This is a genomic window from Hydrogenophaga sp. FW305-3-2-15-A-LB1 (assembly GCF_058787875.1).
On the sequence record NZ_JBYTAE010000051.1, the window covers coordinates 1 to 43,930 of the forward strand.

The following is a 43,930-nucleotide window of genomic DNA, read 5'->3' on the forward strand; positions in this document are numbered from 1 at the left end:
TCTCGCCAAGGCTCATTTGTTTCATGTCGTCAATGTCTCACATCACGCAGGCACAGCGGAGGTTGTGCAGACCTTCCTTAGGCGCCGTTGCTGACCCCGCTGGCCACATGCCCGGCAGGCACGTGCAGCGCGGCCGACTCGATGTGGCCGGTCTGGTCGTCGAAGAAGAAATCGGGCTCGAACTCGCGCAGGAACTCGCCCTTGGGCAGGCCGCCGAGGAACATGGCTTCATCGACCTCGATGTTCCAGTTCATCAGAGTGCGGATCGCGCGCTCGTGCGCCGGGGCGCTGCGCGCGGTGACCAGCGCGGTGCGCACGCGCATCATCGGCGTGCCCTCGCTCTGCAGGCGGTGCAGGGCTTCGAGCAGCGGCTTGAAGGGGCCGCCGGCCAGCGGCAGCGCGGCCTTGCTGGCCTCGTGTTCCTGGAAGGCCGAGAGCCCTTGCGCCTGGTAGACGCGCTCGGCCTCGTCGGAGAACAGCACGGCGTCGCCGTCGAAGGCGATGCGCACCTCGTTCGGGTGCTCGCTGCTGGCGTGCACCGACTGGGGGTAGACCTGCGCGGCGGGCACGCCGGCCTCGAGCGCGGCGCGCACGTCGGCCAGGTGGGTGGAGAGGAACAGGTTGGCGCGCAGCGGGCGCAGGTAGCGCCAGGGCGGCTGGCCGCGCGTGAAGCTGCCGCGCTGGATCGGCAGGCCGTAGTGTTGGGCGGAGCGGAACACGCGCATGCCCGAGACCGGGTCGTTGCGCGAGAGGATCACCACCTCCACCCGCTGCGCCTGCGCGTCGTTGAAGGCGAGCAGCTTGTGCACCAGCGAGAAGGCCACGCCGGGTGCGGCCGGCTGGTCCAGCCGGTCGAGCTGCAGCTTCATGTAGGCGCGGTCGTCGCCGGTTTCGAAGAGGCGGTTTTCTTCCTCGAAGTCGAACAGGGCGCGGGAAGAGATGGCAACGACGAGCTTGCCTTCGAGGGAAACGCCCATGGTCAGGTGACGAGTTGGTTGAGCTGGATGATCGGCATCAGCACCGCGAGCACGATCAGCATCACGACCAGGCCCATGCCCACGATCAGCAGGGGCTCCAGGATGGTGGCCATGTGCATGGCGCGGCGCTGCACCTCGTCGCCGAGCTGCTTGGCCGCGCGGTCGAGCATGGCGGGCAGCTGGCCGGTCTGTTCGCCCAGCCGGGCGAACATGGACACCAGCGGCGGAAAGCGCTTCTTGCTGCCCAGGGCCGAGGCCAGGGGCGCGCCTTCGCGCACCAGCACCACGGTGTCGAGCGCGTCGGCGCGCATGGCCTGGTTGGAGAGGGTTTCGGCGGCGGTCTGCAGGGCGCGCAGGATGGGCACGCCGGCCGCCGCCAGCATGGCCAGCGTGGCCGAGAAGCGGGCCGCGTTGTAGCCGCGCGCCAGGCGGCCCACCAGCGGCAGGCGCAGCCAGGCGGCGTCCATGCGCAGGCGGATGGCTTCGTTGCGGCGCGCGAACACGACACCACCGATGCCCAGCGCCAGCAGGGCCAGCATGAACCAGCCGTAGGAACGCACGAAGTCGCTCAGGCCGAGCATGACCACGGTGAGGAAGGGCAGGGCGCGCTTGCTGCCGGCGAACACGTTGGCCACCTGCGGCACCACGTAGGAGACGAGGAACACCACGATCACGATCGCCACCAGCGTGACGATGGCCGGGTAGAGCGAGGCCGCGACGATCTTGTTCTTGAGGGCTTCGCGCGCCTCCAGGTCGTCGGCCAGGCGTTCGAGCACGGTGCCGAGCAGGCCGCTCTGTTCGCCCGCGGCGATCACGCCGGTGTAGATGGGGGAGAACTCGCGCGGGTGTTGCGAGAGCGCGCGGGCGAAGGTGGAGCCGCCGTTGACCTCGGAACGCAGCGAGGCCATGAGGTTGCGCTGTTTTTCGTCTTCGGACTCTTCGGTCAGGGCCGAGAGCGCGCGTTCCAGCGGCAGGCCGGCGGCCACCAGGCCGGCGAGCTGGCGCGTCCAGACCGCGAGGGCGGTGGCGCTGAAGGCGCGACCGCCCCAGAGCGTGATGTTGAGGCCCTTCGCGGCCGAAGTGCCCTGCGAGCCCGCGGCGGGTTCGACCAGCAGCGGCACCAGAGCGCGCGCGCGCAACATGCTACGCGCGGCGCGCGCGGTGTCGGCGTCGATCAGGCCTTTCTGCGTGGCGCCCTGGGCGTCCAGGGCTTCGAAGGTGTAGGCGGGCATCAGCAGGAACTCCCCCCTGCGCCGCTGGCGCGGCCTCCCCCCTCGCTGACGCGCCTTCGGCGCTGGGAGGGGGGACGCACCCTTGGGCCGGCAGAGCCGGACCCTCCGGCGTCCTGCACGAGACACGTCTTGCCGGGGAGATCGCGTGGGCGATTCATATTCAATCTCGGGTGACCGACATCACTTCTTCCGGCGAGGTGATGCCCGAATCGATCAGGCGCTGGCCGTCGGCGCGCATGGAGCGCAGGCCGGCGTCTTCGGCCGCCACATACACCTTGCTCTCGGCGGCGCGGTTGTGGATCAGCGCGCGGATCGTGTCGTCGGCCACCATCAGTTCGTAGATGCCGGTGCGGCCCTTGTAGCCGGTGTGGTTGCACTGCTCGCAACCCACCGGGTGCCAATGGCCCTTGTCGTCGGCGCGGCGGCAGTGCGGGCAGAGCTTGCGCACCAGGCGCTGCGCGAGCACGCCCAGCAGCGAGGAGCTCAGCAGGAAGGGCTCCACGCCCATGTCGGTCAGGCGGGTGACGGCGCTGGGCGCGTCGTTGGTGTGCAGCGTGGCGAGCACGAGGTGGCCGGTGAGCGAGGCCTGGATGGCGATCTGCGCGGTCTCGAAGTCGCGGATCTCACCGATCATGATCACGTCCGGGTCCTGGCGGAGGATGGCGCGCAAGGCCTTGGCGAAGGTCAGTTCGATGCGGGCATTGACCTGCGTCTGTCCCACGCCGGGCAGTTCGTATTCGATCGGGTCTTCCACCGTCATGATGTTCTGGGCGTTGGCGTCCAGGCGCTGCAGCGCGGCGTACAGCGTGGTGGTCTTGCCCGAGCCGGTCGGGCCGGTGACGAGGATGATGCCGTGCGGCTGGCCGATGAGCTTGCGGAAGGCGTTGAGCACATCGCCCTGCATGCCCACGGCTTCCAGGCTGAGCTTGCTCTCGCTCTTGTCCAGCAGGCGCAGCACGGCGCGTTCGCCGTGGGCACTGGGCAGGGTGGAGACGCGCACGTCCACCGCGCGGGTGCCGATGCGCAGCGAGATGCGGCCGTCCTGCGGCAGGCGCTTCTCGGAGATGTCGAGTTCGGCCATGATCTTCAGGCGCGAGATCAGCGCCGCGTGCAGCGCGCGGTTGGGCTGCACGACTTCGCGCAGCGAGCCGTCGACGCGGAAGCGCACGCTGGAATGCCGTTCGTAGGGTTCGATGTGGATGTCGCTCGCGCCGTCGCGCGCGGCCTGCGTGAGCAGGGCGTTGAGCATGCGGATGATGGGCGCGTCGTCGGCGGTCTCCAGCAAGTCCTCGATCGCCGGCAGCTCCTGCATCATGCGGCTGAGGTCGGCGTCGCTCTGCACCTCGCTGACCACGGCGGCGGCGCTGGACTCGCCCTGGGCGTAGGCCGCGCTGATGCGCTGCTTGAGCGTCTCGCCGCTTTCCCAGCGGATGTCGTTGACCGGGTGCACGCGCAGGATTTCCGTCAGCGCCGAGAGGCGACGCGTCTGCGCGCCGGAATCGGTGGCGGGCGTGCTGCTGCCCAGCAGGGTCAGCGTGGCGCCGTCGTCCTCGATGAGCCAGTGGTGCTCGCGGGCGAAGGCGTAGGGCAGCGGGTACTTCACGGCCGCCGCCTCACTGCCGGGGCGCCGTGTTCTGCGGCGCCGGGTTCACCGGGGGCGTCGTTTGCGGGTCGGCCAGCGAGCGCACTGGCGCCGTGCCGTCCGGCGAGGGCGCGCGTGGCGGCAGTTGCGGTGGCATGACCGGCGCCTCGTTCACGCCCAGTACGCTGCTCTGCCGGGGTTGGGCGTCCTTCTGCACCGAGCGCATGAGTTCGTAGCGGTCGAGTGCCAGGCTGCTGGTTTCGCGCCCGTCGCGCATCACCACGGGGCGCAGGAACACCATCAGGTTGGTCTTCTTGCGCGAGCGGGTTTCGCTGCGGAACAGGTTGCCGAAGATGGGCACGTCGCCCAGGCCGGGCACCTTCTCCTGGTTGCCGGCGTACTCGTCCTGCAGCAGGCCGCCCAGCACCACGACCGCGCCGTCCTCGACCAGCACGGTCGATTCGATGGTGCGCTTGTTGGTGATCAGGCCGGTGGTGGAGTTGACCGAAGAGGGCACGACGTTGCTGACCTCCTGGTAGATGGTCATCTTGATGGTGCCGTTCTCGCTGATCTGTGGCTTCACGCGCAGCGTGAGGCCCACGTCCTTGCGCTCGATGGTCTGGAACGGGTTGACCGAGCCTTCGTTGCTGCCGGTGTTGGTGAACTGGCCGGTGACGAAGGGCACGTTCTGGCCGATCACGATCTTGGCTTCTTCGTTGTCCAGCGTGAGCAGGTTGGGGGTGGAGAGCACGTTGCCTTCGCCGTTTTCCTGCAGGAAGCGCGCGAGGAAGCCCAGCACGTACACGCCGTTGGTGCGGCGCGCCAGGCCCAGGTTCATGCCGGGGGATGGCGTGGCGTTGCCCTGGGCCAGCTCCAGGATGTTGCGGCCACCAGTGCCGAAGTTGGTGCCCAGCAGACCGATCACGCGGTCGCCCGAGCTGCCGAGCGCGCCTTGCCACTGGATGCCGAACTCGGCCGCCTTCTCGGCGTTCACTTCGGCGATCAGGCTTTCCACGTAGACCTGGGCGCGGCGCGAGTCGAGCTGGTCGATCACGGCGCGCAATTGGCGGTACTGCGGTTCGGGCGCGGTGATGATGAGCGAGTTGGTGGCCGGGTCGGCCTGGATCTGGCCGCCGGTCGACGGCGAGCCGCTGGGCGTGACGGCGGCGGTGGCCGCGTTGTTGTTGTTCGCGCCTGCGGTGCCGGTGGGCGTGAGGGCCGCGCGGTTGAGCGGGGACGTCGCACCACCGCCCAGGGAACCGCCGCTCAGCCCACCGGAGGACTCACCCGCCAGCGCGGCGCGCAGGGTGGTGGCCAGCGAGGTGGCGTCGGCGTTCTTCAGGTAGACGACGTGGATGTTGCCGCTGAGCTTGTCGGACGAAGGCTGGTCCAGCCGGGCCACCAGCGAGCGCACCAGGGCCAGGCGGGCGGGGTTGGCCGCGCGCAGCACCAGGCTGTTGCTGCGCGGTTCGGCCACCAATGTGGTCTTGTACGACTGGTCGGCCTGCGCACCACCGCCGGCGGTGGCGGGGTCGATCAGCCGGGTGACGAGCGCGGCCATGTCGGCCGCCACGGCGTGCTGCAGCGGGATGATCTCCACGTCGGTCGCGCCCGCGACGTCGAGCGAGGCGATGATGCGGCCGATGCGCTGCAGGTTGTCCGCGTAGTCGGTGATGACCAGCGAGTTGTTGCCGGGGTTGACGTTGATGGTGTTGTTCGGGCCGATCAGCGGGCGCAGCACCGGCACGAGGTTGTTGGCCGATTCGTGGTTGAGCCGGAAGATCTGCGTGACCACGGTGTTGGAGGCGGGCAGGGCCGACACCGAACCGGCGCTCACCACGTTGCCCTGCAGCTTGGCGTCGGCCTCGGGCACGATCTTGTAGAGGCCGCCGGTGTCCACCAGCGAGAAGCCCTGCAGCCGCAGCACGGCGGCGAACTGGTTGAGCGCCGCGGTGGGGGTGACGGGCCGCTCGGTGACGAGGTTGACGGTGCCCTTCACGCGCGGATCGACCACCACGTTGCGGCCCGTGATGGTGGCCATGGTGCGCGCCACCGCTTCGATTTCGGCGGCGACGAAGTTGAGGGTCACGGGCTCGTTCGCCGCGGCCGGCGCGCGCGCCGTCTGCGAGATGCCGTTGCCCGACAGCAGGCACAGGACCAGTGCCAGCGCCGTGAGCGCACCGCCGTGGGCTGCACGGCCCGGGGCGACACGGAGTGGGTTCGGTTTCATGGTCGGATCGTATCTTGAAGTGTGGAGAAGGGGCGCGCTCAGTTGTCAGCCAATGTTGAGCAGCGAGCGTGGGCCTTGGCGGCGGCCCATGATGTTGAGCAGGTTGCCCAGGGCGGCTTCGGCTTCGGGCGCGGCCTCGGCCACGCCTTCGAAGCGCAGCCGGCCACCGACCCAGCGGCCCGCGCCCTGCAGCTTGAGCGCGCCGCTGAGGGTTTCCAGGTTCAGCGTGGTGGTGTTGCCGTCGGCGTCGGCGCGCAGGGTCATGCGGTAGCTGCCCAGCGGGCGCAGGGTGGACAGGCGCGAGGCCAGGTCGAGCGCGTCGATGGCGGCCTCGCCCTGCATGCTGGCGCGGCCTTCGTCCCAGCGCAGGGTGAGACCGGCGGTCTGCAGGGCCAGTTGGCCTTCCACGCGCAAGGTGTTCCAGGGCGTGCCCAGGCCGCTGAGCAGTTCGGCCGGCCACAGGCTGGTGGAGCTGGCCACGCGCAGTTCGCCGCCGCCCAGGCGGGGAATGAAGGTCATCGCCAGGGGCTCGGGGGTGCAGCAGGGGGCCATCAGGCGCAGCGCCATCGCGGGCGATCCCGAGGCCAGGCGCGGCGCGAGCTGCCATTGCAGGCCCTGGGGCAGCGCGGTCTGGGTGCGGCTGCCTTCGCCGCCGGTCAGCACCAGATCGGCCTGGCCGTTCCAGACCGTGCCGCGGGCATTGACCAGTTGCAGCTGGCCCTGGGTGGCCGACGTCACGCCGCTGGCGAGCCAGCGCGCGGGCGCGAACACGATGACGGCGAACAGCAGGCCGAGCAGGCCACCGATCCAGGCCAGGCGGATGGGCCAGTTGCCGTTCATGGCGTGCCACCCAGGCCGGGGCCGGTCAGGACCAGGGTGCCGCTCCAGCCGGGGCTGCCGGGTTCGCGGTGGATCTGGCTGTCCACCGGCAGCAGACGGGCGTTGATGCGCACCTGGGCCAGCCACTGGGCCAGGGCCTCGGGCGGGGTGTTGCGCAGGGTCAGCGTGGCGCGCTCACCCAGCACCGAAAGCTGGCCGGTGCCGGACAGGCCGTTGGTGGCGGTCTCGACGGCGCGCAACACCTCGTCGCGGCCGGGGGGTTGAGCGGTGTTCTGGCTGCGCAGGGTTTCGGCGGTGGCGGCCATGCGCTGCATCTGCCCGAGCTGGGCATCCAGCCGGGCGTGGCGCGCGGGGGCCTGGCGCAGCGTGTCCAGGGCGGGCGCGATGGCCACCCACCACACCAGACCCAGGCCGATCACCCAGGCGGCGATGGTCACGGCGTTGCGCTCGCGGGACGAGAGGCGGGCCAGCGCCACCGAGAGGGCCAGGGTGAGCCTGGCGATGGGGGAGGGGGAGGAAGAGGCGGTGGCCATGGTCAGGGTTCCGGCGGGCGCAGGGCCAGCTCATTGCCATCGAAACGCACCCGCCAGCCGCTGTTCTGCAGCGACTGTTGCAGGGCGCGCAATTGGTCCTGGGTGGCGCGCCAGCCCGCGAAGCGCCCTTCGCCCGTGCTGTAGGCGATGGTGGAGGGCAGCAGGGCTTCGCCGGCCGAGGCCTGGTCGATCGCCGCGAGCAGGGTTTCCAGGTCGCCTTCGGACAGGGCGCCGGTGGCCTGTTGCAGGCGGGCCACTTCGCGTTGCATCTGCACCGGGGCGTCGAGCACCAGCGTCACTTGCGGGAAGCTTTTCTGCAGGGTCTGCACCACGGCCTTCTGTTTGGCTTCCAGGCCGCTGCGCTCGTGCCAGGCGGCGGCGTTCAGGCCCACCAGTTGCACGCCCACCAGCGCCGCCAGGCCCCAGCGCGCGGGTCGCCAGGCCGGGGCGTTGCGCCATTGCCGGAAGCTGCGCTTGAGCCGTTGGCCGCGCCGCGCGCCCGCCGAGAGGCTGAGGTCGAACTGTGCGAGGTTCCAGTCGGACTGGGCGCAGCGCAGCAACCACGCGGGCAGGGCGACGAGCTCAAAACGCTGCTGCAGCACCTGCTCGGCCTGCCCGGCCACGGTGGGGTCGGCCAGCCAGACGTCGTATTCACCGGGCTCGCCTGGCGCGTCGCTGGCGGGTGGCATGAGCGCGGTGACCACCATGTCGCCCGCGGTGCCATGGCCCAGGGGAGTTTCTCGCAGCGGTGTGCAGCTCACGCCGAGCAGGCCGGCGCTGCCCAGCCAGATCTCGCCGTTCTCGTTGTAGGCCCAGTGGACGTTGGAGGGCACGTCCAGCGCGAAACTGCGCGAGGAGCCCGGCGTGGCGCCGGGGGTTTCGGAGGGCACCAGCGGCCACAGGGCCGGCGCGATGCGCCCGGCCGGGCGGGCCGCTCCCTCCAGGATCTGCAGCCAGCCGCGCAGCCAGACCTTGTGGCAGGCGGCGACCCACACCGTCTGGCCCGAACGGCCACCGGGCTCCAGGGCGAAGTGCAGGTCGGCTGTGTCGGCCAGCAGGCGGTCTTCCAGCAAGCCTTCGAGCGCGGCCCGCAGGCGCGCGGTGGCGACCTTGGGCAGGGCGACCCGGTGCCAGGAGACGGCGCGCGGCGGCAGCACGAGCACCACGTCGTCGTCCCGCGGCAGCAACGCGGCCGCGCACTGACCGTGGTCGGTGATCTGCTGGCCATTGCTGGACGTGGCCCAGTCGAAAAGGGCCGTGGGTCCCGCAGGGGGCGCAGCGGAGAAGTCCGAGGGAGTGACGATCAGCACGGTGATGCGGTCATGCGAAGGTGTTACAGGGCGGCGAGCCCCTCATTCTAGAGACCCTGGGTGACTCTCAGGGGCCTGATGTGCACCGGGAAAACACGCCGTCTCAGCGCCGGGCAAAGCGTTCGCGCCAGTTCACGCGCACATCGAGGTTGTTGCGCACGACGAGAGAGCGCTCTTCGATGATGGTGTCGTCGAGCCTCAGGCGCCCGCGCACCTCGAAGTGGTTGCTGCGCACACCGTGGTACAGATCAGACAGTTGGCCCGTCATGGCGGGCACCACGGCGCTGGCGTCGGCCAGGCTTTTGAACGGTTCGCGCTCGCGGGCGCTGGTGATCTGCCGGGCCTGGGCCATGTCCAGGCCCGGCACACTGGCGCAGATGGCCTGTGCGCTGGCGGTGTTGAGGTTGAGCGTGGAGCGGGTGGGCAGCACGGTGACGTGGGGTTCGAGCACGGCTAGGCTGTTGCGGCTGATGCCGAGCCAGGCCAGTTGCGCGTATTTCCGGGGCAGCAGGGCGGTGCGCGAGGGCAGGGGGTCGCTCAGCGCCAGGCTCATGGAGGTGCGCAGCTCGTTGGCGGCGGCGTTGAGTTCCGAGACCGGCAGCCCGAGTTGTTCGTAGAGTTTGGCGAAGCTGCGCATGTCGGCTTCGGAGAGTTCCACCTTGGCCTGGGCGCCCGCGCCGACGGTGCGCACCACGTTCAGGAAGTTCATGCGCGACTGCATGTCGATCACTTCGCCCGAGAGAAAGGCCTCCAGCATGCCGTCGGTGTTGTTGTTCTTGTCGGCGGCGAGAAAGCTGGAGAGGCGCGCCTCCTCCAGCGGCATGGCCCAGGGTTCGCCCAGGTGGTCGGCGTTGCCGCTGCTCTGGTTGTCGCGCGCGTCCTCGCGCAGGATCAGGCGCGCCCAATCGAGCGCACCGGTCAACACCCAGCCGGCCTGCACGCGGCGCCGCTCGGCCTGCTCGACCTCGGCCGAGCGCCACTGCTGCCACAACGCGGCCGAGGCCAGGGTGGCCACCAGCGTGACGACGAGCATGGCGAGCAGCAGCGCTGCGCCTTGCTGGTGTCGCCGCAGGGTCTTCATCAGCGCCCCGCTTCCAGAGTGGGGCGGACCCAGTCGCGCACCAGGCTGCCGCTGAGGCCTTCGCCGGTGCCGAGCACGAGTTCCAGGCGCACGCCGTTGGGCAGGCTGCCGGTGCGCGCGCCCTCGGGGCCGCCCACGGGCTCTTCATTGCCCGTGGACGACTGCGGGTTGCCCCAGGTTTCACCCCGGTGGTAGAAGAGCTGCCAGTTGTCGATGCCGAGCAGGGCGATGGCGCTGTCGGAACTGGCGTTGCCCGCCTGGGAGGGCAGGGCGCCGCGGCCCCATTCGCCGGCCCGTTGCCAGGCGCGCGCCAGTTCGTCGCGCCGCAACAAGGGGCCGGACTGCCAGCGCACCCATTGGCCGCTGGCGTTGATGCTTGATGAAATCTGCGGCAGGCCGGCCAGCGCCACGCCGGTCAGGCGCGCCCAGGCCACGACGCGGATGCCGCGGCTGTCCAGGCCGGTTTCGCCACTGTCGCGCCGCGTCATGCGCAACACCTGGCCGTTGAAGTCGAGCGCGTTGACTTCGCCGGTGTCGATCAGGGCGTCCAGGTCGGCGGCCCACTGGCCCATGGCCGCCTGCATGCGCAGCAAATCGTCGGCGCGTTGCTGGGTGATGTTCTGGGTGCGCGTCATGCCGTCCAGCGAGCGCCAGCTCAGCAGCGCGAGCATGGACATCACGACGATGGCAACCAGCAGTTCGACGAGGGTGAAACCGCGCGCGTGTTTCATCATGCTCAATACCGGCCCATCACGGTGGAGAGGCTGAGCAGGCGCACGTTCACCCCATCCACGGCGGCTTCGACGACCGTGTCCACGCGCCGGAAGTTCGGGTTGGGCGTGGGCAGCACCGACAAGCGCACGCGCATCTCGCGCCCCGCCTGCGTGCACACGGTGTCGGTGTCGCCGGTGCCGGGCAACTGGCGTTGCAGGCGCAAGCGGGTGAGTTCGTTCTCGGCGCACAGCTGGGCCAGCCATTGGTCGCTCTGCCGGCCCGAGGCCCGGGTGAGGGCGCCGGTGGCCTGCAGCCCGGCGGCCAGGGTGATGGCGACCACCGCGAGGGCGACGAGCACCTCGATCAGTGTGAAGCCGCGCGGGCGCGTCATGGTGTGGCGGCCAGCACGGTGAAGGGCGAAAGGCCGTCGGTGCCCAGGGTGATGCGCCGGTCCCCCTGGACCAGCATCACCCGCTGTGCGGCGATCAGCGGTTCAGGCCCGAGCACCAGGGTTTGCGCGCCCGGCGGTTGCAGCACCTGGGCCTGGGTGTCCTGGTTGAGCCAAGGGCGCGGCCCGGTGAGCGAGCCGGTGCCCGCCTGGGTGGGCAGGCCGAGGAATTCGAAGCCTTGCGGCAGGCTGCGCCAGACCACCGGCAGCCCGCTGGTGCGCGACTGGGCACGCGCGGACTCCAGCATGGCCGTCAGCCGCAGGCCCTCGCGCTCCAGGCGGGTGGCGCCGTCGTCGCGCAAGGCCACGCTCACACCGGCGGTGGCGAAGGCCACGATCACCAGCACCACCATGAGTTCGAGCAGGGTGAAGCCGTGTGCCTTGCTGGCCATGATCAGGGAAACCGCGTTGCCGGAAGGCCGATGGTGGCCGCCGCGCAGGGCCACCCCAAGCAAGGCCAGCCCCCTTGGGGGGCGGCGACCCGCGCGGCGGCGGAGCGTGGGGGCTTGTTTTTCACTGCCAACTGCCGATGTCGGCGTCCTTGCCCTCGCCACCCGCCTGGCCGTCGGCACCGAGCGACAGCACGTCCACCTCGCCCCTCAGGCCCGGGTTGATGTACTGGTAGGGGCGGCCCCAGGGGTCGCCGGGCAGCTTGTCGAGGTAGGGGCGCCAGTTCGGCGGCACGGGGCCGGCGGTCGGTTTGGCCACCAGGGCGTTCAGGCCTTGTTCGTTCGTCGGGTAGCGCTGGTTGTCCAGCCGGTACAGTTTGAGCGCCTGCATCAGGTTGTTGACGTCGGTCTTGGCGGCGGTCACGCGCGCATCGTCGGCACGGTCCAGCACGTTGGGCACGATCAGCGCCGCGAGCACACCGATGATGACCAGCACCACCATGAGCTCGATGAGCGTGAAGCCGCGTTGCAGGGTGCGGGCCAGGCGGGCCGCGAAGGCCGGCGTGCGCAGGGTGGGGGTGGTCAGGTGTGGCAAATCAATCTCCCGCGAACAAGGGCCTGTGGACCGGCCCGATGGCCAGGCCGGAAACCGGTGGTCGTCGATCATAATGCGCCCATATGAACAAGGCACCCGCGTTCGGCCATTCCGGCTTCCTCATGGAAAGCCCAGCCGCCCTGCAGACCGCAGGACGGCGAGGGCCGACCATCGCCGCAGGCCTCCTGTGGCTGGCGGCGGGCCTGAGCGCGGGTTACTGGGTGTTGCTGGCCTGGGGCCGGTCGCCGGTGACGCCGGTGTCGGCCATGGCACCGGCGCAGGTGGCGGCCGATACGGCTTCCGTGGCCCGCTCGCTGGGTGCCTTGCCCGCTGCCGCGTCCACGGGTGCGGTGGCCAGCGCAGCGCCGCCCCGGTACAACTTGCTGGGGGTGGTCGCGGTCGGTACCCGGGATGGTGCCGCGCTGATCGCGGTGGATGGCCAGCCACCACGGCCTTACCGCCTAGGGGCGTCGCTGGAGGGTGGGCTGGTGCTGCAATCCGTCTCGCGCCGCGCTGTGCACCTGGGGCCTTCGCTGGAAGCCCCGGCCTCGGTGGAGCTGACCCTGCCCGAGACCGCCACGCCGCCCTGAATCCGGGCTCAGCGTTCGAGCAAGCCCTGGGCGGCGAGCAGCAGGGGCCACGCCAGCAGTGCGCCGGTGCCCTGGCCCATGCGCATGCCCATGTCCAGCAGAGGCTGGGCCTGCAGATGGATCAGCATCAGGCGGTGCCCGCTTTCGGCCGAGCGGTGGCCGAACACCAGGTAGTCGGCCACGGCTGGCACCAGGCCCCGCGCCACCAGGGCGGCCGCGCTCGCCACGTACCCATCCACCAGCACCACCCGCCGCTCGGCGGCCGCCTGCAACATGGCGCCGGCCATCATGGCGATCTCGAACCCACCGAGCGCGGCCAGCGCGTCCAGCGGCCCCAGTGCCTTGCGGTGCCGGCTGGCGGCGGCCGAGAGTTTTTCGATGCGCTGGGGATGCGGGTCGTCGTGGGGGCCCGCGCCGTGGAAGTCGTCGCGTCCGCAGGCGTCGGACAGCGGCACGCCACACAGCCGGGAGAGCAGCAGGGAGGCGGCGACGTTGTTGGCCACGCCCACGTCACCCAGGGCAATCACGTTGCCGGGGAGGTGGCGCACCACGTCCATGCCCGCGTGCAGGGCCGACACGGCCTGCGCCTGTGACATGGCCGGGCCGATCATCAGGTTGCGGGTGCCATAGCCGATCTTGCGCAGCAGCAGCGGTGCCTTGCGCCGGGCATCGTCGGGCAGGGTGATGTGGGAGGCCACGCCGGCGTCGACCACCGTGAGGTCGAAGCCATGCATCTGGGCCAGGGCATTGACCGGTGCGGCGCCGAGCAGCAGTTGCAGCACGTGCTCGCAGGTCATGGACTGCGGCAATTCCGACATGCCCTCGTCGGCAATGCCGTGGTCGGCCGCGAACACGACCAGTTGAGGGGAGTCGAAAACCAGCAGGTCAAAGGGCAGGGGGCTGCCGTGTTGGATGCGCGCCAGCTGCAGCACCAGGGCTTCCATGCGGCCGAGCGAGTGCTCCGGCATGCCTTCGGGCGCCAGGCGCAGCATCACCGAGTGATCCAGCAGCGTGTCCGTCGTGGCCGCGATGTGGGGCAGCTTCAGGTTCGCGGGCAACTCGGGTGCCCGTCGGGTGATCGGTTCGAAGACGGGGTCGAGGGCCATGGCGGGTGGTCAGCTTTTGAGGAACAGACGGTACACCGGATTGCTGGTTTCCTCCACGTACGGATAACCCAACGTGTCGAGAAACTTGTCGAACGCCTTGTGGTCCTTTGCAGGCACCTGAAGCCCGACCAGGATGCGGCCGTAGTCGGCGCCCTGGTTGCGGTAGTGGAACAGGCTGATGTTCCAGCCCGGGCGCATCAGACTCAGGAATTTGAGCAGCGCACCTGGCCGCTCCGGGAACACGAAGCGCAGCAGGCGCTCGTCGTGCGCCAGGGGCGAATGCCCACCCACCATGTGCCGGATGTGCTCCTTGGCCAGTTCGTCGTGCGTGAGGTCCAGGGTCTCGAAACCGTGCCTGATCAGGTTGGCCGCGATCTTGCCGGACTCGCCCTTGCCATGGGTGGTCAGGCCCACGAACACATGGGCCGCGCTGCCGTCGTGGATGCGGTAGTTGAACTCGGTCACGTTGCGCGGTCCGCCTGGCAGCTTTTCGATCGCTTCGCAGAAGCGGCGGAAGCTGCCACGCTCCTCGGGGATGGTGACGGCAAACAGCGCCTCACGCTCCTCGCCCACTTCGGCGCGCTCGGCCACGAAGCGCAGCCGGTCGAAGTTCATGTTGGCGCCGCACAGGATGGCGGCATAGGTTTCGCCGCGGGTCTTGTGCTGGGCCACGTATTGCTTGATGGCCGCCACCGCCAGCGCCCCCGAGGGCTCGACGATGCTGCGCGTGTCCACGAACACGTCCTTGATCGCGGCGCACACCGCGTCCGTGTCCACGGTGATGTAGCCGTCGACCAGATCGCGCGCGATGCGGAAGGTCTCCTCGCCGACCAGCTTGACCGCCGTGCCGTCGGCGAACAGGCCCACATCCGCCAGTGTGACCCGTTCACCACCCTCGACCGAGCGCAGCATCGCGTCCGAGTCGATGGTCTGCACGCCGATCACCTTGATTTCGGGGCGCACGGCCTTGATGTAATTGGCCACGCCCGAGATGAGGCCACCACCGCCGATCGCCACGAACACGGCATCCAGGTGGTCCGAGCCCAGGCTCTGGAGCTGGCGCAGGATCTCCATGGCGATCGTTCCCTGGCCCGCGATCACGTCAGGATCGTCGAAGGGATGCACGAAAGTGAGTCCCTGCTTCTTCTGAAGGGTAAGGGAATGGGTATAGGCGTCGGAGTAGCTGTCGCCATGCAGGACCACTTCACCACCAAAACCACGGACCGCGTCGATCTTGACCTGGGGCGTGGTGGTCGGCATCACGATCACCGCGCGCGTGCCGAGTTTGCGCGCGCCCAGCGCCACCCCCTGGGCATGGTTGCCCGCCGAGGCACAGATGACACCCTTTTTCAACTGCTCTGGCGAGAGGTGCGCCATCTTGTTGTAGGCGCCCCGCAACTTGAAGCTGAACACGGGCTGCTGGTCTTCCCGCTTGAGCAGCACGGTGTTGTGCAGCCGCCGGCTCAGGTTGGTTGCCGGCTCCAGCGCGGATTCCACCGCGACGTCATACACCCGGGCATTCAGGATTTTTTTCAGGTAGTCCGCCGGCCCCATGGTGGTGGTCGACGAGGCTTTTGGGGTGTTGTTGTGTTGTTTGGGGCGGGCTGGCGGCATGGTGTTCCTCGCCGCACATCATATCGGGGGCGAAAAAAAGCCCGGGCTGGCAGAACCAGACCGGGCTTGAATCCACCCGTGGAGGGTAGAGGAGACAACCGTAAATACAATGACGCCAGTATAACGCTCGCATGCTGCATTGCAACATCGCCAATCAGATTTCTATGATTTTTAGAGCGCTCACCCCAATACCTTTGGTTATTTAACGACAGGACACCTTATGGAATGCACCGTCACCTGGACCGGCGCCGCCGGTACCCGCTCCAACATGGGCTTTGTGGCCGAGACCGGCAGTGGCCACGTGATCGCCATGGATGGCGCCCCGGATGAAGCGAAGCCGGAAAACGGGGGCGCCAACCTGGCGGCCCGCCCGATGGAAACGGTGCTGGCCGGCACGGGCGGATGCACCGCCTACGACGTGGTCCTGATCCTTAAAAGAGGCCGCCACGACGTGCGCGGTTGCAGCGTGAAGCTGGTGACCGAGCGCGCGCCTGTCGATCCCAAGGTGTTCACCAAGATCCACATGCATTTCACGGTGACCGGGAAAGGCATTCCGGCCGTGGCGGTGGAGCGCGCCATTGCCATGAGCCACGACAAATACTGCTCGGCCAGCATCATGCTGGGCAAGACCGCTGAGATCACGACCAGCTTTGATCTGCTGGAGGCTTGAGCGTCGGCGCTTGTGCACTGCTCAGATGCGGTGTGCCACGGTGGTCATGACCTTGGCCGCCATGCGCATCAGTCCTTTGACCGGGGCGGGAAGCTCCACCGCGCCAGCCTGCTGAGCCTCACAGGCGTGTCGGGCTTCGTCGTCCTTCATTTGCGCGACGATGGCTCTGGAGGCTTGGTCCTTCGCGGGCAGGCGGTCCATGTGGCTCGCCAGATGGGCTTCCACCTGGCGCTCGGTTTCGACCACGAAACCCAGACTCACACCCGGCCCCACGCGTCCGGCGATCAAGCCCAGGCCAAAGGCCCCTGCATACCAGAGCGGGTTGAGCAGCGAGGGTCGGGCGCCCAGCTCGTCCAGGCGTGCCTGGGTCCATGCGAGGTGGTCCGTCTCTTCACGCCCTGCGGCTTCCAGTTGCAGGGCGAGTGCCTCATTGGGCACGGCGCCGGTAGCCCGGGGCCAGCGCGCCGCCAAGGCCTGCGCTGTGTACAGCGCCTGGGCACAAACCTCGCCGACATGGTTCACCCGCATCAGGGCGCCAGAGAGCTGGCGCTCTTCCGGGCCGAGTTCCGCGTCCGATGCCCGTTCGGGCAAGGTTGGGCACTCGCGCGTGCCCCTCGGTGAAACGAACAGGGTCCTCAGGGCCGAGTCGGCGGCGTTCAGCAAGGCATCGGTGGTGTTGGGCATGGTGTGGACAGAAGGAATCGCCAGGACACATGCTGCCATGGATTGCTCCTCGATGATTTTGGCGATCGGCCGCCTGTGCCGGTTTCCTGGGCTGAACGCCACGAGCCACGGATCATGATTTGCCGGCCTAACCATATGCGGGTATCTACTAACAACGTGGCACATGTGCAACGGATGCACCGCCATGAGGCGAGAAAAGCCCTCACCACCATGGCGCCATCGGAAACTTTCTGATGCAATTAGCGAAGCTTCCTGGATGGAGGTTGGCTCGGTGGCAAAGACCCCCGGCCCTTATTAACCCTTGGAGAACCCTTCAATGAAAAAGACCCTGATCGCTCTGGCCGCCGTGGCTGCCACCGGCGCCGCTTTCGCACAGTCGACCGTGACCCTGTCGGGCACCGTTGACGTTGGCCTCGAGAAGCGTTTCTCTGGCGACGCCCTGCGCATGACCGCCAACCGCAACGGCACCAGCAACTGGACCCTGGCCGGCACCGAAGACCTCGGCGGCGGCCTGAAGGCTGTGTTCCAAGTGTCGACCTCGTTCAACAGCGACACCGGCACCGTGTCTTCCGTCGATGGCCTGGGCAACAACGGCATGTTCGTTGGCCTGACCGGCGGCTTCGGTACCCTGCGCGCTGGCCGTCCGGTCAACACGCTGTACGCCAACGTCCTGCTGGCCAACGGCACCAAGGGTGTTTCCGTGCATGACGCCAACTCGGTTCTCGGTGGCAATGCTGCCGGCGGTATCGGCGCAACTGGCAAGACGTCCAATGCTTCGAGCTCGGTGTACGTGCCCAATGCTGTGCAGTACCACTCGCCCCGTTTCGGTGGCGTCCAGGTGCAGCTGGAATACGCTCCTTCCGAATCCACTCTTGCTGGCAACAAGGCCGGCAGGGGCGTGGGTGTCCGCTATGACGGCGGTCCTCTGAGCGCGACGTTTGTTAACTACAGGGGTGCTGTTGCTAGTACCGCTGCTGCCAACGGTCTCACGGCTGTGAATCAGTTCGCTGTGTCCTATGACTTCAGCGTCGTCAAGGTGCTGTTCACCATCCGTGACCAAGGTGGTGTGTCTTCCGATGCCGACAACTCCTGGGCGCTGGGTCTGACCGCTCCTGTCGGTCCTGGCCTGATCTACGCCTCGTTCAACAGCAACGAGCAAGTGGGTGACGATGGCCGCACCATCATCGCTGGCTACAAGTACTTCCTGAGCAAGCGCACCCAGGCCTACGTGAACGTTGCACGCCGCAACGCCGCTTGGGTCCCGGCTACGGTGACGGCCGCTGGCGGCAATGGCGCCAAGTCCAGCACCGGCTTCGGTTTCGGTCTGCAACACAACTTCTGATCGCCTCGCTGGCTTCAAGCCAGCTTGTTCAGATGTTTGAAAGCCACCTGTCTTCGGACAGGTGGCTTTTTTTGTTGGTTGTGGTTGAAAGTCACTGGGGGCCGTCACCCTTGCGCTGTTGCACCGAGGCAACAAAACGGACCGAATTTGAACCGTTTTTCAGGGCTTACCCTAGGGACGAGGAGCTTTCCTCCTAACATGCACCAGTCAGTTTTCTAACTTTGTGGTGGTCCTCACCGCAATATTTTTAAGGAAGTAACCATGAAAAAATCATTGATCGCCCTGGCAGTTCTCGGCTCCGTGGCTGGTGTGGCCCAAGCCCAATCCAGCGTGACCATGTACGGTCTGGTGGACGTGTGGGCTGGCCGCGTGAAGAATGAAGTCGGTGGCGTCTCCACCTCCACCACGGTTCTGGATTCGGCCGGCCTGGCCACCAGCCGTTGGGGCGTGCAGGGTTCGGAAGACCTGGGCGGCGGCTTGAAGGCCATCTTCAAGCTGGAGCAAGGCTTCGATGCTTCCAACGGCACCGCCACCACCGGCACCGCTTTCAACCGCCAATCGTGGGTCGGTCTGGAAGGTGGCTTCGGTACCGCCCAGTTCGGTAACGTGTGGTCGGCTTTTGACGATGTGTTCTACATCGGCAACTCCGTGTTCGACGCTGTCTCTTTCTCGCCTGCTTACCGTGTTCTGAGCGTTGGTCAGTACAACGACAAGCCCCGCAACGCACTGCGCTACACCACGCCCAACTTCGGCGGCTTCAGCGGCACCGTGTCGCATGGCCTGGACGAGAACGCAGCTGTCAAGCGCGACCAGACCGACTTCAACCTGCAGTACGCAGCTGGTCCTCTGACGGCCGCATTTGCCTACCAAGTGCAAAACGACGCTGCTGGCGTTGATGCCGATGCCAAGTTCACCTACTTCACCGCCGCTTACGACCTGGGCGTTGCAGTGCTGAAGGGCGGCGTGGGCACCACCCGCAATGTGACCACCCGCGGTGTTTTTGCCACGAAGACCAACGACTGGCAAATCGGTGCCGATTTCCCGCTGTCGTCCGCGCTGACCCTGTCGGCCGGTTACGCTGCTTCCAAGAACAAGGATGGCTCTGACGTCAAGCGCAACGGCGTGTCCGTTGGTGCTCTGTATGCTCTGTCCAAGCGCACCTCGACCTACGCCGCCTTCACGAAGGTCAAGCAAGAGGCCGGCGCTACGACCACCGACCGCGACACCGTGTTCGGCGCTGGCATTCAGCACAAGTTCTGATCTCCGTTCTTCGGAACACCGATCAGCCAAAAGCCACCCGGCATGCCGGGTGGCTTTTTTTTGGCTTGCTGCGAGATTACTTTGCTGGGGCCGCAGACTTCTTGTCCGCAGGCGCGGTCGCTGCGGGTTTGAAGCCGTCTCCGTTGACGGTCAGCCCTTCCGACGACAGCTTGGCGGCGCGTTTGTCGCCAATGCCGGGTACTCTCTGAATCAGGTCACTCCAGTTTTTGAAAGGAGCGGCCTTGCGCGCTTCCAGGATCTTGGCCGATGTGCTTGGTCCGATGCCTTTGATGCTGTCGAGGTCGGCCACGGTGGCGGTGTTGATGTCCACTGCAGCGAAACTGGCGGCGGCGAGAAGGGCCAGCAGACTGGTCAGAATTTTCTTGAACATGGATTCCTTTCCATTGAAATGTTGATGACATGCCATGGATGGGGCTGGCAAAGATGCGTCTCCCCAATTCATAACCCGAAGCCACCTATGGCTTCGGGTTATGAATTTATTTCTAAAGTTTGATTTTTTGAAGAAAAATCTCATTTTTTTAATTCTTAAAAACTCTTTTATGCATGTTTGCAACATGAAGGTGCCTGTTCGAGCGCCAAAAAGAAGTGGATTGGTTTTGCTGGCGTCCCTTGTTTGCGTGGGATGGTTCGCGTTGGTGCTGGCAGGGTGTGCGGGATCACCTGCGGTGTCGGACGACCTCGCTGAGGATGGTCCACCTTCTCGCCCCCAAAGAATGCCCAATGGAGCCAGCCCGGCCGTGCTGAAAGCCGCCCACCAGCTGTTTTCCACCCCGGCGACGGAGGTGCCCTGGGAGCCGTTCTTCTTCCCCGGCAAGCGGTACCTGGCGTTCGAGCCGGTTCAGGCCGCGGGGCGCCCGGCACTGCAGGTGCGTGCGAAGAGCTCCGTCAGCATTCTGCGGCAGCGGTTCGTGCCTTCGCTGGAATCCGTGGGGCGTCTGTCTTTTTCATGGCGGGTCGATGGTTTGCCCACGGATGCCGATCTGGCCGTGTCCAGTCAGGCGGACTCGGCGGTGCGGGTGGTCCTCGCCTTCGATGGTGATCGCGCGCGCTGGACGGCCAGAAACCATCGCCTTTCGGAGATGAGTCGCTTGCTGACGGGCGAAGAGATGCCCTATGCCTCCTTGGTCTACGTCTGGAGCGCCAAGCACGAACCGGGCACCGTTGTGGTGAACCCCCGCACGGACCGCATCCGAAAACTGGTGGTGGACAGCGATGTGGCCAACTTGGGGCAGTGGCGCGATCATGTGCGCGACGTGCGCGCCGACTTCCGTCTGGCGTTTGGCGAGGAACCGGGACCCTTGCGCCTGGTGGCGCTGATGACGGACACCGACAACACGGAGAGCCAACTCACGGCCTGGTATGGCGCGCTGAGGCTGGAACGCGCCTCAGATTGACGCCAGGGCGTCTGTCCGTTCGGGTTACTCCGGTGCATTGGCCGGGAACGTTTGTTGCATAGTGGCGGGATGTCCACTTTATTTAGGTGTCAACAAATGAAGCTCCCACTTGCAGTCCTGTTCGCCGCGATGGCCGTTGGTGCCGGCGGTGCTCACGCCAAAACTTTCAAATGGACGAGCGCCAGTGACATTCCCACGTGGGACATCCATTCCCAGAACAACGCCCTGGCCAACGGCATCCATGCGTCGGTGTATGAGTCGCTGGTTTACTACAACAGCAAGACCTTCAAGCCAGAGCCCGTTCTGGCGACGGCCTGGAAGCAGATGACGCCCACGCAGTTGCGCATGAACCTGCGCACGGGGGTCAAGTTCCACGATGGCTCGACGTTCTCGGCGGACGACGCGGTGTTCTCGATCGAACGGGCAATGACCAAGACATCGAACTTCGGCATCTATGCGCAAGGCATCGACCGGGTGGTGAAGGTGGACGCCAACACCATCGACATCTTCACGAAGGACCCCAACCCGGTGTTGCTGAACCAGCTCACCGAGTTGCGCATGATGAGCAAGGCCTGGGCGGAAAAGAACAACTCGACCATGCCCAAGGACATCAAGACGCAGGACGAGAACTTCGCCCATCGCAACGCCAATGGCACGGGCCCCTTCGTGCTGAAGGAGTGGCAGCCGGACCAGAAGTTGGTCGTCACGCGCAACCCGAATTGGTGGGGCAAGTCGGAAGGCAACGTGACCGAAGTGGTCTACACGCCCGTCAAAGCGGTGGCCACGCGCATGGCGGCGCTGCTTTCAGGTGAGGTGGATCTGGTGCTCGACCCCAGCCCGCAGGATCTGGCGCGCGTGCGTGGCGACCAGAACCTCAAGGTGATCGATGGCGTGGAAAACCGGACCATCTTCTTCGGCATGGACCAGTTTCGCGATGAACTGCCGGGCAGCAACATCAAGGGCAAGAACCCCTTGAAGGACCAGCGGGTCCGCAAGGCGTTGTACCAGGCCATCGACATGAACACGATCGCGCGTGTGAGCCTGCGTGGTCTGGGACAGCCCACTGGCGCCCTGGTGGCCCCGCAGGTCAATGGTTGGACGGAGGCGGTTCACAAGCGGCATCCTTTCGACGTGGCGGCAGCCCAGAAGCTGCTGGCCGATGCGGGCTACAAGGATGGCTTTGAAGTCGACTTCGCCTGCCCCAACAACCGCTACATCAACGACGAGCAGATCTGCCAGGCCGTGACGTCCATGTGGGCGCGCATCGGTGTGAAGGCCAAGCTGCGCACCTTGCCGCTGGTGACCTACTTCCCGATGATCCAGCGCTACGAAGCCAGCATCTACATGCTGGGTTGGGGTGTGCCCACCTTTGACGCGCTCTACAGTCTGCAGTCCCTGGTGCGTTCGGTCGGGGCGGGTGGCGATGGCAACTACAACGTGGGCCGCTACAGCAACCCGCAGATGGACGCGCTGGTGGAGCGCACCAAAAAGGAAACGGATCTCAAGCTGCGCACGGAACTGCTGACCAAGGCCTTGGCGCTGCAGAACGAGGACGTGGCCCACATTCCCCTGCACAACCAGATCATTCCCTGGGCCATGAAGAAGAATGTCGACGTGGTGCACCGGGCGGACAACCGCCTGGACTGGCGTCTCATCAAGGTAAACTGATTTCACAGCGTCAGTCGAGGGTCGCGCACCGCAGGGGGCGACCCTCTCTTTATTTTTCAAACGATGTTCGCATTCATTCTTCGGCGACTGGCGCAGGCCGTGATCGTCATGGTCAGCGTGGCGTTCATCGCGTTCATGTTGTTTCAGTATGTGGGGGATCCCGTGGTGTTCCTGCTCGGGCAGGATGCCACCCCCGACCAGGTGCGCGAACTGCGCACCGAGCTTGGTCTGGACCGCCCCTTCTTCGTGCAGTTCTGGCATTTCCTCGCCAACGCGGTGCAAGGTGAATTCGGTCTGTCGCTGCGGCAGGGGGCCAAGGTCTCGCGCCTGATCGCCGAGCGTTTCCCTGCCACGCTGGAGCTGTCCATGGTGGCGGCGGTGCTTGCGCTGGTGGTGGGCATCCCGATGGGGGTGTACGCGGCGTTGCGGCGCGGTACGTTCATGAGCCAGGTGTTCATGACTGTGTCGCTGCTCGGTGTGTCCCTTCCCACGTTTCTGATCGGCATCCTGCTGATCCTGCTGTTCGCCGTCACATTGGGCTGGTTCCCCAGCTTCGGTCGGGGTGACGTGACACAGCTGGGTTGGTGGAGCACCGGCTTGTTGACTCCGAAGGGCTGGCACCACATCACCCTGCCGGCCATCACGCTGGCGATCTTCCAGCTCACGTTGATCATGCGGCTGGTGCGCGCGGAAATGCTGGAGGTGCTGCGCACCGACTACATCAAGTTCGCGCGCGCCCGAGGCCTGACCAACCGCGCGGTGCATTTTGGACACGCGCTGAAGAACACGCTGGTGCCGGTGATGACCATCACCGGTCTGCAACTGGGGGGCTTGATCGCCTTCGCCATCATCACGGAGACGGTGTTCCAGTGGCCGGGCATGGGGTTGCTGTTCATCCAGGCCGTGACCTTCGCCGACATCCCGGTGATGGCCGCCTACCTGTGCCTCATCGCGCTGATCTTCGTGGTCATCAACCTGATCGTCGATCTGCTGTACTTCGCGGTCGACCCCCGCCTTCGCGTGGAGAAGGCGGGAGGCCATTGATGTCCACCCCGTCCCGCATCAAGGCCCATGGCCGCGCGTTTTCCCACATCGCGGCCTTCCACCCCGAGCTCACGGCCTTGCGCCGTGATCTGCACGCCCATCCGGAAATCGGTTTCGAAGAGCACTACACCGCGCAGCGCGTGGTCGAGTCGCTCAAGGTGTGTGGCGTGGACGAGATCCACACCGGCATCGGCAAGACGGGGGTGGTGGCCGTGATCCGCGGCCGCCGTCACACCAGTGGCCGCATGGTCGGCCTGCGCGCCGACATGGACGCGCTGCCCATGACCGAGCACAACGATTTTGCCTGGAAGTCCATGCGCCCCGGCATGATGCACGGCTGCGGCCACGACGGCCACACCGCCATGCTGGTGGGTGCGGCGCGCTACCTGGCCGAAACGCGCCAGTTCGACGGCACGGCGGTGCTGATCTTCCAGCCCGGCGAAGAAGGTTTTGCGGGCGCCAAGGCCATGATCGAGGACGGCCTGTTCGACCGCTTCCCGGTGCAGTCCGTTTTCGGCATGCACAACTGGCCGCAGATGCGCCCTGGCATGGTGGGCGTGAACCCCGGCCCCATGATGGCCTCGGCCGATCGCATCACCATCGAAGTCACGGGCAAGGGCGGCCACGGCGCGCACCCCTACCAGACGGTGGACCCGGTGCTGGTGTCGGCCCACATCATCACGGCGGTGCAGAGCATCGTCTCACGCAACGTGCGCGCCATCGACAGCGCGGTCATCAGCCTGTGCGCGATGCAGGCCGGCGACATGGGCGCGTTCAGCGTGATGCCGGGCAAGGCCACGCTGGTGGGCACGGTGCGCACCTTCAACCCCGAAGTGCAGGCCATGGTCGAGAAACGCCTGCAGGAGGTCTGCTCCGGCGTGGCGCTGGGCCTGGGTGCCACGGCGCACGTGAACTACGAGCGCATCTACCCGGCCACCATCAACACGCGGGACGAAGCCCGTTTCGCGGCCGATGTGGCGCAGAAGCTGGTCGGCCACGACCACGTGGACCGCAACATGGACCCGAGCATGGGGGCCGAGGACTTCTCGTTCATGCTGCAGGTCAAGCCCGGGGCCTACCTGCGCCTGGGGCAAGGCGCCGAAAACGGCCTTGGCAGCTGTTTCCTGCACAACAGCCGCTACGACTTCAACGACGAGGTTCTGCCGCTCGGAGCGGCCCTGCACGCCAGCCTGGTGGAGCACGCCATGCCATTGGCCGATGAGGCTCACGCGTCGAGCAAAACCCCTTCCACAACCACAAACGCATCAAGGAGCGAAGCATGATTTTCCGGAAAACGCTGGCGGCCGCACTGGTCACAACCGCCATGCTCACCCTGGGGGCCGCCTCGGCGCAGACCATCCGCATCGGCAACCAGGGCGATGCCCTGTCCATGGACCCGCATTCGCTCAACGAGTCCTTGCAGCTCAGCGTGACGAACAACGTCTACGAACCCTTGGTGGCGCGCGACCAGAACCTGAAGCTGGTGCCCGGGCTGGCGACGAGCTGGAAACAGACCTCGCCCAGCGTCTGGCGTTTCGAACTGCGCAAGGGCGTGAAATTCCACGACGGCGCACCCTTCACGGCCGACGACGTGTTGTTCACCTTCGCGCGCGCTTCGGGCGAAGGCTCGGACATGAAGAGCTACACCAACGACGTGAAGGAAGTCCGCAAGGTCAACGACTTCACGGTCGACATCGAGACCAAGGGACCGTTCCCTATCCTGCCCGACGTGCTGTCGCTGCTGTTCATGATGAACAAGAAGTGGGCCGAGGACAACCAGGCCACGCGACCCGTGGACCGACGAAAGGGTGTCGAGAATGCGGCCTCGTTCCGCGCCAATGGCACCGGCCCGTTCCGCCTGCGCGAGCGCCAGCCGAACGTCAAGACCAGCTTCGTGCGCAATGGCAGCTACTGGGGCAAGATCGAGGGCAACGTCGTCAACGTGGAGTACACGCCGATCGGCAACGACTCCACCCGCGTGGCGGCGCTGCTCTCGGGCCAGGTGGACGTGATCGAGCCGGTCCCGCTGCAGGACGTGGCGCGCATCAACGCCAGCGGCAAGAGCAAGGTGATGCAGGGTCCCGAACTGCGCACCATCTTCCTGGGTATGGACCAGAAGCGCGACGAGCTGCTGTACTCCAGCGTCAAGGGAAAGAACCCCTTCAAGGACAAGCGCGTGCGCCAGGCCTTCTACCAGGCCATCGACATCAACGGCATCCAGCGCACCGTGATGCGCGGCGCCTCCAAGCCCATGGCGCTGATGGTGGGTCCCGGCATCAATGGCTTCGACAACGCCATGAACAACCGCTTGCCGTACGACCCCGACGCCGCCAAGAAGTTGCTGGCCGATGCCGGCTACCCCAATGGCTTTGAAGTGGCCTTGAACTGCCCCAACGACCGCTACGTGAACGACGGCGCGATCTGCCAGGCGGTCGCCGCCAACCTCGCGCGCATCGGGGTGAAGATCAACCTGCAGGCCGAAACCAAGGGCACCTACTTCCCCAAGATCCTGCGCCGCGACACCAGCTTCTTCATGCTGGGCTGGACCCCGGGCACCTACGACGCGCACAACGCCCTGAATGCCTTGATGCGCTGCGTGGACGACAAGGGCAGTGGCCAGTTCAACCTGGGCGCCTACTGCAACCCCAAGGTCGACGAGCTGACGGTGCAGATCCAGTCGGAGACCGACAAGGCCAAGCGCGATGCCCTGATCAAGGAAGCCTTCAAGCTGCACTCGGACGACATCGGCCACCTGCCGCTGCACCAACAGGCCCTGGCCTGGGGCGTGGCCAACAACGTGGAGCTGGTCCAGCTGGCCGACAACTTCATGCCGTTCCGTTTCATGTCGGTGAAACCGGCGAAATAAGCCGGCCCTCGCCACCACGAGGCCCCGGCCTTGTGGTGGCGTCGCACCCAACCAGGTTCCCCACGTGATCAGCCTCATCAAAAGAGGGCTCGACAGCGATGTCGGCCACAGCTTCCGCACCTCGCCGACCGCCATCGTCGCGGCGGTGATCGCTTTCATCTGCGTGTTCTGCGCGGTTTTCGCGCCGTGGGTGGCTCCGCACGACCCTTTTGACCTTGCGACGCTCGAACTCACGAATGCCCGGCTGCCGCCAGCCTGGCACCCCGATGGATCCAGCAACTTCCTGCTCGGGACGGACGACCAGGGCCGCGACATCCTCTCGGCATTGATGTACGGCGCGCGCATCTCGCTCGCGGTGGGTCTGGCCTCGGTGCTGCTCTCGGTGGTGATCGGCGTCACCTTCGGCCTGCTGGCCGGCTTCCTCGGCGGTTGGGTGGACGGCTTCCTCATGCGCCTGTGCGACGTGATGCTGTCCTTCCCGCCGATCCTCATCGCCTTGCTGATCGCCGGCGTGGGCCGGGCCCTGTTCCCCAATGCGCACGAGACGCTGGCCTTTGGCGTGCTGATCATCTCGATCACGCTCACCGGCTGGGTGCAGTACGCGCGCACGGTGCGGGGTTCCACGCTGGTGGAGCGCAACAAGGAGTACGTGCAGGCCGCGCGCGTGACCGGCGTGGCGCCGCTGCACATCATGCGCAGCCATGTGCTGCCCAACGTCATGGGCCCGGTGCTGGTGCTGGCCACCATCCAGGTGGCCACGGCCATCATCACCGAGGCCACGCTGTCTTTCCTGGGCGTGGGCGCTCCGCCCACCTCACCGTCGCTGGGCACGCTGATCCGCGTGGGCAACGACTACCTGTTCTCCGGCGAATGGTGGATCACCATTTTTCCGGGCGCCATGCTGGTGCTGATCGCACTCAGCGTGAACCTGCTGGGCGACTGGCTGCGCGACGCACTCAACCCCCGCCTGCGCTGAGACCAAGATGAGCCTTCTCCAAGTCAAGAACCTGGTCGTCGAATTCCCCGGCCGCCGCGGCACGCTGCGCGCGCTGGACGACGTTTCCTTCGACATCGCCCCGGGCGAGATCCTCGGCGTGGTGGGTGAGTCCGGCGCGGGCAAGTCGCTCACGGGCGCCTCCATCATCGGCCTGCTGGAGCCGCCGGGCCGTGTCGCCTCGGGCGAGATCCTGCTGCACGGCCGCCGCATCGACAACTTGCCGCACGACCAGATGCGCAAGGTGCGGGGCCGCCAGATCGGCGCGATCTTCCAGGACCCGTTGACCTCGCTCAACCCCCTGTATTCCGTGGGCCGCCAGCTCATCGAGACCATCACCACCCACCTGCCGGTGAGCCAGGCCGAGGCGCGCAGGCGCGCGATCGACCTGCTCAAGGACACCGGCATCCCGGCCGCCGAGCAGCGCATCGACCACTTCCCGCACCAGTTCTCCGGTGGCATGCGCCAGCGCGTCGTGATCGCTCTGGCACTCGCGGCCGAGCCGCAACTCATCGTGGCCGACGAACCCACCACCGCGCTCGATGTCTCGATCCAGGCGCAGATCATCACGCTGCTCAAGACCATCTGCAAACAGCGTGGGGCGGCGGTGATGCTGATCACGCACGACATGGGCGTGATCGCCGAGACCTGCGACCGCGTGGCCGTGATGTACGCCGGACGCGTCGCCGAGATCGGCCCGGTGCACGAGGTCATCAACCACCCGGCGCACCCTTACACCGCCGGCCTGATGGCCTGCATTCCCGACATGAGCCAGGACCGCGAGCGCCTGCACCAGATCGACGGCGCGATGCCGCGGCTCAACGCCATTCCCTCCGGCTGTGCCTACAACCCGCGGTGCGAGAAGGTGTTCGACCGCTGCCACGTCGACCGGCCCGATCTGCTGCCGGCCGGAGCCACCCGGGCGGCCTGCTGGCTGCACGCGCAAGCAGGAGCCCTGGCATGAGCGCCGACATGATCGAAAAAGCGGTGCTGGCCGCGCAAAACCGTGGTGCTTCAAGTCGTGCCGCGGTACCTGCTGCCGCCCTCGAGGCGCCGTTGGTGCGTGCGACCGACCTAGCCAAGACCTTCGACGTGTCCGCGCCCTGGCTCAATCGCGTGATCGAGCGTCAGCCGCGCCAGCTGTTGCGTGCGGTGGACGGCGTGTCCTTCGACATTCCACGGGGTCAGACGCTGGCCCTGGTGGGCGAGTCGGGCTGCGGCAAGAGCACGGTGGCGCGCCTGCTCGTGGGCTTGTACGAGCCCACGCGGGGTGGTTTCGAGTTCGATGGCCAGGACGCGCATGCGGCGTTCAAGACGCCGGAAGGCCGCAAGCTGCGCCGCCGCATCCAGATGATCTTCCAGGACCCGTACGCGAGCCTGAACCCGCGCTGGCGCGTGGAGGACATCATTGCCGAGCCGCTGCGCGAGCACGAGATCGAGACCGAGCCCGTGGCTTTGCGCGCACGGGTGGATGAGTTGTTGAAGTCGGTGGGCCTGTCGCCGCTGGACCGCGTGAAGTACCCGCACCAGTTCTCGGGCGGGCAGCGCCAGCGCATTTCCATCGCGCGGGCCCTGGCCACGCAGCCGGAGTTTCTGGTGTGCGATGAGCCCACCTCGGCACTGGACGTGAGCGTGCAGGCGCAGGTGCTCAACATCATGAAGGACCTGCAGCGCGAGCGCGGGCTGACCTACCTGTTCATCAGCCACAACCTGGCGGTGGTGCGCCACGTGAGCGACCAGGTGGGGGTGATGTACCTGGGGCGGCTGGTGGAGTTGGCGCCCAAGCACACGCTGTTCGACCGGCCGCGCCATCCCTACACGCGCATGCTGCTCGATGCGATTCCGAAGATGCACGACACCGGCAAGGCGCGCACACCGGTCTCGGGTGAGGTGCCCAACCCGCTGAACCCGCCCAGCGGGTGTGCTTTCAATCCGCGTTGTCCGCATGCCAACGACCGCTGCCGCAGCGAGCGTCCGAATCTGCTGGACCTTGGGGGCATTCGCATCGCCTGCCATGCGGTGGAAGAAGGGCGGATCTAGTTTCACGCCACCGGGTGGGCGTTGGCGCGGACGGTGGGTGCTCCCCTCCGCGAATGTCCTCCGGCCCGGCTTCGCCGGGCCTCCCACTTTACGTCGCTGCGGGAAGCACCCGCCGTCCTGGGCCGTTTCTGGCACGCACGATCACGTGTACCTCTTGCTTCGGAGGTTGTTCTTCATTTCCTTGAGCAGGGGCTGGAGCTTGGTGCCGCCGATGCGCAGCGCCAGGCAGGTGGCCACGATGTCGATCACCATCAGGTGCATCAGGCGCGAGGTCATCGGGCTGTAGCGGTCGTAGCCTTCCGGGTGGTCGGCCGAGAGGTGGATGTGGCCACTCTGCGCCAGCGGTGAGCCGCTGGTGGTGATCACGATCACCGTCGCGCCGTGCTTGCGCGCGATGTCGGCCGCGTCCATCAGATCGCGCGTGCGGCCGGAGTTGGAGATGATCACCACGCAGTCGCCCGGCCCGAGCAGGGACGCACTCATCACTTGCATGTGGCCGTCGCTGTAGGCGATGGCATTGATGCCCAGGCGGAAGAACTTGTGTTGCGCGTCCTGCGCGACGATGCCCGAGTTGCCCGCGCCATAGAACTCGATGCGGCCACGGTTCTTGTAGGTGGCCACCAGGGCGTCCACCGCCTTTTCGATCGCGTGGCTGGAGGCGTCGTTGCGGTACTTCAGGAAGGCCGCCACCGTGTTGTCGATCACCTTGACCAGCACGTCGCTCGTCTTGTCGTCCACGTCCACGCTGCGGTGGATGAACGGCACACCTTCGCTCACCGTGCCGGCGAGCTTGAGCTTGAAGTCCGACAGGCCGTCGTAACCCATGCTGCGGCAGAACCGCACCACCGTGGGTTTGCTCACGTGAGCGCGCTCGGCGAGTTCGGTCACGGGCAGGCTGGCGAAGGTGCGCGGGTCCAGCAGCACGAGCTTGGCCACACGTTGCTCGGCAGGCGCCAGCGAGGGCAGGGAGGCTTTGATCCGGTCGAGCATGTTGGGGTTGGTTACATTGAGGGGCGATGCGGTGAAATTTTATTACATCGCCTGGCCGATAATCCGCTGATGAACCAACTTGACGCTCTCAAGCAACTCACCACGGTCGTGGCCGACACGGGCGACTTCAATCAGATTGCAGCCTATGCCCCGCAGGACGCCACGACGAATCCGTCGCTCATCCTGAAGGCGGTCCAGAAGCCCGAGTACGCCCATCTGCTCAAGGACGCTGTCGCGAAGCACGGCGCCCAGGGGTTGGATGAGGTGATGAACCGCTTGCTGGTGGCCTTTGGTGGCGAGATCCTGCGCCTGATCCCGGGCCGGGTCTCGACCGAGGTGGATGCCCGGCTGAGCTTCGACACCGAGGCCACCGTGACCCGCGCGCGCCGCATCATCGAGCTCTACCAGGGTGACGGCGTGCATGTGGACCGTGTGCTGATCAAGATCGCTTCCACCTGGGAAGGCATTCAGGCCGCCGCGCGGCTGGAGCGCGAAGGCATCCACACCAACCTGACGCTGCTGTTCTCGTTCGCCCAGGCGGTGGCCTGTGGCCAGGCCAAGGTGCAGCTGATCTCGCCCTTCGTGGGCCGCATCTACGACTGGTACAAAAAGAGCGCGGGCGCCGGCTGGGACGAGGCCGCAATGGCCGGTGCCAACGACCCGGGCGTGCGTTCGGTGCGCAGCATCTACGAGTTCTACAAGAAGCACGGCATCGCCACCGAGGTGATGGGCGCGAGCTTCCGCAACGTGGGTCAGATCACGGCGCTGGCGGGTTGCGACCTGCTCACCATCAGCCCCGAGCTGCTGGCCCAGCTGGCCGCCAGCGATGCGCCCTTGAGCCGGGCACTGGACGCCAGCGCCGCCCAGTCGTTGGACATCCCCTTCGTGACCCACGACGAAGCCAGCTTCCGCTTCGCCCTGAACGAGGATGCGATGGCGACCGAGAAACTGGCCGAAGGCATCCGGGCGTTCGTGGCGGACACGATCAAGCTCGAAGCCTTGATGAAGTAGCTCGAGCCGAGCCCAAAACAAAAAGCCCCGCGATCTCTCGCGGGGCTTTTTGTTTTGGGATCCCTGTCAGAACACCAGGAGGCATTCCGACGCAGCATGAGGGTGCAGGGCAAGGCGCAGACGCGCTGACAGTGGCATCGCCACGGCAAGCGGCTGCAACGCCGCCATGCGCCCTCAGGCAAGGAGCAATTACATGCCCATGCCGCCCATGTCGCCCATGCCACCCATGCCGCCACCCGGCATCGCAGGTGCGTCGTCCTTCGGGGACTCGGCGACCATGGCTTCGGTCGTCAGCATCAGGCTGGACACCGATGCGGCGTTCTGCAGCGCGGTGCGGGTGACCTTCGTCGGGTCCAGAATGCCCATCTCGATCATGTCGCCGTAGGTGTCGTTGGCGGCGTTGAAGCCGTAGTTGCCCTTGCCGGCCAGGATGGCGTTGACCACCACCGACGGTTCGCCGCCGGCGTTGGCCACGATTTCGCGCAGGGGCGCTTCGATGGCCTTGAGCACCAGCTTGATGCCGGCGTCCTGGTCAGCGTTGTCACCCTTGATGGTGCCAGCGGCTTGGCGGGCGCGCAGCAGGGCCACGCCACCACCGGCCACGATGCCTTCTTCCACGGCAGCGCGGGTGGCGTGCAGGGCGTCTTCCACGCGGGCCTTCTTTTCCTTCATCTCGACTTCGGTGGCGGCACCGACCTTGATGACGGCCACGCCGCCGGCCAGCTTGGCCACGCGCTCTTGCAGCTTCTCGCGGTCGTAGTCGCTGGTGGCTTCTTCGATCTGCACGCGCACTTGCTTGACGCGGGCTTCGATGTCAGCGGCAGCGCCGGCGCCGTCGATGATGGTGGTGTTTTCCTTGCCGATTTCCACGCGCTTGGCTTGGCCCAGGTCGGCCAGGGTCACCTTCTCGAGCGTCAGGCCCACTTCTTCAGCGATCACCTTGCCACCGGTCAGGATGGCGATGTCTTCCAGCATGGCCTTGCGGCGGTCGCCGAAGCCAGGGGCCTTCACAGCCACGACCTTCAGGATGCCGCGGATGGTGTTGACCACCAGCGTCGCCAGGGCTTCGCCTTCGACGTCTTCGGCAATGATCAGCAGCGGACGGCCAGCCTTGGCGACTTGCTCCAGCGTGGGCAGCAGGTCACGGATGTTGGACACCTTCTTGTCGTACAGCAGCACGAAGGGGTTGTCCAACAGCGCCGATTGCTTCTCGGGGTTGTTGATGAAGTAGGGCGACAGGTAGCCGCGGTCGAACTGCATGCCTTCGACGACGTCGAGTTCGTTCTGCAGCGACTTGCCGTCTTCCACGGTGATCACGCCTTCCTTGCCGACCTTGTCCATGGCATTGGCGATGATCTCGCCGATGCTGGAGTCGCTGTTGGCGGAGATGGAACCGACCTGGGCGATTTCCTTGCTGGTGGTGGTGGCCTTGGAGGCCTTCTTCAGCTCGGCGATCAGGGCTTCCACGGCCTTGTCGATGCCGCGCTTGAGGTCCATCGGGTTCATGCCGGCGGCCACGTACTTCATACCTTCGCGCACGATGGCCTGGGCCAGCACGGTGGCGGTGGTGGTGCCGTCACCGGCGTTGTCGGACGTCTTGGAAGCAACTTCCTTGACCATCTGCGCGCCCATGTTCTGGAGCTTGTCCTTGAGTTCGATTTCCTTGGCCACGGACACACCGTCCTTGGTCACGGTGGGGGCGCCGAAGGAGCGCTCGAGCACCACGTTGCGGCCCTTGGGGCCCAGGGTGACCTTGACCGCGTTGGCCAGGATGTTCACGCCTTCAACCATGCGTGCGCGGGCTTCGCCGCCGAAAATGACGTCTTTTGCTGCCATGTTGTTTCTCCGGAAAAATTGAGGTGTTCAGTTACTTGGACTCGACGACCGCGAACAGGTCGTCTTCCTTCATGACCAGCAGTTCGTCGCCAGCGACCTTGACGGTCTGGCCGCTGTACTTGCCGAACAGAACGCGGTCACCGACCTTGACGTTCATGGCGGACAGTTCGCCTTTGTCGTTTTTCTTGCCGGGACCGACTGCCAGGACTTCGCCTTGATCGGGCTTTTCGGCGGCGGCGTCGGGGATGACGATGCCGGAGGCGGTCTTGGTTTCGCTGTCAATGCGCTTGACGATCACGCGATCGGCGAGAGGACGAAGGTTCATTGCATCTCCTGGGTATGGAACAGATGGGGTTTGTTCAGAACGGCGGTGCCAGCCCGGACGGGCCAGCGGATACCGCTGATCGACATGGCGTCGGGTGTTAGCACTCAACGCCAGCGAGTGCTAATCATAAGGGCGCCGGAACCCCATTTCAAGATCGAAGGGGTTTATTTCTGGTGCGAGGGGTCTGGCCACCGGATCGCCGGGCGCTGGTCAGACACAAACACTTACGATGCCGGCATGGACTGCATCTTCTCCTTCCACGGGCCGGCCCGGCGTCTCCTTCTTCGCTTTCTGACGGCGCTGGTCACCCTCCTGGGTCTTTGGTCTCACCCGGGTTCTGCCCAGGCGGCTCCCCCTGCGTCCGACGTCACCCTGCAGGCGCACTTCTGGGTCGATGCCTCGGGTCAGGCCTCCCTCGACGACGCCATGCGCAGACCGGTGGGGGACTTCCAGCCCATGGGCCACTACCGGTCCTTTGACCTGGCGGCTGCCGCCTTGTGGTTGCGGCTGGACTTGCCGCCCCTGGACGCCAGCCGGCGCTGGTACCTCGCCCTGAGTGCGGCGGCCTTCACCAACCGGGCGACGCTCCATGCCACCGGACCCCAGGGAGCGTGGACGGTGCAACAAGCGGGCGATCATTTGCCGGTGTCGCAATGGAGCCATCCCGACCAGACACCGGTGTTTGCCTTGCCGGCCGGGTCAACGGGCCCGGTCTGGCTGCGCCTGGAAAACCGGCCGGCACCGCTGAGCCCGCGCCTGCTGCTGCTGGAGGAAGACACACTGCAGGAAACGCGCTACTGGACTTTCCTGATGATCGGGGGCTACCTCGGTTTCGGCCTGCTGGTGTTGTTCTGGGGCTGGGTGCACGCGCGCCTGTATGGCGACCGCGCCTTCATCGCCTACTGCTGTTATGTCGCGAGCATGTTGGGCTTTCAGGCGGCCTTCACCGGCGTGGGTGGGGTGTTTTTCTGGCGCGACTGGGCGTGGTGGAACGACGCCGCGCCGGCGGTGTTCATGCTGTGGCTCACCGCGGCGGGCATCTGGTTCGTGCGCGAGGCCTGTGCGGTGTCGCGCCACCACCGGCAGGTGGACCTTTTCGTGAAGGCCTGGTCGTGGTTCGGGCTGCTGTTCCCCGTGGTCTACCTGCTGCTGCAGAACCGCTTTGCCTTTGTCGTGCTCAACCTGTACGGCCTGTTGTCGGTGGTGTTGAGCTTCGCACTGTGCATCTGGGCCTGGCGCCTGGGTGAAAAGTACGGGGGCTGGCTGGCGCTGGGGTTCCTGCCGGTGCATCTGAGCTACCCGTTTCCCGCACTGCGCGCGGCCGGCGTGTTGCCGGACAGCTGGGTCACGCAATACGCCGTGCTCATCGGCTCGGCCATCGAGATCCCGCTCCTGCTCTACATCCTGCATCGGCGTGCCAAGGAGTTCAACGAGAACCATGCCCGCCTGCGTGCGATCGAGAGCACGGACCCCTTGACCGGTTTGACCATCGAGCCCGTGCTTCATCTGCGTTTGCGCGATGCCATGCGCCGCTCCAGGCGCTATGGTCATCAGAGTGGCCTCCTGATGGTGGAGCTGCTCAACCATGCGGACATCGTCTCCCGCCATGGCCGGGAGGTGGCCGAGCGCGCACTGGTGGTGGCCGCATCGCGGCTGTCGCACGTGGCGCGCGACGTGGACACGGTCTGCCGTGTGGCCAATGCGCGTTTTGCGGTGCTGGTCGAAGGGCCGCTGCAGCCCGACGACCTGATGCTGCTGGCACAACACATCGTGGCCAAAGGGCTGGAGCAGGTACCTTCCTTGCCGGCGGGCCTGTCGCTGCGCTTTCGCCTGGCCTCCCTGTCGCTGCCTGGCGAAGCGAGGGATGCGGACGACGCGAGCCTGCTCGATCGGCTCCGCGCCGCGCTGGACCAGATGGCCGACGATCCGCGCAAGGTGGTGCTGCACCTGCCGGCGGGCTCACCGGTACCCACACCGTCCTGAGTGTTTGTCTTGAGCCTGTAGTCTCTCGCGTTCACCTTCGTTGTTTCCCCAACCCCGTTCCAGGAGAGGATTTGCCATGAGTGGATTTCAGATCGGCGTGATCGTCGGCAGCCTGCGCCGCGACTCCTTCAACCGCCGGCTGGCGACGGCCCTCGCCCAGCTTGCCTCCAAGGAGTTCACGTTCAAGCAACTCGAAATCGGTGACCTGCCGCTGTACAACCAGGACGACGACGCGAACCAGGCCGCCCCGGTGAAACGGCTCAAGGCCGAGATCGCGGCTTCGCAAGGCCTGCTGTTCGTGACCCCCGAGTACAACCGCTCCCTGCCCGGCGTGTTGAAAAACGCCATCGACCATGCCTCGCGCCCCTACGGCCAGAGTGCCTGGGCCGGCAAACCCGCCGGGGTGATCGGTGTGTCGGTTGGCGCGATCGGCACGGCGCTCGCACAGCAGCACCTGCGCAACATCCTCGCCTACCTCGACGTGCCCACGCTGGGCCAGCCCGAGGCGTTCATCCAGTCCAAGGAAGGCCTGTTCGACAAGGACGGGGGCATCGGCGCCGACAGCCGCGAATTCCTTCAGAAATGGGTGTCCACCTACGAAGCCTGGGTTCGCCGGCACGCGGGCTGACGCCCGCGCGGCTCAGAAGTGGGCCAAGTAACCGCCGTCCACGACCAGCACCTGGCCCGTGACGTAGCTGGCGGCGGGTGAGGCCAGGAACACCGCCGCGCCACCGATCTCCTCGGGCCGGCCCCAGCGGCCCAGCGAACTGCGCCGATCAAGCCAGGCCGCCACGGAAGCGTCCTCCACCATGGCGGTGTTGGCGTCGGTGGCGAAATAGCCCGGGGCGATCGCATTGACGTTGATGCCTTGCGGGCCGAGTTCGGCCGCGAGCGCGCGCGTGAGGGCGTCGAGCGCGCCTTTGCTGGTGGTGTAGGCCGCGTCGCCGGCGCGGGCGATCGGCCCGGCGATGGAGGTGACGTTGATGATGCGGCCAGCGCCCTGGGCGCGCATGGGCCGCGCCACCTCGCGGCAGAGATGCCAGGCCGAGACGAGGTTGGCTTCCAGCAGCTCCCGCAGGGCCTGGGCGGGCAATTCGTCCAGGGGCTGGCGCCGGCGTTGGCCCACGTTGTTGATCAGGATGTCGATCCGGCCACTCTCGGCCAGCAGGTGGGCCACGGCCGCCGTGGCAGCGGCCTCGTCGCACACATCGAAGGGCAGCGCGTGCGCGGTGCCACCAGCGGCTTGGCCGCCTTCGCGCACCCGGTCCACCGCATCACGCAGGCTGGTGGCATCGCGGCCGTTGAGCCAGACGGTGGCGCCATGGGCAGCCAGCGCCTGGGCCATGCACAGGCCCAGGCCACGGGTCGCGCCCGTGACCAGGGCGACGCGGCCTGACAGGGAGAACAGGGGAGAGGGAATCGGTGCGGTGGTGGGGCTCACCGCGAGATTATCGGCCGGCCTTCGGCCTCAGGCCGGCAGCTCGGCCAGGGACGACTCGGGAAAAGCCATCTCCGGCTCCATGCCGTCAAACGGCAAGGTGAAGTAGAAAGTGCAGCCTTCGCCGGGCGCGGTTTCGGACCAGATGCGCCCACCATGGCGCTCGATGATGCGCTGCGACAGCGCCAGGCCCGTGCCTGTCCCTTCGAAGTCCATCGAATGGTGCTGGCGCTGGAACATCACGAACAGGTTGTGCGCCTTCTCCAGGTCAAAGCCCACGCCGTTGTCGGCGATGTAGAAGGTGCGTCCCCCCACCGGGCTGACCTTCCAGCCCACCTCGATGCGGGCCAGGTCGCGGGGACGGGTGTATTTCACGGAGTTGCCCAGCAGGTTGCCCAGGGCCTGGGCCAGCAGCATGGCATCGCCCCGCACGACGGGCAGGTCGTTCTCGATCACCCACTCGATGCGCCGGTCCGGGTTTTCCTGCTTCAGGTGCGCGATCACGCCTTCCACGAGCTGGGCGATCGGCACCGGCTGGGTGTCGATGGCCACACGGCCCAGGCGGGCGTACTCGAGCAGGCCTTCGATCATCAGGCTCATGCGCTTGGACGCCTTGGCGATCGAATTCTGGTACTGCAGGGCCAACGTGTCGGCGGAGTCGCCCATCTGTTCCTGCAGCAGGCTCACGAAGCTGGCGATGTGGCGCAGCGGCGCGCGCAGGTCGTGCGAGACCATGTGTGAGAACACGTCCAGATCCTTGTTGGCCGCCACGAGCTGCTGCGTGCGCTCGGCGACGCGCTTTTCCAGCTCTCGGTTGAGGTCATTCATCACGTCCTCCAGGCTCTTGGCGGCGGTCATGTCGCGCGTGATGCTGGAGAGGCCCTGCAGCTCGCCGGCTTCGTTGCGCAGCGCGGTGAGCACGGTGTGCGCCCAGAAGCGCGAGCCGTCCTCGCGCAGGCGCCAGCCTCGGGTTTCCCATTGGCCGTGGGCCTTGGCCAGGCGCAACACCTGGCCGGGGTCGACCTCGTCCTCGCCCGCGTTGTCGCTGGACAGCAGCGCCTCATAGGAGCGGCCCATGATCTGCGAGCGGGTATGGCCATGCAGGCGCTGGGCGCTCTCGGTCCATTCGGTGATGCCGCCGTTTTCGTCGACGAAGTAGATGCAGTAGTCCTGGATCGCATCCACCATCAGGCGGTAGCGCTGCTCGCTGGCAAACAGCTCGGCCGAACGCGAGCGCACGCGTTCTTCCAGATCCTGGTTGGCGTGCAGCACGAACTCTTCCGTGCGGCGGCGTTCCGTGATGTCGTGCAGCTCGATGAAGATGCCCTCGACGGTGCCATTCTGGAAGTCGGGGATGTAGTGGATCTCGAAGTAGTTGGTCGAACCGTCGGCGGCCGTGCGCGCGGCTTCGAAGGTCTGCGTCTGGCCGGAGAGGGCCTGCGCCACGCGCGGCAGGATGTCGGGCAGGATGTCGGGCCGCACCACCTGGCTCAGCGGCGAACCCACCATGTCGCTCGGCAGTTTGCCGTAGCGCGCGGCGTGGGCTTGGTTGGCGAAGCGGCAGATCAGGTTCTTGTCGTAGTAGGCCAGCCGTGCGGGAATGCGGTCGGTGATGCTGCGCAGCAGGCTGTCCTGGGCGGAGGCGATCTGGGCCGCATCGAGCGGCGTGACCACACCGCTGCCGTGCAGGAAATGGCCCTCGGCATCAAACACCGGCGTCGAGGCGAGGCGGGCGCGAAACAGGCTGCCGTCGACGCGCAGCCAGTCCAGATCGACCGGTTCGCTCTGCCCGCTCTGGCGCAGGGCTTCCACGTGGGCGGTCAGTGCGTCGCGCGAGCGCGGGGCGACCAGTTCATTCAGGGGCATGCCCGGTGCGCCATGGCCCAGCCAACCCAGCAGGGCCTGATTGAGATGGACGCAACGCTGTGCGTCGTCAAAAGTGAGCAGGCCGCAAGGCGCCTGGTCAACGAGGGAACGGACGCTGTCCAGGGCGGACTGGAGGTCTTGCGTGCGCAGGGCCACCAGCCGTTCGAGCTGTTGCTCTGGCGTTTCCATCCCGTCTGGGCAGATAGAGTTGTCCATGGTTCAAGGCTCCCGGGTCGTTGCAGTGCAAGCCAGAAAGGTGGCTTGTACTCCCATATCGGACACCGCCGCAGAAAATTCAAATTGTTACGACCGGTGGTTTTCCCTGCTGTCCGAAAAAAGTACGTAAAAAAAGCCTTGAGGCTCACGCCCCAGGGCTTTGTCGGTTGATTCGGTGACTATTTACAGGCCGGCGGCCTTGCGCAGCGTGGCGGCCTTGTCGGTGCGCTCCCAGGCGAACTCGGGTTCTTCGCGGCCGAAGTGGCCGTAGGCGGCGGTCTTGGTGTAGATCGGGCGCAGCAGGTCGAGCATCTGGATGATGCCCTTGGGGCGCAGGTCGAAGTGTTCCTGCACCAGCGCGGCGATCTTCTCGTCCGGGATCACGCCCGTGCCTTCGGTGTAGACGGTGACGTTCATCGGGCGGGCCACGCCGATGGCGTAGGCCACCTGGATCTGGCACTGCTTGGCCAGGCCGGCGGCCACGATGTTCTTGGCCACGTAGCGGGCGGCATAGGCGGCTGAGCGGTCCACCTTGGACGGGTCCTTGCCCGAGAACGCGCCACCGCCGTGCGGGCAGGCGCCGCCGTAGGTGTCGACGATGATCTTGCGACCGGTCAGGCCGCAGTCACCCTGCGGGCCGCCGATGACGAAGCGGCCGGTCGGGTTGATCAGGTACTTGGTGTCCTTGAGCCACTCCTTGGGCAGCACGGGCTTGATGATCTCTTCGATGATGGCTTCGTTGAAAGACGCCTTCATCTTGGTGGGCGACTCGCTCTGGTCGGGCGAATGCTGGGTCGAGAGCACCACGGTGTCGATGCTGTGCGGCTTGCCGTTGACGTAGCGCATGGTCACCTGGCTCTTGGCGTCGGGACGCAGGAAAGGCAGACGACCGTCCTTGCGCAGCTGGGCCTGGCGCTCCACGAGGCGGTGAGCGTAGTAGATCGGCGCGGGCATCAGCTCGGGCGTCTCGTCGCAGGCGTAGCCGAACATCAGGCCCTGATCGCCGGCGCCGGTGTTCAGGTGGTCGTCGGAGGCGTGGTCCACGCCCTGGGCGATGTCGTTGGACTGCTTGTCGTAGCAGACCATGACCGCGCAGCCCTTGTAATCAATGCCGTACTCGGTGTTGTCGTAGCCGATTCGCTTGAGCGTGTCACGCGCGACCTGGATGTAGTCGACGTGCGCGTTGGTGGTGATTTCACCCGCCAGCACCACCAGGCCGGTGTTGCACAAGGTCTCGGCGGCCACGCGGCTGCGCGGATCCTGGGCAAAGATCGCGTCGAGGATCGCGTCGGAAATCTGGTCGGCGACCTTGTCGGGGTGGCCTTCGGAGACGGATTCGGAGGTGAAAAGGAAATCGCTCGCCATGTATAAACTCCACGTTGGTTGACCGGCGTTGCCGGTCTGTCAGAGTTCGGCGAACGCTTTAGCGGAATTTGTGAATCGCCCCGCAATTAGTTCCATAACTCGGCGATGGCGGCATTCTAGATCAAGTCCGTGCAGCCACCCTGTCCTTCCCCTCTCCTGTGACCCTGCTGATCCATGGCCTTTTTCGCGTCCTGAGCTGGATGCCGCTGTCCGTGCTGCATGCGATGGGCTGGCTGCTGGGCTGGCTGAGTTTTGTGCTCTCTGGCCGGTATCGACGTCGCCTGTTTGCGCATGCTGCCCAGGCGGGCTACCCCCGCCGGGTGGCGCTGGCCACGGTCGGCGAGTCGGGCAAGCTGGTGGCCGAGTTGCCGCGCCTGTGGCTGGGCCGGCCCGCGCCCGTGGCCTGGGCGGGCGCCGAGCACATCGAATCCGCGCATCAACAGGGCACCGGGGTGCTGTTCCTGACGCCCCACCTGGGCTGTTTCGAGATCACGGCCCAGGCGTACGCACAGCGCTTCGGCGAGGTGCATCCCATGACGGTGCTGTTCCGCCCGGCGCGCCAGCCCTGGCTGCGCGATCTCGTGGCCGGTGCGCGCCAGCGCCCCGGCCTGTTCGCCGCCCCCACCACCCTGGCGGGCGTGAAGCAGCTCATCAAGGCGCTCAAGGCCGGGCAGGCGGTGGGCCTGCTGCCGGACCAAGTGCCGCCTGAAGGGCAGGGTGTGTGGGCGCCGTTCTTCGGCCGTGACGCGTACACCATGACGCTGTCGGGCCGCCTGGCCCAGTCCGGCCGCGTGCAGATCCTGTTGAGCTGGGGGGAGCGCCTGAGCTGGGGCCGGGGCTACCGCGTGCACGTGCGCCCGTTCGAGCCGCTCAACGGAGGGCCGCTGTCGGACGACCCGCTGGAGGCCGCGGCACAGATCAATCGCGCCATGGAGGCGCTGGTGCGAGAATGCCCGGCCCAGTACCTCTGGTCCTACAACCGCTACAAGTCGCCGACCCGGTCGACACCGCCGTCGCCCTGATGTCTTCCTTGCCGCCCACCTCCGACGCTCCGCTGCCCCCCGGCAACCTCGGCAACCGCCTGGGGGTGGCCTTCATGCGCGTGCTGGCCGCATTGCCGCTCTCCTGGGTGCGTGGCATGGGCTGGTTGCTGGGGCAGGTGCTGCACTTGGCGGCGGTGCGGCGCCGGCGCATCGCGCGCATCAACTGGGCCCTGTGCTTTCCGGAGAGCAGCGAGGCCGAGCGCGACCGCGCGGTGCGCCAGCATTTCGTGTATTTCGCGCAGGCCTGGCTGGACCGCAGCTGGCTGTGGGAGGCGCCGCTGGCCACGGTGCGTCAGCGCCTGACACTCACGGGCGATCTGCAGGCCCTGGCCGGGAACGAGCCCACCGTGATCTTCGCCCCGCATTTCGTGGGCATGGACGCAGGCTGGATCGGGCTCACGGCCCACCTGGAGCGGCGTTTCTGCGGGCTGTACGCCGAGCAGCTCAACGCAGACGTGGACCGCTGGATGGCGCAAGGCCGCCAGCGTTTCGGCAACCCCCATGTCGTGGGCAAGCGCCAGGGCATCAAACCCCTGGTCGCGGCGATGCGCCAGGGCCTGCCGTTGTACCTGTTGCCCGACATGGACCACGGCATGCGCGACGCGGCGTTCGTGCCCTTCTTCGGCGTGCAGACCGCCACGCTCATGTCGCTGTCCCGGTTGGCCCGCCTGGGGCGTGCCTGCGTGGTGCCGGTGGTGAGCCGCCTCACGCGCGAAGGTTATGAGGTGAAGGTGATGTCACCCTGGCCCGACTACCCGACAGCGGATCCCGAAGCCGACACGGCGGTCATGAACCGCTACCTGGAGGGTTACATCCGCCAGGCGCCGGCGCAGTACTACTGGGTGCACAAGCGCTTCAAGACCCGCCCGGGCAATGAGCGTTCTTTCTACGCCGATCTCTGAACCGGTTCAGGTGTTCAGAAAGCCGCCGATCAAGGCGGCCACGCGCGCCGGCTGCTCGTGCACGATCCAGTGTGTGGCGCCGGGGACGCGCTCGATGCGCAGGTCTGGCACATACCCGTCCAGCCCTTCCAGCAGGGCTTCGGGCAGGGCGGTGTCGTTCAGTCCCCAGATCACCAGGGTCGGCCGCGTCACCATGGCCTTTTCGCGCGGCACCTGCACGGCTGCTGCCCCAGGGTCGTCGGGCGTCGGTGGGCGCAGGGGCGACGCGGCGTAGTACGCGCAAGGGCCTGTCAGCCCCTGGCGCCACACCGCGCGGTAGCGATCGCGCGTGGGTTCGTCGAGCCAGGCCATCGGCCCGCTGTCGGCCGCCATGTGGGTGAAGAAGGGCCAGAGGCGGGCGAAGTCGTTCTCGGCCAGCAGCGTGGGCGCGTCGGGCCGGACCAGGAAATTCATGTAGGCGCTGGCCGCCTGTTGCGCGGGCGACTGGGCCAGTTCGCGCTGGAAGGTGGCGGGGTGCGGCGCGTTGACGATGACCAGTTGCCGAAGCAAGCCAGGCCGCTGCGCGGCGAGGCCCCAGGCCAGTGCACCGCCCCAGTCGTGCGCGATCAGGCCGGCCAGTTGACCTGGCGCGGGGCTGTCGGCGGTGATGGCCGTGGCCAGTGCGCCCAGGTCTTGCAGCAGGGGCTTGGCGCGGTAGGCCGATGTGTCGGTGGGGGCGCTCGACTGCTCGAAGCCGCGCAGGTTGGGCGCCACGCAGCGGTAGCCGCCGTGTTCGACTTGAGCGAAATGCAGAAGCAGCTCGTCCCACACAAAGGCGGCTTCGGGAAAACCGTGCAGGAACAGCAGCACGGGGCGGCCGGGCTCGCCGGCGGCTCGGCAACTCAGCGTGATGCCGTGGGGCAGGGCTTGTTGGAAGGTCTGGATCATGCGGGCTCTCCTCGAGCCCGCACGGTTCAGTCCAGCGCGGGCGGCTCGTCGTCGGGAACGGGGTCGGCCGCTTGGGCTGGCGCGTTGGCGCCATGGGTCCATTGCCAGAGCAGCAGCGCCACCTCGTCCAGCCCCTTTTTCTTCAGGGCCGAGAAGAGTCTCGCCTCGCCACCGCCCGATTGCAGTCGCGCAATCGACAGCGCCTTTTGCGCTTCGGCGTGGTTGAGCTTGTCGGCCTTGGTGAGCAGCACCAGAAACTTCAGGCCTTCCTCGACCCGAGGCCGGATCACCTCCAGCAGGATCTCGTCGAGCTCGGTCAGGCCCAGGCGAGGGTCAATCAACAGCACCACGCCCTTGAGGTTTTCGCGCGTGAGCAAATAGTTGCCCATGACGCGCTGCCAGCGCAACTTGGCTTCGCGCGGCACGGCGGCATAGCCATAGCCCGGCAGGTCGGCCAGCACCGCGTCGGTCACGCCCTGTTTGCCGAGCGAGAACAGGTTGATGCTTTGCGTGCGGCCCGGCGTCTTGGAGGCGAAGGCCAGGCGCTTCTGCTGCGTCAGCGTGTTGATGCAGGTGGACTTGCCCGCGTTGGAGCGCCCGACGAAGGCGATCTCGGGCACCTCCAGCGGCGGCAGGTGTTCGAGTTGCGGGGCGGTGGTGAGAAAGCGGGCGGTGTGCAGCCAGCCGTGCGCGATCTTGGGATCGGGCTTGAGGGGATCGATGGTTTTTCCAGCTCGGGGTATCGGGGCTTTGAGGCCCGGGGCGTCGTGCGACGGCGAAGCGGTCTGGGGGGCTGGAGTGGGG

The 43,930-nt window shown here is 66.6% G+C and carries 41 protein-coding genes; 17 read left to right on the forward strand and 24 right to left on the reverse strand.

Annotated features, from left to right (window positions below; genetic code table 11):
• Positions 1-77: 77 nt before the first annotated feature.
• The 12 genes from AC3WPZ_RS16330 to gspG all read right to left on the reverse strand — a co-directional run bounded on the left by AC3WPZ_RS16330 (position 78) and on the right by gspG (position 11,922).
• Positions 78-977, reverse strand: coding sequence for a 5'-nucleotidase (locus AC3WPZ_RS16330; protein ID WP_382323263.1), 900 nt, complete (start codon positions 975-977; stop codon positions 78-80).
• A gap of 2 nt (positions 978-979) precedes the next feature.
• On the reverse strand, positions 980-2,209 hold the full coding sequence (gene gspF, locus AC3WPZ_RS16335) for a type II secretion system inner membrane protein GspF (protein WP_382161664.1): 1,230 nt from the start codon (positions 2,207-2,209) through the stop codon (positions 980-982).
• A gap of 160 nt (positions 2,210-2,369) precedes the next feature.
• Entirely contained in the window at positions 2,370-3,812 is a 1,443-nt protein-coding gene (gspE, locus tag AC3WPZ_RS16340) for a type II secretion system ATPase GspE (RefSeq protein WP_382323264.1), read from the reverse strand.
• Between the two features lie 10 nt (positions 3,813-3,822).
• The gene (gene gspD, locus AC3WPZ_RS16345) at positions 3,823-6,021 is read right to left on the reverse strand and encodes a type II secretion system secretin GspD (RefSeq protein ID WP_492440555.1); all 2,199 of its coding nucleotides are present in this window, start codon (positions 6,019-6,021) and stop codon (positions 3,823-3,825) included.
• Between the two features lie 45 nt (positions 6,022-6,066).
• The gene (gspN, locus tag AC3WPZ_RS16350; protein WP_492440558.1) at positions 6,067-6,861 is read right to left on the reverse strand and encodes a type II secretion system protein N; all 795 of its coding nucleotides are present in this window, start codon (positions 6,859-6,861) and stop codon (positions 6,067-6,069) included.
• Positions 6,858-7,394, reverse strand: coding sequence for a type II secretion system protein M (locus AC3WPZ_RS16355; RefSeq protein ID WP_444688475.1), 537 nt, complete (start codon positions 7,392-7,394; stop codon positions 6,858-6,860). The genes gspN and AC3WPZ_RS16355 overlap by 4 nt, the downstream gene beginning before the upstream one ends.
• A 2-nt stretch (positions 7,395-7,396) precedes the next feature.
• Positions 7,397-8,704, reverse strand: a complete 1,308-nt coding sequence (gene gspL, locus AC3WPZ_RS16360) for a type II secretion system protein GspL (protein WP_382323266.1) — start codon at positions 8,702-8,704, stop codon at positions 7,397-7,399.
• A 103-nt stretch (positions 8,705-8,807) separates the two neighbouring features.
• Positions 8,808-9,785, reverse strand: a complete 978-nt coding sequence (gspK, locus tag AC3WPZ_RS16365; protein WP_444688474.1) for a type II secretion system minor pseudopilin GspK — start codon at positions 9,783-9,785, stop codon at positions 8,808-8,810.
• Positions 9,785-10,519 carry a PulJ/GspJ family protein gene (locus AC3WPZ_RS16370; protein WP_382323268.1) on the reverse strand — a complete coding sequence of 245 codons (735 nt, stop codon included), beginning with the start codon at positions 10,517-10,519 and terminating at the stop codon, positions 9,785-9,787. Before AC3WPZ_RS16370 ends, gspK begins: the two co-directional genes overlap by 1 nt.
• 2 nt (positions 10,520-10,521) lie before the next feature.
• Positions 10,522-10,890 carry a type II secretion system minor pseudopilin GspI gene (gene gspI / locus AC3WPZ_RS16375; RefSeq protein ID WP_382161641.1) on the reverse strand — a complete coding sequence of 123 codons (369 nt, stop codon included), beginning with the start codon at positions 10,888-10,890 and terminating at the stop codon, positions 10,522-10,524.
• Complete coding sequence (locus AC3WPZ_RS16380; protein WP_492440560.1) at positions 10,887-11,339, reverse strand: prepilin-type N-terminal cleavage/methylation domain-containing protein; 453 nt, start codon at positions 11,337-11,339, stop codon at positions 10,887-10,889. The genes gspI and AC3WPZ_RS16380 overlap by 4 nt, the downstream gene beginning before the upstream one ends.
• Before the next feature lie 121 nt (positions 11,340-11,460).
• Entirely contained in the window at positions 11,461-11,922 is a 462-nt protein-coding gene (gspG, locus tag AC3WPZ_RS16385; protein ID WP_488929251.1) for a type II secretion system major pseudopilin GspG, read from the reverse strand.
• 92 nt (positions 11,923-12,014) lie between these two features.
• On the opposite strand from gspG, the gene AC3WPZ_RS16390 reads away from it, so the two are divergent.
• Positions 12,015-12,521 (forward strand): type II secretion system protein N, encoded by a 507-nt coding sequence (locus tag AC3WPZ_RS16390; RefSeq protein ID WP_492440562.1) that lies wholly within the window; start codon positions 12,015-12,017, stop codon positions 12,519-12,521.
• A gap of 8 nt (positions 12,522-12,529) precedes the next feature.
• Here AC3WPZ_RS16390 and AC3WPZ_RS16395 read toward each other — a convergent pair whose 3' ends face one another.
• Positions 12,530-13,627 carry a nicotinate-nucleotide--dimethylbenzimidazole phosphoribosyltransferase gene (locus AC3WPZ_RS16395; RefSeq protein ID WP_492432906.1) on the reverse strand — a complete coding sequence of 366 codons (1,098 nt, stop codon included), beginning with the start codon at positions 13,625-13,627 and terminating at the stop codon, positions 12,530-12,532.
• Between the two features lie 9 nt (positions 13,628-13,636).
• Positions 13,637-15,241 carry a threonine ammonia-lyase, biosynthetic gene (gene ilvA / locus AC3WPZ_RS16400; RefSeq protein WP_492440564.1) on the reverse strand — a complete coding sequence of 535 codons (1,605 nt, stop codon included), beginning with the start codon at positions 15,239-15,241 and terminating at the stop codon, positions 13,637-13,639.
• A 220-nt stretch (positions 15,242-15,461) separates the two neighbouring features.
• On the opposite strand from ilvA, the gene AC3WPZ_RS16405 reads away from it, so the two are divergent.
• Positions 15,462-15,911: an OsmC family protein gene (locus AC3WPZ_RS16405; RefSeq protein ID WP_444688470.1), complete on the forward strand. Its 450-nt coding sequence runs from the start codon at positions 15,462-15,464 to the stop codon at positions 15,909-15,911.
• Positions 15,912-15,932: 21 nt separating this feature from the next.
• On the opposite strand, the gene coq7 is transcribed toward AC3WPZ_RS16405, so the two are convergent.
• Positions 15,933-16,595, reverse strand: coding sequence for a 2-polyprenyl-3-methyl-6-methoxy-1,4-benzoquinone monooxygenase (gene coq7, locus AC3WPZ_RS16410; RefSeq protein ID WP_492440566.1), 663 nt, complete (start codon positions 16,593-16,595; stop codon positions 15,933-15,935).
• Positions 16,596-16,911: 316 nt separating this feature from the next.
• On the opposite strand from coq7, the gene AC3WPZ_RS16415 reads away from it, so the two are divergent.
• Both AC3WPZ_RS16415 and AC3WPZ_RS16420 read left to right on the forward strand, forming a co-directional pair.
• The gene (locus AC3WPZ_RS16415) at positions 16,912-17,937 is read left to right on the forward strand and encodes a porin (protein WP_382161627.1); all 1,026 of its coding nucleotides are present in this window, start codon (positions 16,912-16,914) and stop codon (positions 17,935-17,937) included.
• A gap of 261 nt (positions 17,938-18,198) precedes the next feature.
• Positions 18,199-19,197 carry a porin gene (locus tag AC3WPZ_RS16420; protein ID WP_492440568.1) on the forward strand — a complete coding sequence of 333 codons (999 nt, stop codon included), beginning with the start codon at positions 18,199-18,201 and terminating at the stop codon, positions 19,195-19,197.
• A gap of 76 nt (positions 19,198-19,273) precedes the next feature.
• Here AC3WPZ_RS16420 and AC3WPZ_RS16425 read toward each other — a convergent pair whose 3' ends face one another.
• Entirely contained in the window at positions 19,274-19,588 is a 315-nt protein-coding gene (locus tag AC3WPZ_RS16425) for a ComEA family DNA-binding protein (RefSeq protein WP_492440570.1), read from the reverse strand.
• Positions 19,589-19,955: 367 nt separating this feature from the next.
• Here AC3WPZ_RS16425 and AC3WPZ_RS16430 point away from each other — a divergent pair, with 367 nt between their 5' ends.
• From AC3WPZ_RS16430 to AC3WPZ_RS16465, 8 genes are all read left to right on the forward strand, one after another.
• On the forward strand, positions 19,956-20,612 hold the full coding sequence (locus AC3WPZ_RS16430) for a DUF3047 domain-containing protein (protein WP_492440572.1): 657 nt from the start codon (positions 19,956-19,958) through the stop codon (positions 20,610-20,612).
• Positions 20,613-20,708: 96 nt separating this feature from the next.
• Positions 20,709-22,280, forward strand: coding sequence for an ABC transporter substrate-binding protein (locus AC3WPZ_RS16435; protein WP_492440574.1), 1,572 nt, complete (start codon positions 20,709-20,711; stop codon positions 22,278-22,280).
• A 63-nt stretch (positions 22,281-22,343) separates the two neighbouring features.
• A complete protein-coding gene (locus AC3WPZ_RS16440; protein ID WP_291114063.1) occupies positions 22,344-23,324 on the forward strand; it encodes an ABC transporter permease in 981 nt (326 codons plus the stop codon).
• Positions 23,324-24,607, forward strand: a complete 1,284-nt coding sequence (locus tag AC3WPZ_RS16445; protein ID WP_492432918.1) for a M20 aminoacylase family protein — start codon at positions 23,324-23,326, stop codon at positions 24,605-24,607. Before AC3WPZ_RS16440 ends, AC3WPZ_RS16445 begins: the two co-directional genes overlap by 1 nt.
• Entirely contained in the window at positions 24,604-26,190 is a 1,587-nt protein-coding gene (locus tag AC3WPZ_RS16450; RefSeq protein WP_444688464.1) for an ABC transporter substrate-binding protein, read from the forward strand. Before AC3WPZ_RS16445 ends, AC3WPZ_RS16450 begins: the two co-directional genes overlap by 4 nt.
• A gap of 64 nt (positions 26,191-26,254) precedes the next feature.
• Entirely contained in the window at positions 26,255-27,166 is a 912-nt protein-coding gene (locus tag AC3WPZ_RS16455; RefSeq protein ID WP_444688463.1) for an ABC transporter permease, read from the forward strand.
• Positions 27,167-27,173: 7 nt separating this feature from the next.
• The gene (locus tag AC3WPZ_RS16460; RefSeq protein WP_382161602.1) at positions 27,174-28,148 is read left to right on the forward strand and encodes an ABC transporter ATP-binding protein; all 975 of its coding nucleotides are present in this window, start codon (positions 27,174-27,176) and stop codon (positions 28,146-28,148) included.
• Entirely contained in the window at positions 28,145-29,224 is a 1,080-nt protein-coding gene (locus AC3WPZ_RS16465) for an ABC transporter ATP-binding protein (protein WP_492440576.1), read from the forward strand. Before AC3WPZ_RS16460 ends, AC3WPZ_RS16465 begins: the two co-directional genes overlap by 4 nt.
• 141 nt (positions 29,225-29,365) lie before the next feature.
• Here AC3WPZ_RS16465 and AC3WPZ_RS16470 read toward each other — a convergent pair whose 3' ends face one another.
• Entirely contained in the window at positions 29,366-30,214 is an 849-nt protein-coding gene (locus AC3WPZ_RS16470; RefSeq protein WP_382161596.1) for a MurR/RpiR family transcriptional regulator, read from the reverse strand.
• Between the two features lie 69 nt (positions 30,215-30,283).
• Between AC3WPZ_RS16470 and tal the strand changes: the two genes are divergently transcribed.
• Entirely contained in the window at positions 30,284-31,225 is a 942-nt protein-coding gene (gene tal / locus AC3WPZ_RS16475; protein WP_382323279.1) for a transaldolase, read from the forward strand.
• Between the two features lie 189 nt (positions 31,226-31,414).
• On the opposite strand, the gene groL is transcribed toward tal, so the two are convergent.
• Entirely contained in the window at positions 31,415-33,061 is a 1,647-nt protein-coding gene (groL, locus tag AC3WPZ_RS16480) for a chaperonin GroEL (RefSeq protein WP_291114086.1), read from the reverse strand.
• Between the two features lie 31 nt (positions 33,062-33,092).
• Positions 33,093-33,386, reverse strand: a complete 294-nt coding sequence (locus tag AC3WPZ_RS16485; protein ID WP_066268460.1) for a co-chaperone GroES — start codon at positions 33,384-33,386, stop codon at positions 33,093-33,095.
• 237 nt (positions 33,387-33,623) lie between these two features.
• Between AC3WPZ_RS16485 and AC3WPZ_RS16490 the strand changes: the two genes are divergently transcribed.
• Together AC3WPZ_RS16490 and AC3WPZ_RS16495 are read left to right on the forward strand one after the other, a co-directional pair.
• Positions 33,624-35,369 carry a sensor domain-containing diguanylate cyclase gene (locus AC3WPZ_RS16490; RefSeq protein ID WP_492440579.1) on the forward strand — a complete coding sequence of 582 codons (1,746 nt, stop codon included), beginning with the start codon at positions 33,624-33,626 and terminating at the stop codon, positions 35,367-35,369.
• A gap of 76 nt (positions 35,370-35,445) precedes the next feature.
• Positions 35,446-35,997 (forward strand): NADPH-dependent FMN reductase, encoded by a 552-nt coding sequence (locus AC3WPZ_RS16495; protein ID WP_291114095.1) that lies wholly within the window; start codon positions 35,446-35,448, stop codon positions 35,995-35,997.
• 12 nt (positions 35,998-36,009) lie between these two features.
• On the opposite strand, the gene AC3WPZ_RS16500 is transcribed toward AC3WPZ_RS16495, so the two are convergent.
• The 3 genes from AC3WPZ_RS16500 to metK all read right to left on the reverse strand — a co-directional run bounded on the left by AC3WPZ_RS16500 (position 36,010) and on the right by metK (position 40,254).
• Entirely contained in the window at positions 36,010-36,810 is an 801-nt protein-coding gene (locus AC3WPZ_RS16500) for an SDR family oxidoreductase (protein ID WP_492440581.1), read from the reverse strand.
• Positions 36,811-36,837: 27 nt separating this feature from the next.
• Complete coding sequence (locus tag AC3WPZ_RS16505; RefSeq protein WP_492440583.1) at positions 36,838-38,862, reverse strand: PAS domain-containing sensor histidine kinase; 2,025 nt, start codon at positions 38,860-38,862, stop codon at positions 36,838-36,840.
• Between the two features lie 210 nt (positions 38,863-39,072).
• Positions 39,073-40,254: a methionine adenosyltransferase gene (gene metK, locus AC3WPZ_RS16510; protein WP_492440585.1), complete on the reverse strand. Its 1,182-nt coding sequence runs from the start codon at positions 40,252-40,254 to the stop codon at positions 39,073-39,075.
• Positions 40,255-40,412: 158 nt separating this feature from the next.
• Between metK and AC3WPZ_RS16515 the strand changes: the two genes are divergently transcribed.
• Together AC3WPZ_RS16515 and AC3WPZ_RS16520 are read left to right on the forward strand one after the other, a co-directional pair.
• On the forward strand, positions 40,413-41,276 hold the full coding sequence (locus AC3WPZ_RS16515) for a lysophospholipid acyltransferase family protein (RefSeq protein ID WP_492440587.1): 864 nt from the start codon (positions 40,413-40,415) through the stop codon (positions 41,274-41,276).
• Entirely contained in the window at positions 41,276-42,199 is a 924-nt protein-coding gene (locus tag AC3WPZ_RS16520) for a lysophospholipid acyltransferase family protein (protein WP_492440589.1), read from the forward strand. The genes AC3WPZ_RS16515 and AC3WPZ_RS16520 overlap by 1 nt, the downstream gene beginning before the upstream one ends.
• 6 nt (positions 42,200-42,205) lie before the next feature.
• Here the strand turns inward: AC3WPZ_RS16520 and AC3WPZ_RS16525 are convergent, their stop codons facing one another.
• Positions 42,206-43,126, reverse strand: a complete 921-nt coding sequence (locus AC3WPZ_RS16525) for an alpha/beta fold hydrolase (protein ID WP_492440591.1) — start codon at positions 43,124-43,126, stop codon at positions 42,206-42,208.
• Between the two features lie 26 nt (positions 43,127-43,152).
• Complete coding sequence (yihA, locus tag AC3WPZ_RS16530) at positions 43,153-43,869, reverse strand: ribosome biogenesis GTP-binding protein YihA/YsxC (protein ID WP_492440593.1); 717 nt, start codon at positions 43,867-43,869, stop codon at positions 43,153-43,155.
• Positions 43,870-43,930: the final 61 nt, after the last annotated feature.

Bases quoted from the DNA above. Each gene is read 5' to 3' on its own strand.
- AC3WPZ_RS16330 (WP_382323263.1), bottom strand. From the start codon at position 977: ATGGGCGTTTCCCTCGAAGGCAAGCTCGTCGTTGCCATCTCTTCCCGC.
- gspF (WP_382161664.1), bottom strand. From the start codon at position 2,209: ATGCCCGCCTACACCTTCGAAGCCCTGGACGCCCAGGGCGCCACGCAG.
- gspD (WP_492440555.1), bottom strand. From the start codon at position 6,021: ATGAAACCGAACCCACTCCGTGTCGCCCCGGGCCGTGCAGCCCACGGC.
- gspN (WP_492440558.1), bottom strand. From the start codon at position 6,861: ATGAACGGCAACTGGCCCATCCGCCTGGCCTGGATCGGTGGCCTGCTC.
- AC3WPZ_RS16355 (WP_444688475.1), bottom strand. From the start codon at position 7,394: ATGGCCACCGCCTCTTCCTCCCCCTCCCCCATCGCCAGGCTCACCCTG.
- gspK (WP_444688474.1), bottom strand. From the start codon at position 9,785: ATGAAGACCCTGCGGCGACACCAGCAAGGCGCAGCGCTGCTGCTCGCC.
- AC3WPZ_RS16370 (WP_382323268.1), bottom strand. From the start codon at position 10,519: ATGATGAAACACGCGCGCGGTTTCACCCTCGTCGAACTGCTGGTTGCC.
- gspI (WP_382161641.1), bottom strand. From the start codon at position 10,890: ATGACGCGCCCGCGCGGCTTCACACTGATCGAGGTGCTCGTCGCCCTC.
- AC3WPZ_RS16380 (WP_492440560.1), bottom strand. From the start codon at position 11,339: ATGGCCAGCAAGGCACACGGCTTCACCCTGCTCGAACTCATGGTGGTG.
- AC3WPZ_RS16390 (WP_492440562.1), top strand. From the start codon at position 12,015: ATGAACAAGGCACCCGCGTTCGGCCATTCCGGCTTCCTCATGGAAAGC.
- AC3WPZ_RS16395 (WP_492432906.1), bottom strand. From the start codon at position 13,627: ATGGCCCTCGACCCCGTCTTCGAACCGATCACCCGACGGGCACCCGAG.
- ilvA (WP_492440564.1), bottom strand. From the start codon at position 15,241: ATGCCGCCAGCCCGCCCCAAACAACACAACAACACCCCAAAAGCCTCG.
- AC3WPZ_RS16405 (WP_444688470.1), top strand. From the start codon at position 15,462: ATGGAATGCACCGTCACCTGGACCGGCGCCGCCGGTACCCGCTCCAAC.
- coq7 (WP_492440566.1), bottom strand. From the start codon at position 16,595: ATGCCCAACACCACCGATGCCTTGCTGAACGCCGCCGACTCGGCCCTG.
- AC3WPZ_RS16415 (WP_382161627.1), top strand. From the start codon at position 16,912: ATGAAAAAGACCCTGATCGCTCTGGCCGCCGTGGCTGCCACCGGCGCC.
- AC3WPZ_RS16420 (WP_492440568.1), top strand. From the start codon at position 18,199: ATGAAAAAATCATTGATCGCCCTGGCAGTTCTCGGCTCCGTGGCTGGT.
- AC3WPZ_RS16425 (WP_492440570.1), bottom strand. From the start codon at position 19,588: ATGTTCAAGAAAATTCTGACCAGTCTGCTGGCCCTTCTCGCCGCCGCC.
- AC3WPZ_RS16435 (WP_492440574.1), top strand. From the start codon at position 20,709: ATGAAGCTCCCACTTGCAGTCCTGTTCGCCGCGATGGCCGTTGGTGCC.
- AC3WPZ_RS16440 (WP_291114063.1), top strand. From the start codon at position 22,344: ATGTTCGCATTCATTCTTCGGCGACTGGCGCAGGCCGTGATCGTCATG.
- AC3WPZ_RS16445 (WP_492432918.1), top strand. From the start codon at position 23,324: ATGTCCACCCCGTCCCGCATCAAGGCCCATGGCCGCGCGTTTTCCCAC.
- AC3WPZ_RS16450 (WP_444688464.1), top strand. From the start codon at position 24,604: ATGATTTTCCGGAAAACGCTGGCGGCCGCACTGGTCACAACCGCCATG.
- AC3WPZ_RS16460 (WP_382161602.1), top strand. From the start codon at position 27,174: ATGAGCCTTCTCCAAGTCAAGAACCTGGTCGTCGAATTCCCCGGCCGC.
- AC3WPZ_RS16465 (WP_492440576.1), top strand. From the start codon at position 28,145: ATGAGCGCCGACATGATCGAAAAAGCGGTGCTGGCCGCGCAAAACCGT.
- AC3WPZ_RS16470 (WP_382161596.1), bottom strand. From the start codon at position 30,214: ATGCTCGACCGGATCAAAGCCTCCCTGCCCTCGCTGGCGCCTGCCGAG.
- tal (WP_382323279.1), top strand. From the start codon at position 30,284: ATGAACCAACTTGACGCTCTCAAGCAACTCACCACGGTCGTGGCCGAC.
- groL (WP_291114086.1), bottom strand. From the start codon at position 33,061: ATGGCAGCAAAAGACGTCATTTTCGGCGGCGAAGCCCGCGCACGCATG.
- AC3WPZ_RS16485 (WP_066268460.1), bottom strand. From the start codon at position 33,386: ATGAACCTTCGTCCTCTCGCCGATCGCGTGATCGTCAAGCGCATTGAC.
- AC3WPZ_RS16490 (WP_492440579.1), top strand. From the start codon at position 33,624: ATGGACTGCATCTTCTCCTTCCACGGGCCGGCCCGGCGTCTCCTTCTT.
- AC3WPZ_RS16495 (WP_291114095.1), top strand. From the start codon at position 35,446: ATGAGTGGATTTCAGATCGGCGTGATCGTCGGCAGCCTGCGCCGCGAC.
- AC3WPZ_RS16505 (WP_492440583.1), bottom strand. From the start codon at position 38,862: ATGGAAACGCCAGAGCAACAGCTCGAACGGCTGGTGGCCCTGCGCACG.
- metK (WP_492440585.1), bottom strand. From the start codon at position 40,254: ATGGCGAGCGATTTCCTTTTCACCTCCGAATCCGTCTCCGAAGGCCAC.
- AC3WPZ_RS16520 (WP_492440589.1), top strand. From the start codon at position 41,276: ATGTCTTCCTTGCCGCCCACCTCCGACGCTCCGCTGCCCCCCGGCAAC.
- AC3WPZ_RS16525 (WP_492440591.1), bottom strand. From the start codon at position 43,126: ATGATCCAGACCTTCCAACAAGCCCTGCCCCACGGCATCACGCTGAGT.